Source organism: Streptomyces sp. NPDC044984, assembly GCF_040646935.1.
GTDB lineage: Bacteria > Actinomycetota > Actinomycetes > Streptomycetales > Streptomycetaceae > Streptomyces.
The window spans coordinates 1-55,972 of record NZ_JBEZBE010000006.1; the positions used below are offsets into that span (position 1 = coordinate 1).

Annotated in this window: 56 protein-coding genes (1 of these 56 cut by a window edge); 40 read left to right on the forward strand and 16 right to left on the reverse strand. The window is 72.8% G+C overall.

The features are described from left to right. Window positions 1-447: putative T7SS-secreted protein (locus tag AB0A94_RS08185; protein WP_361740635.1), on the forward strand; the 447-nt coding region annotated here is incomplete at its 5' end. A 78-nt stretch (window positions 448-525) separates the two neighbouring features. Here the strand turns inward: AB0A94_RS08185 and AB0A94_RS08190 are convergent. Beyond that, window positions 526-648 carry a hypothetical protein gene (locus AB0A94_RS08190; protein ID WP_361740638.1) on the reverse strand — a complete coding sequence of 41 codons (123 nt, stop codon included), beginning with the start codon at window positions 646-648 and terminating at the stop codon, window positions 526-528. A gap of 480 nt (window positions 649-1,128) precedes the next feature. On the opposite strand from AB0A94_RS08190, the gene AB0A94_RS08195 reads away from it, so the two are divergent. The 7 genes from AB0A94_RS08195 (at window position 1,129) to AB0A94_RS08225 (ending at window position 8,610) form a co-directional block, all read left to right on the forward strand. Continuing rightward, a complete protein-coding gene (locus AB0A94_RS08195) occupies window positions 1,129-1,887 on the forward strand; it encodes a hypothetical protein (protein WP_361740641.1) in 759 nt (252 codons plus the stop codon). A gap of 70 nt (window positions 1,888-1,957) precedes the next feature. Further along, window positions 1,958-2,710: a hypothetical protein gene (locus AB0A94_RS08200; RefSeq protein WP_361740644.1), complete on the forward strand. Its 753-nt coding sequence runs from the start codon at window positions 1,958-1,960 to the stop codon at window positions 2,708-2,710. A gap of 276 nt (window positions 2,711-2,986) precedes the next feature. After that, complete coding sequence (locus tag AB0A94_RS08205) at window positions 2,987-3,820, forward strand: M55 family metallopeptidase (protein WP_361740647.1); 834 nt, start codon at window positions 2,987-2,989, stop codon at window positions 3,818-3,820. Further along, window positions 3,813-5,117, forward strand: a complete 1,305-nt coding sequence (locus tag AB0A94_RS08210) for a M20/M25/M40 family metallo-hydrolase (RefSeq protein WP_361740650.1) — start codon at window positions 3,813-3,815, stop codon at window positions 5,115-5,117. The genes AB0A94_RS08205 and AB0A94_RS08210 overlap by 8 nt, the downstream gene beginning before the upstream one ends. Window positions 5,118-5,121: 4 nt before the next feature. Beyond that, window positions 5,122-7,086, forward strand: a complete 1,965-nt coding sequence (locus AB0A94_RS08215; protein WP_361740653.1) for a prolyl oligopeptidase family serine peptidase — start codon at window positions 5,122-5,124, stop codon at window positions 7,084-7,086. Next, window positions 7,083-8,015, forward strand: a complete 933-nt coding sequence (locus tag AB0A94_RS08220; RefSeq protein WP_361740656.1) for an LD-carboxypeptidase — start codon at window positions 7,083-7,085, stop codon at window positions 8,013-8,015. Before AB0A94_RS08215 ends, AB0A94_RS08220 begins: the two co-directional genes overlap by 4 nt. Before the next feature lie 40 nt (window positions 8,016-8,055). Continuing rightward, window positions 8,056-8,610 carry a GNAT family protein gene (locus tag AB0A94_RS08225; RefSeq protein ID WP_361740659.1) on the forward strand — a complete coding sequence of 185 codons (555 nt, stop codon included), beginning with the start codon at window positions 8,056-8,058 and terminating at the stop codon, window positions 8,608-8,610. A 107-nt stretch (window positions 8,611-8,717) separates the two neighbouring features. Here the strand turns inward: AB0A94_RS08225 and AB0A94_RS08230 are convergent, their stop codons facing one another. Next, window positions 8,718-9,065, reverse strand: coding sequence for a VOC family protein (locus AB0A94_RS08230; protein ID WP_361740662.1), 348 nt, complete (start codon window positions 9,063-9,065; stop codon window positions 8,718-8,720). Window positions 9,066-9,173: 108 nt separating this feature from the next. On the opposite strand from AB0A94_RS08230, the gene AB0A94_RS08235 reads away from it, so the two are divergent. Then, complete coding sequence (locus AB0A94_RS08235) at window positions 9,174-9,608, forward strand: phage holin family protein (protein ID WP_361740665.1); 435 nt, start codon at window positions 9,174-9,176, stop codon at window positions 9,606-9,608. Between the two features lie 156 nt (window positions 9,609-9,764). Here AB0A94_RS08235 and AB0A94_RS08240 read toward each other — a convergent pair whose 3' ends face one another. Next, window positions 9,765-10,856, reverse strand: a complete 1,092-nt coding sequence (locus AB0A94_RS08240; RefSeq protein ID WP_361740668.1) for an enolase C-terminal domain-like protein — start codon at window positions 10,854-10,856, stop codon at window positions 9,765-9,767. Between the two features lie 20 nt (window positions 10,857-10,876). Continuing rightward, window positions 10,877-11,839, reverse strand: a complete 963-nt coding sequence (locus AB0A94_RS08245) for an LLM class F420-dependent oxidoreductase (RefSeq protein ID WP_361740671.1) — start codon at window positions 11,837-11,839, stop codon at window positions 10,877-10,879. Window positions 11,840-11,981: 142 nt separating this feature from the next. Here AB0A94_RS08245 and AB0A94_RS08250 point away from each other — a divergent pair, with 142 nt between their 5' ends. From AB0A94_RS08250 to AB0A94_RS08310, 13 genes are all read left to right on the forward strand, one after another. Beyond that, a complete protein-coding gene (locus AB0A94_RS08250; RefSeq protein ID WP_361740674.1) occupies window positions 11,982-13,736 on the forward strand; it encodes an FAD-dependent oxidoreductase in 1,755 nt (584 codons plus the stop codon). Continuing rightward, complete coding sequence (locus AB0A94_RS08255; protein ID WP_361740677.1) at window positions 13,733-15,580, forward strand: transketolase; 1,848 nt, start codon at window positions 13,733-13,735, stop codon at window positions 15,578-15,580. The genes AB0A94_RS08250 and AB0A94_RS08255 overlap by 4 nt, the downstream gene beginning before the upstream one ends. After that, a complete protein-coding gene (gene ligD / locus AB0A94_RS08260) occupies window positions 15,577-16,503 on the forward strand; it encodes a non-homologous end-joining DNA ligase (RefSeq protein WP_361740680.1) in 927 nt (308 codons plus the stop codon). Before AB0A94_RS08255 ends, ligD begins: the two co-directional genes overlap by 4 nt. A 108-nt stretch (window positions 16,504-16,611) precedes the next feature. Next, complete coding sequence (locus tag AB0A94_RS08265; RefSeq protein ID WP_361740683.1) at window positions 16,612-16,983, forward strand: gas vesicle protein; 372 nt, start codon at window positions 16,612-16,614, stop codon at window positions 16,981-16,983. 48 nt (window positions 16,984-17,031) lie between these two features. After that, a complete protein-coding gene (locus AB0A94_RS08270) occupies window positions 17,032-17,466 on the forward strand; it encodes a gas vesicle structural protein GvpA (protein ID WP_361740686.1) in 435 nt (144 codons plus the stop codon). Beyond that, a complete protein-coding gene (locus tag AB0A94_RS08275) occupies window positions 17,463-18,236 on the forward strand; it encodes a GvpL/GvpF family gas vesicle protein (protein ID WP_361740689.1) in 774 nt (257 codons plus the stop codon). The genes AB0A94_RS08270 and AB0A94_RS08275 overlap by 4 nt, the downstream gene beginning before the upstream one ends. A 4-nt stretch (window positions 18,237-18,240) precedes the next feature. Then, entirely contained in the window at window positions 18,241-18,507 is a 267-nt protein-coding gene (locus tag AB0A94_RS08280) for a gas vesicle protein GvpG (protein ID WP_361740692.1), read from the forward strand. Continuing rightward, a complete protein-coding gene (locus AB0A94_RS08285; RefSeq protein ID WP_361740695.1) occupies window positions 18,504-19,082 on the forward strand; it encodes a DNA primase in 579 nt (192 codons plus the stop codon). Before AB0A94_RS08280 ends, AB0A94_RS08285 begins: the two co-directional genes overlap by 4 nt. Beyond that, a complete protein-coding gene (locus AB0A94_RS08290; RefSeq protein ID WP_361740698.1) occupies window positions 19,079-20,263 on the forward strand; it encodes an SRPBCC family protein in 1,185 nt (394 codons plus the stop codon). The genes AB0A94_RS08285 and AB0A94_RS08290 overlap by 4 nt, the downstream gene beginning before the upstream one ends. Continuing rightward, window positions 20,260-20,601: a gas vesicle protein gene (locus tag AB0A94_RS08295; protein ID WP_217135918.1), complete on the forward strand. Its 342-nt coding sequence runs from the start codon at window positions 20,260-20,262 to the stop codon at window positions 20,599-20,601. The genes AB0A94_RS08290 and AB0A94_RS08295 overlap by 4 nt, the downstream gene beginning before the upstream one ends. Beyond that, entirely contained in the window at window positions 20,598-21,377 is a 780-nt protein-coding gene (locus AB0A94_RS08300; protein WP_361740702.1) for a GvpL/GvpF family gas vesicle protein, read from the forward strand. Before AB0A94_RS08295 ends, AB0A94_RS08300 begins: the two co-directional genes overlap by 4 nt. Next, window positions 21,374-21,562 (forward strand): gas vesicle protein, encoded by a 189-nt coding sequence (locus AB0A94_RS08305; RefSeq protein WP_030819115.1) that lies wholly within the window; start codon window positions 21,374-21,376, stop codon window positions 21,560-21,562. The genes AB0A94_RS08300 and AB0A94_RS08305 overlap by 4 nt, the downstream gene beginning before the upstream one ends. Beyond that, window positions 21,559-21,879 carry a gas vesicle protein K gene (locus AB0A94_RS08310; RefSeq protein WP_361740705.1) on the forward strand — a complete coding sequence of 107 codons (321 nt, stop codon included), beginning with the start codon at window positions 21,559-21,561 and terminating at the stop codon, window positions 21,877-21,879. Before AB0A94_RS08305 ends, AB0A94_RS08310 begins: the two co-directional genes overlap by 4 nt. 143 nt (window positions 21,880-22,022) lie before the next feature. Here the strand turns inward: AB0A94_RS08310 and AB0A94_RS08315 are convergent, their stop codons facing one another. Together AB0A94_RS08315 and AB0A94_RS08320 are read right to left on the reverse strand one after the other, a co-directional pair. After that, a complete protein-coding gene (locus AB0A94_RS08315) occupies window positions 22,023-22,193 on the reverse strand; it encodes a hydrophobic protein (RefSeq protein ID WP_073931265.1) in 171 nt (56 codons plus the stop codon). Window positions 22,194-22,235: 42 nt separating this feature from the next. After that, a complete protein-coding gene (locus tag AB0A94_RS08320) occupies window positions 22,236-23,057 on the reverse strand; it encodes a methyltransferase domain-containing protein (protein ID WP_361740708.1) in 822 nt (273 codons plus the stop codon). A gap of 144 nt (window positions 23,058-23,201) precedes the next feature. On the opposite strand from AB0A94_RS08320, the gene AB0A94_RS08325 reads away from it, so the two are divergent. Beyond that, on the forward strand, window positions 23,202-24,821 hold the full coding sequence (locus AB0A94_RS08325; RefSeq protein ID WP_361740711.1) for an ATP-binding cassette domain-containing protein: 1,620 nt from the start codon (window positions 23,202-23,204) through the stop codon (window positions 24,819-24,821). A 10-nt stretch (window positions 24,822-24,831) separates the two neighbouring features. Here AB0A94_RS08325 and AB0A94_RS08330 read toward each other — a convergent pair whose 3' ends face one another. Beyond that, a complete protein-coding gene (locus AB0A94_RS08330) occupies window positions 24,832-25,944 on the reverse strand; it encodes a Vms1/Ankzf1 family peptidyl-tRNA hydrolase (protein WP_361740714.1) in 1,113 nt (370 codons plus the stop codon). 61 nt (window positions 25,945-26,005) lie between these two features. On the opposite strand from AB0A94_RS08330, the gene AB0A94_RS08335 reads away from it, so the two are divergent. Then, window positions 26,006-26,293 carry a DUF6158 family protein gene (locus AB0A94_RS08335; RefSeq protein ID WP_361740717.1) on the forward strand — a complete coding sequence of 96 codons (288 nt, stop codon included), beginning with the start codon at window positions 26,006-26,008 and terminating at the stop codon, window positions 26,291-26,293. 12 nt (window positions 26,294-26,305) lie between these two features. On the opposite strand, the gene AB0A94_RS08340 is transcribed toward AB0A94_RS08335, so the two are convergent. From AB0A94_RS08340 to AB0A94_RS08350, 3 genes are all read right to left on the reverse strand, one after another. Further along, window positions 26,306-26,851, reverse strand: a complete 546-nt coding sequence (locus AB0A94_RS08340) for a type 1 glutamine amidotransferase domain-containing protein (RefSeq protein ID WP_361740720.1) — start codon at window positions 26,849-26,851, stop codon at window positions 26,306-26,308. A 21-nt stretch (window positions 26,852-26,872) separates the two neighbouring features. Continuing rightward, window positions 26,873-27,298: a CBS domain-containing protein gene (locus AB0A94_RS08345; protein WP_361740723.1), complete on the reverse strand. Its 426-nt coding sequence runs from the start codon at window positions 27,296-27,298 to the stop codon at window positions 26,873-26,875. 68 nt (window positions 27,299-27,366) lie between these two features. Continuing rightward, window positions 27,367-27,759, reverse strand: coding sequence for a DUF2795 domain-containing protein (locus AB0A94_RS08350; protein ID WP_361740726.1), 393 nt, complete (start codon window positions 27,757-27,759; stop codon window positions 27,367-27,369). 160 nt (window positions 27,760-27,919) lie between these two features. Between AB0A94_RS08350 and AB0A94_RS08355 the strand changes: the two genes are divergently transcribed. The 4 genes from AB0A94_RS08355 (at window position 27,920) to AB0A94_RS08370 (ending at window position 31,279) form a co-directional block, all read left to right on the forward strand. Then, the gene (locus AB0A94_RS08355) at window positions 27,920-28,060 is read left to right on the forward strand and encodes a hypothetical protein (RefSeq protein WP_361740729.1); all 141 of its coding nucleotides are present in this window, start codon (window positions 27,920-27,922) and stop codon (window positions 28,058-28,060) included. Window positions 28,061-28,212: 152 nt separating this feature from the next. Further along, a complete protein-coding gene (locus AB0A94_RS08360; protein ID WP_361740732.1) occupies window positions 28,213-29,010 on the forward strand; it encodes an RNA polymerase sigma factor SigF in 798 nt (265 codons plus the stop codon). Window positions 29,011-29,148: 138 nt separating this feature from the next. Beyond that, the gene (locus tag AB0A94_RS08365; protein WP_361740734.1) at window positions 29,149-29,823 is read left to right on the forward strand and encodes a hypothetical protein; all 675 of its coding nucleotides are present in this window, start codon (window positions 29,149-29,151) and stop codon (window positions 29,821-29,823) included. 208 nt (window positions 29,824-30,031) lie between these two features. Continuing rightward, on the forward strand, window positions 30,032-31,279 hold the full coding sequence (locus AB0A94_RS08370; protein WP_361740737.1) for an aminotransferase class I/II-fold pyridoxal phosphate-dependent enzyme: 1,248 nt from the start codon (window positions 30,032-30,034) through the stop codon (window positions 31,277-31,279). An 84-nt stretch (window positions 31,280-31,363) separates the two neighbouring features. On the opposite strand, the gene AB0A94_RS08375 is transcribed toward AB0A94_RS08370, so the two are convergent. Both AB0A94_RS08375 and AB0A94_RS08380 read right to left on the reverse strand, forming a co-directional pair. Continuing rightward, window positions 31,364-31,987 carry a VTT domain-containing protein gene (locus AB0A94_RS08375; RefSeq protein WP_361741321.1) on the reverse strand — a complete coding sequence of 208 codons (624 nt, stop codon included), beginning with the start codon at window positions 31,985-31,987 and terminating at the stop codon, window positions 31,364-31,366. Window positions 31,988-32,034: 47 nt separating this feature from the next. Continuing rightward, on the reverse strand, window positions 32,035-32,808 hold the full coding sequence (locus tag AB0A94_RS08380; protein WP_361740740.1) for an MBL fold metallo-hydrolase: 774 nt from the start codon (window positions 32,806-32,808) through the stop codon (window positions 32,035-32,037). Between the two features lie 275 nt (window positions 32,809-33,083). Here AB0A94_RS08380 and AB0A94_RS08385 point away from each other — a divergent pair, with 275 nt between their 5' ends. The 6 genes from AB0A94_RS08385 to dnaK all read left to right on the forward strand — a co-directional run bounded on the left by AB0A94_RS08385 (window position 33,084) and on the right by dnaK (window position 41,425). After that, the gene (locus AB0A94_RS08385) at window positions 33,084-35,168 is read left to right on the forward strand and encodes a phage holin family protein (RefSeq protein WP_361740743.1); all 2,085 of its coding nucleotides are present in this window, start codon (window positions 33,084-33,086) and stop codon (window positions 35,166-35,168) included. 96 nt (window positions 35,169-35,264) lie between these two features. After that, window positions 35,265-36,326, forward strand: a complete 1,062-nt coding sequence (locus AB0A94_RS08390) for a MoxR family ATPase (protein WP_361740746.1) — start codon at window positions 35,265-35,267, stop codon at window positions 36,324-36,326. Continuing rightward, complete coding sequence (locus AB0A94_RS08395; protein WP_361740749.1) at window positions 36,323-38,122, forward strand: hypothetical protein; 1,800 nt, start codon at window positions 36,323-36,325, stop codon at window positions 38,120-38,122. Before AB0A94_RS08390 ends, AB0A94_RS08395 begins: the two co-directional genes overlap by 4 nt. A 98-nt stretch (window positions 38,123-38,220) precedes the next feature. After that, complete coding sequence (locus AB0A94_RS08400; RefSeq protein WP_030856337.1) at window positions 38,221-38,649, forward strand: OsmC family protein; 429 nt, start codon at window positions 38,221-38,223, stop codon at window positions 38,647-38,649. A gap of 80 nt (window positions 38,650-38,729) precedes the next feature. Next, window positions 38,730-39,464 (forward strand): glycerophosphodiester phosphodiesterase family protein, encoded by a 735-nt coding sequence (locus AB0A94_RS08405; RefSeq protein ID WP_361740752.1) that lies wholly within the window; start codon window positions 38,730-38,732, stop codon window positions 39,462-39,464. Between the two features lie 86 nt (window positions 39,465-39,550). After that, window positions 39,551-41,425, forward strand: coding sequence for a molecular chaperone DnaK (gene dnaK, locus AB0A94_RS08410; RefSeq protein ID WP_361740755.1), 1,875 nt, complete (start codon window positions 39,551-39,553; stop codon window positions 41,423-41,425). Window positions 41,426-41,533: 108 nt separating this feature from the next. On the opposite strand, the gene AB0A94_RS08415 is transcribed toward dnaK, so the two are convergent. After that, the gene (locus AB0A94_RS08415) at window positions 41,534-42,397 is read right to left on the reverse strand and encodes a helix-turn-helix transcriptional regulator (protein ID WP_361740758.1); all 864 of its coding nucleotides are present in this window, start codon (window positions 42,395-42,397) and stop codon (window positions 41,534-41,536) included. A gap of 222 nt (window positions 42,398-42,619) precedes the next feature. Here AB0A94_RS08415 and AB0A94_RS08420 point away from each other — a divergent pair, with 222 nt between their 5' ends. Beyond that, window positions 42,620-43,045 carry a hypothetical protein gene (locus AB0A94_RS08420; protein ID WP_361740761.1) on the forward strand — a complete coding sequence of 142 codons (426 nt, stop codon included), beginning with the start codon at window positions 42,620-42,622 and terminating at the stop codon, window positions 43,043-43,045. Here the strand turns inward: AB0A94_RS08420 and AB0A94_RS08425 are convergent. Next, window positions 43,027-43,845, reverse strand: coding sequence for a helix-turn-helix transcriptional regulator (locus AB0A94_RS08425; protein WP_361740764.1), 819 nt, complete (start codon window positions 43,843-43,845; stop codon window positions 43,027-43,029). The two genes, AB0A94_RS08420 and AB0A94_RS08425, sit on opposite strands and share 19 nt — an antisense overlap. 132 nt (window positions 43,846-43,977) lie before the next feature. Here AB0A94_RS08425 and AB0A94_RS08430 point away from each other — a divergent pair, with 132 nt between their 5' ends. The 3 genes from AB0A94_RS08430 to AB0A94_RS08440 are packed head-to-tail and all read left to right on the forward strand — an operon-like array spanning window position 43,978 to window position 46,972. Next, complete coding sequence (locus AB0A94_RS08430) at window positions 43,978-44,283, forward strand: 4a-hydroxytetrahydrobiopterin dehydratase (RefSeq protein ID WP_361740767.1); 306 nt, start codon at window positions 43,978-43,980, stop codon at window positions 44,281-44,283. 5 nt (window positions 44,284-44,288) lie between these two features. Further along, the gene (locus AB0A94_RS08435; RefSeq protein WP_361740770.1) at window positions 44,289-45,062 is read left to right on the forward strand and encodes a class I SAM-dependent methyltransferase; all 774 of its coding nucleotides are present in this window, start codon (window positions 44,289-44,291) and stop codon (window positions 45,060-45,062) included. 38 nt (window positions 45,063-45,100) lie between these two features. Continuing rightward, the gene (locus AB0A94_RS08440; RefSeq protein ID WP_361740773.1) at window positions 45,101-46,972 is read left to right on the forward strand and encodes a rhamnogalacturonan lyase; all 1,872 of its coding nucleotides are present in this window, start codon (window positions 45,101-45,103) and stop codon (window positions 46,970-46,972) included. A 53-nt stretch (window positions 46,973-47,025) separates the two neighbouring features. On the opposite strand, the gene AB0A94_RS08445 is transcribed toward AB0A94_RS08440, so the two are convergent. Both AB0A94_RS08445 and AB0A94_RS08450 read right to left on the reverse strand, forming a co-directional pair. Then, a complete protein-coding gene (locus AB0A94_RS08445; RefSeq protein ID WP_361740776.1) occupies window positions 47,026-49,683 on the reverse strand; it encodes a cellulose binding domain-containing protein in 2,658 nt (885 codons plus the stop codon). 143 nt (window positions 49,684-49,826) lie between these two features. Further along, a complete protein-coding gene (locus AB0A94_RS08450; protein ID WP_361740779.1) occupies window positions 49,827-52,742 on the reverse strand; it encodes a glycoside hydrolase family 48 protein in 2,916 nt (971 codons plus the stop codon). Between the two features lie 495 nt (window positions 52,743-53,237). Here AB0A94_RS08450 and AB0A94_RS08455 point away from each other — a divergent pair, with 495 nt between their 5' ends. Both AB0A94_RS08455 and AB0A94_RS08460 read left to right on the forward strand, forming a co-directional pair. Next, the gene (locus AB0A94_RS08455; protein ID WP_361740782.1) at window positions 53,238-54,947 is read left to right on the forward strand and encodes a glycoside hydrolase family 6 protein; all 1,710 of its coding nucleotides are present in this window, start codon (window positions 53,238-53,240) and stop codon (window positions 54,945-54,947) included. A 165-nt stretch (window positions 54,948-55,112) separates the two neighbouring features. Continuing rightward, a protein-coding gene (locus AB0A94_RS08460; RefSeq protein WP_361740785.1) for a class I SAM-dependent methyltransferase crosses the window boundary here: on the forward strand, window positions 55,113-55,972 show its 5' portion. It continues 43 nt past the right edge of the window; only the first 860 of its 903 coding nucleotides appear in the window; the start codon lies at window positions 55,113-55,115; its stop codon lies off the right edge, out of view.

Genomic DNA, 55,972 nt, shown 5'->3' on the forward strand with positions numbered 1-55,972 from the left:
GGCAAGGCGGCCGAGGCGCTGCGCAAGGCGGTGAGCACGCAGCCGCCCAAGTGGTTCACGGGCGCCGACGCCTGCGAGAAGGCGGCCGCCGCGCTTTCCGTACCAGTGGCGAACGGGTATTTCGAATTGAAGTCCCAAGAATTCATCAGCACTGCGCGAATGGTCTTGTCCGTCGATGCGCAAGTACGGGAGCGTGCGGCTGACGAAGTGACCGATCACGTGGGTGCGTACACATCTGCTCAAGCGTCGGCCCTGGCGGCATTGCTGGCGGCGGCTGCCGCCGGCGAGGAGGAGGACGACGCCCTGGAGGCCGAGTTGCACGCCATCCTCGAGCTCATGTCTACCGGCCATGTCGGCCCTGACTGCGTTTCCCCGCTGCAAGAGATTTCCCTCACCGAACTCACCCCTCAGCTCCGCGAATACGTCAGCGATCTGTTGGAAGGATGATGCCTGAAGAAAGGCGGACGGAGCCGATCGAACCGGTGGCCGCCTGGTCTGACGTTATGCGCGCGCCCTCCGGGAACGTCACCCTTCCTCGTCGGCCGTGGCGGTCGCCCACCCGTCCAGCCGCAGGGCCTGGTCCCGCCCCGGCGACGTCGCCCCGACCACCGCGGCGGCACGGCGACTGGCGTTGTTGGAAGCGTTCACCGACGGGACCTGCGACGCATCGGACTTCGCTCAGGGCTGGTGGGAGGCCCGTCGTGCGTCCCCGGCGAACGGGGAACGGATCCAGGGAGCACTCGGCGACCTCTTCGATCAGTTGCTCACGATCCTCGAGGGTGACTCAGTCGATCCCGAACTCGCAGAACCCGGGGATCTCGGCGATGCCGTCCTCCGGACCGCTGTGTGCGCGGCCTGGGACGTGTTCCGTCGCTCCGGAACCGACCGGGGGCGGTGACCGTTGCAACGCCGTGCTCTCCGAGAGCCCCGGGGAACGTGAAATCCTTTTCCGTTCCCTGAACGACGCAACGAAGTTCTGGGCGGGGAAAGCCGAGCTTCCGGGGCAGGAGAAGACGACTTTTCAGGCCGTGCTGCTGTGTCCGCCCGAAGTCCAGGAGGGGGCGCTCCGTGAACTGCGGACATGAGAGGCCCGTCAGGACGCCGGTGGTCCCTGAGGCATCGGTGGCCATGAGAGTGACGTTCGACGGCGACCGGAGCGCGACGGTGACGGGCGGTGCCCTTCGCGTCCTGCCGCGCTTCGACTTCCGGGACCAGCGGGTGCGTGTCGCGGAGTACGCCGACGTGGGGGAGTGGCAGCAGTTCCTTGCCGACACGTTCGGCAGCCGGGAATGGCTGTGGGACGACCCGGACGAGCTCCGGTTCGGCCCGGCCGACCGGGAGTTGGCCGGCGCTGCGTTCCGCCTGCCCCACGAAGCGGCCGTCCCCGAGGACTGCGCCCGCGTTCCCGCCGCACCCCCCGTCCGTCCCGGGGGGCTGCGCGCCGACGAGGTCCGGGATTTCCGCCTGCCGATGACCACGGAGCTCTGCCGCGCCCCCGAAGACGCCGTGCTGACCTGTCTGCGCGACCTGGACGTCCTCGACGAGCCGCTGGACGCCCGCGTCGGCGTCGCCCCCGACGTGGCGCTCCTGGTCCAGGGCGGCACCGTCGTCGGCTGGAGCCTGACCGACCCGGCCCGGTACGTCACCACCGGGTTCACCGCTCCCGACCCGGCTCCACCGGCCCCGGCCACCCGGCTCCTGTTCACGGCCTGCATGGACCTCGCCACCACGCCGTGGCTGGACGCGGTGCGGCGCCGTGACCCGGCCGCGGTGTCCGACCTGCGGGAACTGGACCACAGGCTGCGCGCCCAGCGCGAGGACCGGCGCCGTGTCGACGCCCTGCTCGCGCTCGTCGGCGACCTGGCGGAGGACTACGCGCGACCATGACGACCATTGGCCGGAAACCCCTGGGATTCCCATCCAGGGCACGGCGAAGCAGATACGGACAGCACACACCATGAAACTGACGTTCGACGGCGGTTGGCGCGCGACGGTGACGGACGATCCGCTGCACATCACCCCCCGCTTCAGAGGTGGCTCCGTGAACGTCGCGCCGTACGCGGACGTGAAGGGGCGCGAGCGGTTCCTCGCGCGCACCTTCGGCAGCCAGGACTGGCTGTGGGACGCGCCCGACGTCCTCCGGTTCGACCCGGACGACCGGAAACTGGTGGCGGCCGAATTCCAGCTGCCGTACGTGTCCGCGTTCGCCGAGACCCTCACCCGCGTGCCCGCCATGCCCGAGGTGCGTCCGGGTGGGCTCCGTGCGGACGAGGTCCGGGACTTCCGGCACGAGATGTGCGCGGTGCTGTGCCGGGCCCCCGGGGATTCCGTGCTGGCCTGTCTGCGCGACCTGGACGTCCTCGACGAGCCGCTGGACGCCCGCGTCGGCATCGCCCCCGACGTGGCGCTCCTGGTCCAGGGCGGCACCGTCGTCGGCTGGAGCCTGACCGACCCGGCCCGGTACCTGACCACGGCGTTCGCCGCCCCCGACCCCGTCCCGCCGTCCGCCGCCACCCGGCGGCTGCTCACCGAGTGCCTGGACCTGGTCACCATGCCGCTGCTCGACGACCTGATGGACGGCGAACCGGCTGCCCTGACCCGCCTCCGGGCCGCGGACGAGGCCCTGCGCGCCCAGCGCGAGGACCGGCACCGGGCGGACGCCCTGCTCGAACTGATCGCCACCATGGTGGAGGACTACGGAAACCCGTGACGCCGGAGCCGTGGCGATCCTGCCGGCTGACATCCGGATGCCCGGCCGGGGGTGTCGGTTCAGGGGGCGGTTCCTCGGAAAAGGGCTGGTCGTGGGCCGTACGAGGTGAGTTCGGCGGTCCGGACCGCCATGGTTGTCCACAGCCCTGGCCGAGGTGGCCGGGCAGCGCGTACGGTTTCGGGGCATGAAGATCCACGCCTCCGGCGCCGCACGCCGTCGAGGACCGCTGCCGGGAATCCGACCGCGCGTCTCCGACCTACGAATGGACAGCGTTTCGTGAAAATCCTCATCAGCGCCGACATGGAGGGCGCCACCGGTGTCACCTGGCCGGCCGACGTGCTGCCGGGGACTCCCCAGTGGGAGCGGTGCCGGTCCCTGTTCACCTCGGACGTCAACGCCGCCGTGCAGGGCTTCTTCGACGGCGGCGCCGACGAGGTGCTGATCAACGAGGCCCACTGGACCATGCGCAACCTGCTGCTGGAACAGCTGGACGAGCGGGCCGAGATGCTCACCGGGCGGCACAAGTCCCTGTCCATGGTCGAGGGCGTGCAGCACGGCGACGTGGACGGCATCGCGTTCATCGGCTACCACGCGGGTGCCGGCATGGAGGGCGTCCTCGCGCACACCTTCCTCGCCAACTCCATCACCGGGGTCTGGGTCAACGACGTGCGGGCCAGCGAGGGACTGCTCAACGCGCACGTGGCCGCCGAGTACGGGGTGCCGGTGATCCTGGTGACCGGCGACGACGTCGCCTGCGAGGACGCGCTCGGCTACGCGCCCGAGGCGCTGAAGGTCGCCGTCAAGGACCACGTGTCCAGGTACGCGGCCGTGTGCCGCACCCCGGCCCGGACGGCCGCCGACATCCGTGCCGCCGCCAAGGAGGCGGCCACGCTGGCGGTGCGCCGGGAGCCGGTCGACGGCGGGCCGTTCACCGTCGCGGTGGAGTTCGACGCCGAGCACCTGGCGATGGCCGCCACCGTCGTGCCGGGCGTGACCCGCACCGGCGAGCGCAAGGTGGCGTACACCAGCGGGACCATGTACGACGGGATCCGCACCTTCAAGGCGGTCACCACGATCGCCTCGGCCGCGGTGGAGGAGCAGTATGGCTGACGAGCGGGCCCTGGACGAGGTCGTGACGTTCACGTCCGACCTGATCCGGATCGACACGACCAACAGGGGCGGGGGCGACTGCCGGGAGCGGCCCGCCGCCGAGTACGCCGCCGCGCGGCTCGCCGAGGCGGGACTCGAGCCGGTGCTCCTGGAGCGCACCCCGGGCCGCGCCAACGTCGTCGCCCGTCTGGAGGGCACCGACCCGTCGGCCGACGCGCTGCTCGTCCACGGCCATCTGGACGTCGTCCCGGCGGAGGCCGCCGACTGGAGCGTGCACCCGTTCTCCGGGGAGGTCCGCGACGGGGTCGTCTGGGGCCGCGGCGCGGTCGACATGAAGAACATGGACGCGATGATCCTCGCCGTGGTGCGGGCCTGGGCCCGCGAGGGCGTACGGCCCCGCCGCGACATCGTCATCGCGTTCACCGCCGACGAGGAGGCCAGCGCCGAGGACGGTTCCGGCTTCCTCGCCGACCGGCACGCCCACCTCTTCGAGGGCTGCACCGAGGGCGTCAGCGAGTCGGGCGCGTTCACCTTCCACGACGGCGACGGGCGGCAGCTGTACCCGATCGCGGCCGGCGAGCGCGGCACCGCCTGGATGAAGCTCACCGCGCGCGGCCGGGCCGGGCACGGCTCCAAGGTCAACCGGGAGAACGCGGTGACCCGCCTCGCCGCCGCCGTCACCCGCATCGGCGAGCACGAGTGGCCGCTGCGGCTCACCCCGACCGTGCGGGCCGCGCTCACCGAACTCGCCGCCGTGTACGGCATCGAGACGGACCTGTCCGACGTGGACACCCTGCTGGACAAGCTCGGCACGGCGGGCAGGCTCGTCGAGGCCACCGTCCGCAACAGCGCCAACCCGACCATGCTGGACGCCGGATACAAGATCAACGTGATCCCGGGGGAGGCCGTGGCACGCGTCGACGGACGGTATCTGTCCGGTGCCGAGGACGAGTTCCGCGCGACCATGGACCGGCTCACCGGGCCGGACGTCGACTGGGAGTTCGAGCACCACGAGGTGGCGCTCCAGGCGCCGGTGGACTCCCCGACGTACGCCCGGATGCGGGCCGCCGTCGAGGAGTTCGCGCCCGAGGGGCACGTGGTGCCGTACTGCATGTCCGGCGGCACGGACGCCAAGCAGTTCTCCCGGCTGGGCATCACCGGCTACGGGTTCGCGCCGTTGAAGCTGCCGGAGGGCTTCGACTACCAGGCCCTCTTCCACGGGGTCGACGAGCGCGTCCCGGTCGAGGCGCTGCACTTCGGCGTCCGGGTCCTCGACCGGTTCCTGCGGACGGCCTGAGCGAGTGGGGGAGACAGTGCGGACCCTGGCGTACGGCGAGTGGCCCTCGCCCATCGACGCGGCCACGGCCGCGGCCCACGACGGCAGCCCCGAGTCCGTGGGCTTCGTCGGCGACGAGGTGTGGTGGACCGAGCCCCGGCCCGCCGAGGCAGGCCGGCGCACGCTGGTGCGCCGGCGCGCCGACGGCACCGAGGAGCCGGTCCTGCCCGCGCCGTGGAACGTGCGGACCCGGGTCATCGAGTACGGCGGCCGTCCCTGGGCCGGCACCGCGCCAGGCGGTGTCCCGCTCGTGGTGTTCGTGAACTTCGCCGACCAGCGCCTCTACCGGTACGAGCCGGGTGGCGAGCCCCGCCCGCTCACCCCCGTGTCCCCGGTCGGGCAGGGGCTGCGCTGGGCCGATCCGGTGCTGCTGCCGGAGCGCGGCGAAGTGTGGTGCGTCCTGGAGGAGTTCACCGGTGACGGCCCCAGCGACGTGCGCCGCGTCCTGGCCGCCGTACCGCTGGACGGCTCGGCCGCCGGTGACCGGGACGCCGTACGGGAACTGAGCGACGGCCGGCACCGGTTCGTCACCGGGCCGCGCCTCGCGCCGGACGGACGGCGCGCCGCCTGGCTCGGCTGGGACCACCCGCGCATGCCGTGGGACGGCACCGAACTGCTCGTCGCCGACGTCTCCCCGGACGGCACCCTGCACGACGCCCGCACGGTGGCCGGCGGACCCGAGGAGTCCGTCGCCCAGGCCGACTGGACCCCCGACGGCCGGCTGCTGTACGCGAGCGACCGCACCGGCTGGTGGAACCTCTACCGGGACGGGGAGCCGGTCTGCCCGCGCGAGGAGGAGTTCGGCGGACCGCTGTGGAAGCTGGGGCTGCGCTGGTTCGCCCCGCTGGACAGCGGCCTGATCGCCGTCCTGCACGGCCGGGGCGCCCCCGTGCTCGGCGTCCTCGACCCCGAGACCTGCGAGGTCGTCGACGCCGCCGGCCCGTGGAGCGAGTTCGCGCCCACCCTCGCGGCACAGGGCGAACGGGTCGTCGCCGTCGGCGCCGGACCGCACAGCGCCCACGAGGTGGTGGAACTGGACACCCGGACGGGCCACGCCCGGGTGATCGGCGCCCGCCACGAGGACGCGGTGGACCCGGCGTACTACCCCGAGCCGCAGGTCCGCACGTTCACCGGACCGGACGGCCGGGAGATCCACGCCCAGGTGTACCCCCCGCACCACCCCGGGTGCGCCGGCCCCGCGGACGAGCGTCCCCCGTACGTGATCTGGGCGCACGGCGGCCCCACCGGCCGGGCGCCGCTCGTGCTCGACCTGGAGATCGCCTACTTCACCTCGCGCGGCATCGGCGTCGCCGAGGTCAACTACGGCGGCTCCACCGGATACGGGCGGGAGTACCGCGACCGGCTGCGCGGACAGTGGGGCGTGGTCGACGTCGAGGACTGCGCCGCCGTCGCGCTGGCCCTCGCCGACGAGGGCACCGCCGACCGCGACCGGCTCGCCGTCCGGGGCGGCAGCGCCGGCGGCTGGACCGCCGCCGCCTCGCTCACCACGACCGACGTCTACGCCTGCGGCACCATCAGCTACCCGGTGCTCGACCTCACCGGCTGGGGCACGGGGGAGACCCACGACTTCGAGTCCCAGTACCTGGAGAGCCTGATCGGCCCGCGCGCCGAGGTGCCCGAGCGGTACGCGGAACGTTCGCCCGCCGCGCACGCCGACCGGCTCTCCGTGCCGTTCCTGATGCTCCAGGGACTGGACGACGTGATCTGCCCGCCCGCGCAGTGCGAGCGGTTCCTGGCCCGGCTGGCCGGCCGGGGTGTGCCGCACGCCTACCTCGCCTTCGAGGGCGAGGGGCACGGCTTCCGGCGGGCGGAGACCATGGTGCGCGCCCTGGAGGCGGAACTGTCCCTGTACGCCCAGGTGTTCGGGATGACACCACCCGGCGTGCCGACCCTGGAGCTGAGCACGTGAGCCGGGTCGGAGCACTGCGGCGGCCGGCCCGCCTCGCCCCCGGCGCCCGGGTGGCCGTGGTCGCGCCCAGCGGTCCGGTGCCCGAGGAGCGGCTCCAGGCCGGGCTCGACGTGCTGCGCGGCTGGGACCTCGACCCCGTGGTGGGCCGCCACGTCCTGGACCGGCACGGCGAGTTCGGCTACCTCGCGGGCGGCGACGCCGACCGGGCCGCCGACCTGCAGTCCGCCTGGTGCGACCCGGCCGTCGACGCGGTGATCTGCGCCCGCGGCGGCTACGGCGCACAGCGCGTGGTCGACCTGCTCGACTGGGAGGCGATGCGGGCCGCCGGGCCGAAGGTGTTCGTCGGGTTCAGCGACATCACCGCGCTGCACGAGGCGTTCGCGGTCCGGCTCGGCCTCGTCACCCTGCACGGACCGATGGCCGCGGGCATCGACTTCGTGAAGAGCGCGCGGGCGCAGGACCACCTCAAGGCGACCCTCCTCGCCCCCGAGACGGTCCGCACCCTGCACTCCGACGGCACCGCGCTCGTCCCCGGGCGGGCACGCGGGGTCACCCTCGGCGGCTGTCTCTCCCTGCTCGCCGCGGACCTCGGCACCCCGCACGCCCGACCGTCCGCGCGCGGCGGACTGCTGTGCCTGGAGGACGTGGGGGAGGAGACCTACCGGCTCGACCGCTGCCTCACCCAGCTGCTGAGAGCCGGCTGGCTGGACGGGGTCGCCGGGCTGCTGCTCGGCTCCTGGGCGCGGTGCGAGCCGTACGACGGGGTGCGGGCGCTGCTCGCCGACCGGCTCGGCGGCCTCGGGGTGCCGGTGGCCGAGCAGTTCGGGTTCGGGCACTGCGCCGACGCGCTCACCGTCCCCTTCGGCGTCACGGCCGAACTCGACGCCGACGCGGGCGCGCTGATCCTGGACGAACCGGCGCTGAGCTGACCGGCCCGCGTCGCGCGCGGGCCCGTCGTAGGGTGGCGGGGTGCCGCACACCGCTTCCCGCTACCTCGCCGAAGGCCGCCGCGTGGGGATCCGTCACTTCACCCACGCGGACGGCGCCGAGTTCACCGCCCGCGCCCGGGAGAGCAAGGACCTCCACCACCCCTGGCTGTTCCCGCCGGACAGCCAGGGCGCGTACACCGCGTACGCGGGGCGGCTGATCGCGGATCCCACCAAGGCGGGGTTCCTGGTCTGCGAGAAGGAGGCGGACGGCGCCCTCGCCGGGTTCATCAACATCAACAACATCGTCGAGGGCGGCTTCCTGTGCGGTGCGCTGGGCTACGGCGCCTTCGCGCACGCGGCCGGGCGCGGGCTGATGCGCGAGGGCCTGGACCTCGTGGTGCGGTACGCCTTCGGCCCGATGCGGCTGCACCGCCTGGAGATCAACGTACAGCCCGGCAACGCCGCCTCCATCGCCCTCGCCCGCGCCTGCGGGTTCCGCCTGGAGGGCTTCTCGCCGAAGATGCTCTTCATCGACGGCGCCTGGCGCGACCACCAGCGCTGGGCGATCACCAGCGAGATGACGAAGGGCCGCTGACGCCCGGGCCTCCCGGGGCCGTCGGGCGGGTGCGGGCCGGTGCCACCGGCGCACCGCTGCCGGAGCGGTACGGCGTCCGGGTGCGGCCCGCACCGTGACCGGGCACGTCAGGAGCGGCGGTCCGCGTACTCGTAGACCGCTCCGTCCGGGTGCCGTGCGATGAGGTTGCGGCCCACGGGGGTGGGGAGCGGGCCCGCGATGATGTCGGCGCCCATCTCCGCGAGCACCTCCCGGGTCTCCTCCACGTCCTTCACCGCGAGGGTCGCCGTGACCCTGCGCAGCACGTCCAGTTCGGCCGCGGGACCGCTCATCAGCAGGAAGCAGCCGACCGCGGCGACCTGGACACCGCCCCGCTCGAACCGGAGGGCCCTGCCGCCCGCCAGCCGCTCGTAGAAGGGGATGACGGTCTCGATGTCGTCGACGCAGACACGCAGTGTGGCACCCAGAATCTCCATGGGGACGAGCCTAGTTGGGGCCGCCCCGGCAAGGGGACCGGCGTGGACGATCTCCACACCCCGTGCCCGCGGGCGTTACGCGACCCCGGGCACGGGTACCCGACGCCCATGCAGCGCTTGGAGCACCTGGAGCACCTGGACAAGCACCTGGTCGACGAGTTGGCGCGGGTGGTCCGCGAAACCGTGCGCGACGAACTGCGCGCACAGGCGCGGGGACAGCGCCGCAGGGCCGCCCTGTACGCCGGAGCCGGAGCCGCCGCCCTGTACGCGGGCGCGGCCGTGTCGCTGGCCGTGGGTCTCGCGCTCGCCCTGGTCCTGCCGGGCTGGGCCGCGGCACTGATCACGGCCGTGATCCTGGGCGCGCTGGCCCTCGCCCTGCGCGGCGCGGCCCGGCCCACGGCGTCCGGGACCGTCCCCGCGCAGGCCACCGCGCCCGGCGGCCGGTCGGCCCCCGTCCCGCCGGTGCCGTCCGCACCGCCCACCGCCGGCGTCGTACCGCCGCGGCCGGACTCCGCCCCCGGCACATCCCGCCGCCGGGCCTGACCAGCCGGAGGAAGCCGGCGGCACCGCTCCTGCCGCGGGACCGCGAGGCCGTCGTGGTGACCGGGACATCGGCGCCCGCGGCCGGTTCGCCGGGGAGGCGGCCGCCCACGGGCCGACCCGGTTCCTGCGGAGCCGGCCGGATCCGGAACCGGCCGGTCAGCCCACCCTGTACTCCGCGACGTCCTGCGTCCGCAGCGTCAGACCGTGGCCGAGGCCCCCGGTGGGGCTGATCGTGCCGCCCGTGGGGTCCAGGGCGCCGTCGAAGAGCATGTCCTCGATCCGGACGTGGTCGTGGAACCACTCCAGATGCCGCAGGTTCGGAACGCAGGCCGCCACCGCCGCGTGGACGTGCGGGGCGCAGTGCCCCGAAACCTCCAGACCGTGGGCCTGGGCCAGCGCCGCCGCGCGCAGGAACTCGGTCAGCCCGCCGCAGCGCGTCGCGTCCACCTGGAGGCAGTCCACCGCCCCGGCCGTGATCATCCGGGCGAAGTACGGCAGGTCGAACCCGTACTCCCCGGCGGTCACGTCGCTCACCACGGCGTCCCGCACCAGCCGCAGCCCGGTCAGGTCGTCCGAGGAGACCGGCTCCTCGAACCAGCCCACCCCGTGCTCGGCGAGGGCGTGACCGACCCGCACCGCCTGCTTGCGGGTGTACGCCCCGCCCGCGTCGACGTAGAGCTCGGCGTGCTCGCCGATGACGTGCCGGGCGGCCCGCACCCGGTGCAGGTCGCGGACCACCTCCCGGCCCCAGCCCTCCCCGATCCTGATCTTCACGCGCGGGATGTGCTGCCCGTGCACCCACCCGTTGAGCTGCGCGGCCATGTGCGTGTCGTGGTACGTGGTGAAGCCGCCGCTGCCGTACACCGGCACCCGCTCCCGGCACGCACCCAGCAGCCGCACCAGCGGCAGCTCCAGCAGCCGTGCCTTGAGGTCCCACAGCGCGACGTCCAGCGCCGAGATCGCGCAGGCCGCGATGCCCGCCCGGCCGGCGTCGCGGACCGAGCGGCACATCGCCTCGTGCACGGCCGGGACGTCCAGCGCGCTCATGCCCTCCACGAGCGGCGCGAGGTGCCCGCTCAGGAAGTCGCCGACCACCGGCGGACCGTACGTCCAGCCGGTGCCGGTCGCGTCGCCCGCCGACACCTCGGCGATCACCACCGTCGTGGAGTCCCAGGCCAGTGTGCCGTCCGCCTCGGGGGCGTCGGCCGGCACGGTGTAGACGGAGACGCCGGGCCGGTGCAGTTCCATGGTCGTCCGTCCTCCCCGGCTCAGCCGGCCTGCTGGAGCTGCGGCAGCACCTTGGTGCGGTAGAAGTCGAAGAAGCCGCGCAGGTCGGGGCCGATCTGGTTGACGTAGATCCGGTCGAAGCCCGCGTCGGCGAACTGCCGGAGCTCGGCGACGTGCTCGTCCACGTCGTCGCCGCACACCCGGTTCTCCCGCACCATGTCCTCGGTGACCAGGGTCTGCGCCTGCTCGAAGTGCTTCGGCGACGGCAGCACCTGACCCAGTTCGCCGGGCAGCAGCTCGTTCGCCCACAGCCGGTGCACGGTGCGCACGCACGCGTCGCGGTCCGTGCCGTAACAGACCTTGGTGCCGCCGCTGACCGGCTTCCCGCCGCCCCCGCCCTTGCGGTACTGCTCCACCATCGAGGCGTCCGGCATCATCGTGACGTAGCCGTCGCCGACCCGGGCCGCCAGCTTGGTCGCCGCCGGGCCGAAGCCCGAGATGTCGATCGGGACGGGCTCGTCCGGCACGGTGTACAGGCGGGCGTTCTCCACCGTGTAGTGCGTGCCGTGGTGGTTGACCTCCTCGCCGGTGAACAGCCGGCGCATCACCTGGATGGCCTCCTCCAGCATCTCCAGGCGTACGTGCGCGGGCGGCCAGGCGTCCCCGAGGATGTGCTCGTTCAGCGCCTCGCCCGTGCCCACGCCCAGGCGGAACTCCCCCGGTGACATCACCGCGGCCGTGGCCGCCGCCTGCGCCACCACCGCCGGGTGCGTCCGCACGGTCGGGCAGGTCACCGCCGTCCCCACCGGCAGCGACACCGCCTCGGACAGTGCGCCGAGCACCGACCACACGAAGGGGCTCTGCCCCTGCTCGTCGTTCCACGGGTGGTAGTGGTCCGAGATCCACAGGGCCTGGAACCCGGCCTGCTCGGCCATCCGCGCCTGCTCGATCAGCTCGGCGGGACCGTACTGCTCGCACGAGAGGAAATAGCCGTACTCGGGCATGGGGGGTGCCTCCGCGACATGGGCGGTTCGGGTCCCGGACCGGGTACCCGGGGGGCCCGGCGGAAACCGGCGGACGTTTGGCGGCCCCGGTCGGGGGGACGCGGAAGTCTCCCGACGTCCGCGACAGCGCCGGAGGCGAACCGTGAGTCGACCCCGCATTGTGATCGTCGGTGCCGGCTTCGCCGGGTACCGCACGGCCCGGACCCTCTCCCGGCTGGCCCGGGGCCGCGCCGAGATCGTCCTGCTCAACCCGACCGACTACTTCCTGTACCTGCCCCTGCTGCCCCAGGTCGCCGCCGGCATCCTGGAGCCGCGCCGGGTCACCGTCTCCCTCTCCGGCACGCTGCCGCACGTGAAGCTGGTGCTGGGGGAGTCCGACCGCATCGACCTCGACGCGCGGCAGGTGCACTACACCGGGCCCGAGGGCGAGGGCGGCACCCTCGACTACGACCGGCTGGTCCTCGCGGCCGGCAGCGTCAACAAGCTGCTGCCGATCCCCGGTGTCGCCGAGCACGCCCACGGCTTCCGCGGCCTGCCCGAAGCGCTGTACCTGCGCGACCACGTGACCCGGCAGGTGGAGCTCGCCGCCGCCACCGACGATCCCAAGACCTGCGCCTCCCGCTGCACCTTCGTCGTGGTCGGCGCCGGCTACACCGGCACCGAAGTCGCCGCGCACGGGCAGCTGTTCACCGACGCGCAGGTCGCCAGGCACCCGATGCGGACCGGGATGCGGCCGCGCTGGATGCTGCTGGACATCGCCGACCGGGTCCTGCCCGAGCTGGACGAACGGCTCTCCCGCACGGCCGACACCGTGCTGCGGGAACGGGGCGTGGACGTGCGGATGGGCACCTCCGTGAAGGAGGCCACGCACGACGGGGTGCTGCTGACCGACGGGGAGTTCGTCGACACCCACACCCTGGTGTGGTGCGTGGGCGTACGCCCCGACCCGCTCGCCGAGTCCCTCGGACTGCCCATGGAACGCGGCCGGCTGCTCGTCGACCCGCATCTGCAGGTACCGGGCCGGCCCGAGGTGTTCGCCTGCGGGGACGCCGCCGCGGTACCCGATCTGGAGAAGCCCGGCTCGTACACCCCGATGACCGCGCAGCACGCCTGGCGGCAGGGCAAGGTGTGCGCGCACAACATCGCCGCGTCGTTCGGTGACGGGGAGCGGCGCGCCTACCGGCACAAGGACATGGGGTTCGTGGTGGACCTGGGCGGCGTCAAGGCCGCCGCCAACCCGCTCGGCGTGAACCTGTCCGGGCCGGCGGCGGGGGCGGTCACCCGCGGCTACCACCTCGCGGCGATGCCGGGCAACCGGATCCGGGTGGCCGCCGACTGGCTCCTCGACGCCGTACTGCCGCGCCAGGCGGTCCAGTTGGGGCTCGTACGGTCCTGGTCGGTGCCGCTGGACACGGCGTCGCCGGAACTGGCGCGGGTGCCGGGCGAGCCGGGGCGGGGGCAGGCGTCCGGGGACGGAGCACAGCCGCCGGCGGCTGCCCGGCCGGGCTCGGAGCCGGTGCGGAACCGGCCCGGTGGTGAGTCGGCGAAGAGCCGGTCCGGTGGTGAGTCGGCGAAGAGCCGGTCCGGTGGTGAGTCGGCGAAGAACCGGCCTGGCGGCGAGCCCGCGAAGCACCGGCCTGGCGGCGAGCCGGCGAAGAGCCGGCCCGGTGGTGAGCCCGCGAAGAACCAGCCTGGCGGCGAGCCGGCGAAGAACCAGCCTGGCGGCGAAGCGGCGAAGAACCAGCCCGGTGGCGAACCGGCGAAGAGCCGGCCCGGTGGTGAGCCCGCGAAGGAGCGGCCCGCCGTCACCCCGCCCCCCGATCAGCCACCGCCCGGCCCCGACGTCTCGCCCGGCCCCGTCAAGCGCACCGACCGCCCCACCGAAGGAGACTCATGAACACCGGTGAACTCGTCGAGCTCGGGCAGCAGCTGCGGGTGGACAGTGTCCGCGCCGCGGCCGCCGCGGGCTCCGGGCACCCCACGTCGTCGATGTCCGCGGCGGACCTGATGGCCGTGCTGTTCGCCCGCCACTTCCGCTACGACTTCGAGCACCCCGACCACCCGGGCAACGACCGCTTCGTCCTCTCCAAGGGCCACGCCTCGCCCCTGATGTACGCCACCTACAAGGCGGCCGGCGCCATCGACGACGAGGAACTGCTCACCTTCCGCAAGAACGGCAGCCGCCTCGAAGGGCACCCCACGCCCCGCCGGCTGCCCTGGGTCGAGACGGCCACCGGCTCCCTGGGCCAGGGCCTCCCCGTCGGCGTCGGCATCGCGCTGGCCGGGAAGCGGTCGGCCCGCACCGGCCACCGGGTGTGGGTGCTGTGCGGTGACAGCGAACTGGCCGAGGGTTCCATCTGGGAGGCCGCCGAGCACGCCGCGTACGAGAACCTGGACAACCTCACGCTGATCGTGGACGTCAACCGGCTCGGGCAGCGCGGCCCCACCCGGCACGGCCACGACCTGGACGCCTACGCCCGCCGCTTCCAGGCCTTCGGCTGGCACACCGTCGAAGTGGACGGCCACGACGTGGACGCCGTCGACCGCGCCTACGGCGAGGCCCTGTCCACCAAGGGCCAGCCCACCGCGGTCCTCGCCCGCACCCTCAAGGGCAAGGGCGTCGAGGCGGTCCAGGACCGCGAGGGCCTGCACGGCAAACCGCTGCCCGAGGTCGAGGAGGCCATCGCGGAACTCGGCGGCCCCCGCGACCTGCGCATCCAGGTGGAGCGGCCGCCCGCCGACGGGGCGCCGCCCGCCGGGCACACCGGCCGGCCCGACCTGCCCCGCTGGGACAAGGGCGAGGAAGTGGCCACCCGGAACGCCTTCGGCGAGGCGCTGACCGCCCTCGGCACCGCGCGCGGTGACGTCGTCGCCCTCGACGGGGAGGTCGGCGACTCCACCCGCGCGGAGGCGTTCGCCAAGGAACATCCCGAGCGCTACTTCGAGTGCTACATCGCCGAGCAGCAGATGGTCGCCGCGGCGGTCGGCATGGCGACCCGCGGCCGGGTGCCGTACGCCGCCACCTTCGCGGCCTTCCTCACCCGCGCCCACGACTTCATCCGCATGGCGTCGATCAGCGGTTCCGGGATCAACCTCGTCGGCTCGCACGCGGGCGTCGCCATCGGCCAGGACGGCCCCAGCCAGATGGGCCTGGAGGACCTGGCGATGATGCGGGCGGTGCACGGTTCGACCGTCCTGTACCCGTGCGACGCCAACCAGACCGCGCGGCTGGTCGCCACGATGGCCGGCCTGGACGGCATCCGCTACCTGCGCACCTCGCGCGGTGCGAGCCCGGTGATCTACGGCCCCGACGAGGAGTTCCCCGTCGGCGGCAGCAAGGTGCTGCGCTCCTCCGACCGCGACCGGCTCACCCTCGTCGCGGCGGGCGTCACCGTGCCCGAGGCGCTGGCCGCCGCGGAGGCCCTGGAGGGGGAGGGCATCGCGGTACGGGTGATCGACCTGTACTCGGTGAAGCCGGTCGACCGGGAGACGCTGCGCACGGCCGCCGAGGAGACCGGTTGCCTGATGACGGTGGAGGACCACCACCCGGAGGGCGGCCTGGGGGACGCGGTCGCCGAGGCCTTCGCCGACGGGAGCCCCGTGCCGCGCCTGGTGCGGCTGGCCGTGCGCGACATGCCGGGCTCGGCCTCCCCCGAGGAGCAGCTGCACGCCGCCGGCATCGACGCCGAGTCGATCGCGGCGGCCGGCCGGCTGCTGGTGGGGGAGGCGATCGTGTCGTGAGCGACGACGGTGCGCGCACCGTACGGGCCGGCCGCCGCACGGTGGAGGTCCACCGGCCGGGGAAGGTGCTCTTCCCCGGCGGCGGGGACGCCGAGGAGTACACCAAGGGCGACCTCGTCGACTACCACCGGGCCGTCGCCCCGTTCATGCTGCCGCACCTGCGGGGCCGCCCGCTGATGCTGGACCGGCGCCCGGACGGCGTCGACGGCCCGACGTTCATGCAGAAGAACACCCCGGACGGCTACCCGGAGTGGATCACCCGCGCCGAGGTCGCCAAGGAGGGCGGCACCGTCACGCACACCGTGTGCGACGACATCGCCACCCTCCTCTACCTCGTCGACCAGGCGAGCATCACCCTGCACCGCTGGCTGTCCCGGACCGACCGGATCACCCGGCCGGACCGGCTGGTCTTCGACCTCGACCCGTCGGGCGACGACTTCGAGACGGTGCGGGAGGCCGCGCGGCTGCTGGGGGAGTTGCTGGACGAGCTGGACCTGCCCTCGGCGCTGATGACCACCGGCTCCCGGGGCCTGCACGTCATCGTGCCGCTGACCGGCAACGACGACTTCGACGACGTGCGCGCCTTCGCCCGCGAGGTCGCCGACACCCTCGCCGCCGCCCACCCCGACCGGCTCACCACCGCCGCCCGCAAGAAGGACCGCGGCGACCGGCTCTACCTCGACGTGCAGCGCAACGCCTACGCGCAGACCGCCGTCGCGCCCTACACGGTCCGCGCCCTGCCCGGCGCGCCCGTCGCCATGCCCGTCTCCTGGGACCAGCTGGACGATCCGGAGCTGCACGCCCGCCGCTGGACCGTCGCCGACGCCGTCGAGCAGGTGCGCACCGATCCGTGGTCGGACCTGCCGCGCCGGGGACGGGCACTGGGGCCCGCCCGCCGCCGACTGGCCGCCCTGCGGGACTGAGCGGCGTCGGCGCCCCTCCCACCGGGCACGATGCCGGGCCGTGGAGATCGGCTGGGGGCATGGAGGTTTGGCGAACACGCTTGCGGCCACACGGAGGAGGAGGTGGCCATGACGAACACGAAGAACACCGAAGAGTCACAAGGTTCACAGGAAAACCAGGAATCACAGGAATCCCGCAACTCGGCGAACAACAGCAGAAGCACCAAACGGCCGAGCCCGATGGAGGTGCTGCGTCAGGCGCGCGGCCAGCTCGCGGAGCTCACCGGGATGGAAGCCGAATCCGTGTCGTCCTTCGAGCAGACGGAGGAGGGCTGGGCGCTGGAGGTCGAGGTCCTCGAACTCGAGCGGGTGCCCGACACGATGAGCCTGATGGCGAGTTACCAGGTCGAGCTGGATCCCGACGGCCAGCTCATCGGGTACCGGCGGGTCCGCCGCTACGAGCGCGGGCGGGCCGACGCGCGCAGGTCCGGCGGCCGCTAGGCCGCCCGGCCGGACTCACACCCACAGAAACAAGGAGGGACAGTCGGAATGACAGTCGTACCGGCACAGCAGACCGGCGGTGGAGGCGGCAGCAGCGGCCTCTACGACGTGCTCGAGCTCGTTCTGGACAGGGGGCTCGTCATCGACGCCTTCGTGCGCGTGTCCCTGGTCGGCATCGAAATTCTCAAGATCGACGTACGTGTCGTCGTCGCCAGCGTCGACACCTATCTCCGCTTCGCCGAGGCGTGCAACCGCCTCGACCTGGAGGCCGGGCCCCGCAAGAGCCCGGGCCTGCCCGAGATCGTGGGCGAGGTCACCGAGTCCGGCGCCCGCGGCAAGTCCAAGGGGGCGCTGTCCGGCGCCGCCGAGACCATCTCCGACGCCTTCAAGCAGGCGCGTGAGGGTGGATCCGAGCGTGAGACCGAGTCGCGTCCGCGGGCCCGCAGGAGCACGGCCGCCCGCCGGAAGGAGGAGCAGGAGTGAGCACCTACGTCTACGGCATCACGGCGGCGTCGCACCCGTCACTGCCCGAGGGCATGGGCGGCGTCGGTGACCCGCCGAACCCGGTGCGCATCCTGCGGGAGGGCGAGCTGGCGGCCGTCGTCAGCGACGCGCCCGAAGGGCTGCGGCCCAAGCGCAGGGAGCTGCTCGCCCACCAGAACGTGCTCAGCGAGATCGGTGCGGCCGGGTGCGTGCTGCCCATGCGCTTCGGGAGCGTCGCCCCGGACGACGAATCCGTCACCGGTGTGCTCGCCGAGCGCGCCGCGCACTACCTGGAGCGGCTGCACGCCCTGGACGACCGGGTCGAGTACAACGTCAAGGCCAACCACGTGGAAGAAGCCGTACTGCACCACGTGATGGCCGGAAACCCGGAGATCCGTGCTCTCGCGGAGGCCAACCGGCAGTCTGGCGGCGGCAGTTACGAGGACAAGATCCGGCTCGGCGAGATGGTGGCCGAGGCGGTCAAGGCCAAGGAGTCCGAGGACGGCACCGCACTGGAGCACGCGCTGGAGGGGGCGGCCGACGCGGTGAGCGTGGGCCCCGAGTCCACGGGCTGGCTCGCCAACGTCTCCTACCTGGTGAAGCGGGAGACGGCGGAGGACTTCCTGGCCGCGGTGGAGCGGGTCCGCAAGGACATGCCCCACCTGGAGGTGCGTCTGAACGGCCCGCTGCCGCCCTACAGCTTCGTCGAGCCCGGCCCGGCCGAGCCGGCGGGCACCGCGGCCGGTGGAGCGGACACCGGAGCGGGGTGACGACATGGGCCTGATCTCGGAGGTGCTGCTGCTGCCGTTCGCTCCGGTACGCGGCGGCGGCTGGGCCATCAGGCAGGTGTTGCAGGAAGCGGAACGCATCTACTACGACCCCGCCACGATACGCGCCGAACTGGCCCGGCTGGAGGAGCAGCTGGAAGCCGGAGAGATCAGCGAGGAGGAGTTCGACCTGCAGGAGGACGAACTCCTCGACCGGCTGGAGACCGCAACGCGCACAGGCGCGGGTGCAGGGGATGGGACGGCAGGACAGTGAATCGAACGGGACTGGGCCTCGCGATCGGGGCCGGATACCTCCTCGGACGGACCAAGAAGCTGAAGATGGCGCTCGCCGTCGGAGGCATGGTGGCGGGCAAGAAGCTGAACCTCAGCCCGCGCATGGTCGCGGACCTGGTGTCGCAGCAGCTGCGGAACAACCCGCAGTTCAAGGAACTCGGCGACCAGCTGCGCGGTGACATGCGCGGCGTCGGCAAGGCCGCCTCCGGCGCGCTGGTCGAGCGGCAGCTCGACTCCCTCGCCGACCGGCTGCACGGCCGTACCGCCGACATGCGGGAGCGGCTGGCGGGCGGCGGTCCGAAGGACGACGCCGGCGAGGAACACGGCGAGGACGCGGAGGCGGAGGATCGGGAGCCGCCGGACGAGGACGAGCCGGCCTCCGAGCGGTCGGCCGGGAAGTCGCCGGGCAAGAAGGCGCCGGGCAAGAAGGCCGCCCCCGCGAAGAAGGCGGCGGCGAAGAGGACGGCTCCCGCGAAGAAGACGGCCGCCAAGAAGACCGCCGCCGCGGTTCGCGGGGCCCGCTCCCGCACCACGAAGGGAGGCGGTGAACGATGACCGAAACCCTCGGACGGGCCGGCTCCGCCGCGCGTGAAGGCGTGAGCGGGGCGGTGAAGAATCCGCTCGCCGACGTGGCCCACAGCGAGGCCGCCGACCGGCTCAAGGCAGAGCTGCAGGACTACCTCGCGGCCCAGGCCACCCGGATGCTGACCGGCCTCGGCCACAAGCTCGGTGAGACCACGAACAAGCTCAACGACATCGCAGAGGGCAAGAGCCCGGGCTTCGCCAAGCTCGCCCTCGAGGGCGGCCGCAAGATCGCCGAGGGCAAGAGCCCCCTGCGCACCGCCGTCGAGCTCGGCGCCTCGCGGGCCAAGGACAGCGTGATGGGCAAGTTCAAGGGACTGGTCGGCGGCAAGGGCAAGCGCAAGCGCTCCTCGGGCAACAAGCCCACCGTCATCATGGAGCACATCGACGTCGGGGTCCCGCTGCGCACGGCCTACGACCAGTGGACGCAGTACCAGGACTTCAGCACCTTCGCCAAGGGCGTCAAGAGCGCCGGCAAGGCCGACGACACCACGTCGGACTGGCAGGCGAAGATCTGGTGGTCCAACCGCAGCTGGAAGGCGAAGACCACCGAGCAGGTCCCCGACGACCGCATCGCCTGGTCCTCGGAGGGCGCCAAGGGCACGACGCGGGGCGTCGTCTCCTTCCACCGCCTCGCCGACAACCTCACCCGGGTCCTGCTGGTCATCGAGTACTACCCCTCGGGCCTCTTCGAGAAGACCGGCAACATCTGGCGCGCCCAGGGCCGCCGTGCCCGGCTCGACCTGAAGAACTTCGCCCGCTTCATCACCCTCAAGGGCGAGGCCGAGGACAGCTGGCGGGGCGAGATCCGTGACGGAGAGGTCGTGCGCAGCCACGAGGACGCCCTCGCCGAGGAGGAGCAGGAGGGCACCTCCGAGGAGGGGACCGAGGAGGAGAGCGAGGCCCCTTCGGACGAGTACGACGAGGAAGCCGAGGACGAGTACGAGGACGAAGCCGGCACGGAGCCCGAGGAGGAGTACGAGCCGGAGGCCGAGGAGGAGCCCGAGCCCGAGGGCGAGGAGGAGCCCGAGGGCGAGGAGGCCGAGGAGTCCGAGGACGCCTACGAGGAGGACGAGTACCCGGAGGACGAGTACGAGGACGAGGATGAGGCCGGGGCCGAGGACGAGCAGCCCGAGAGCCGGAGCCGCCGATGACGACCCCCAGCCGGCTGCCCGAGCCGTACGGCCAGGGCAGCGGCGCCAATCTCGCCGACATCCTGGAAAGGGTGCTCGACAAGGGTGTCGTGATAGCGGGTGACATCCGCATCAACCTGCTGGACATCGAGCTCCTCACCATCAAGCTGAGGCTCGTCGTCGCTTCCGTCGACAAGGCGAAGGAGATGGGGATCGACTGGTGGGAGTCCGACCCGGCGCTGTCCTCGCGCGCCCGGCGCGACGAACTGGCCAGGGAGAACGCGGAGCTGCGTGAGCGGCTGGCCCGGCTGGAGGAACTGGGCCTGGAGCCCCGTCGCGCGCAGGAGGAGAGCCCGTGACCGGACTGCGGTACGTCTACGCGGTCTGCCGCCCCTACGGCACACCGCTCCAGGCACAGCTGACCGGAGTCGGAGGTGATCCGCCCCGGCTGCTGCCCCACCACGGCCTGGTGGCCGTCGTCAGCCACGTGCCCGAGGCGGACTTCGCGGAGGAGCCGCTGCGCGCACATCTGGAGGACCTCGACTGGCTGACCGCGGTCGCCCGCGCCCACCAGGGAGTGATCGACGCGCTCACCACCGTCACGACCCCGCTGCCGCTGCGGCTCGGCACCGTGTTCCGCGACGACAGCGGCGTACGGACCATGATGGAGGCGCGCGAGGAAAGCTTCCTGCGCACCCTGGACCGGCTGGAGGGCCGGGTCGAGTGGGGCGTCAAGGTCTACGTCGAGTCGGACCGGGCGCCGGAGACCCCCGCCGCGCCCGCGCCGAAACCGGCGTCCGGCCGGGACTACCTGCGACAGCGCCGGATGCAGACGAAATCGCAGGACGACCTGTGGCAGCGGGCCGAGACGTTCGCGACCCGGCTGCACGAGACCCTTTCCGAGGCCGCCGAGGCCTCCCGGCTGCACGCACCGCAGAATCCCACGCTCTCCGGCGCCTCCGGGCGCAATGTGCTCAATGCCGCCTATCTCGTGCCCCGTGTGAAATCCGAGGAATTCGTGGAAAAGGTGGACCGCACGAAGGACAGCGCGCCCGGAATACGTGTCGAACTCACCGGTCCCTGGGCGGCCTATTCGTTCGCCGGTGAGGAAATCGCCGAGGAGGAGGGGCCGTGACCGTCGTCGAACGCCGCGAAATAGCCCTGGTGGACCTGCTCGACCGGCTCCTGGCCGGCGGGGTCGTCATCAAGGGGGACATCACGCTGCGCATCGCGGACGTCGACCTGGTCCGTATCGACCTCAACGCGCTCATCAGCTCCGTGAACGCGCGGGTCCCCTCGCCCTTCGAGGAGTCGCGGTGACGGCCGGCCCGGACGAGCGGCCCGTCGCACCGCACGGCAGCCGGCACAGGAGCCTGGACCTGGAGCCGGACACGGTCGAACGCGATCTGATCAAGCTGGTGCTCACCGTCGTGGAACTGCTGCGCCAACTCATGGAGCGGCAGGCGCTGCGCCGGTTCGACGAGGGGGACCTGAGCGAGGAGCAGGAGGAGCGGGTCGGGCTCACCCTCATGCTGCTCGAGGACCGCATGGCGGAACTGCGGGACCGCTACGGACTGCGGCCCGAGGACCTGAACCTGGACCTCGGGCCGCTCGGACCGCTGCTTCCCCGGGACTGAATTCCCGGTTGTTCCCGGAGCTGATTCCGGGAACGACCGGGAATCAGCCCCGGGGAATATTTTCGGAAACGATTTTCGGGAACGATCGGGAATGATCTCCGGGGCTGGTCCCCGGGACCGGGTCCCGGGGATTTCCCGTCACCTCACCACCGGTACCAGCGGCCCCTGCCCCCACCCGCCGACGTGCTGCGCATGAAGAATCCCAGGAGCCACACGATCAGGACCGCCAGGGCGATCCACCAGAGAACCTTTACTGCGAATCCGGCACCGAAAAGGATCAGCGCCAGCAGCAGGACCAGAAGAATGGGAACCATAATGTCAACCTCCTGACATCCTGATTGCCCGGAAATCGCGATTCAGACTTCCTTGCGGCAGAGGATTTCCCCGTGCAGCACACTGAACCAGCCGTCGTCCCGCTCGCCCCACTCCCGCCACGCCCCGGCCACTTCCCGCAGTCGCCGCCGAGTGGCGTGGCCGCCGTCGACCGCCTGCTCGGCATAGGCCGACGCCACCGTGCGGTCCGCCCACAGGCCGCTCCACCAGGCCCGCTCCCCGGCGGTCGAGAAGGTCCAGGTGGCCGAGGTCGCGGTGACGTCCGTGAAGCCCGCGGCGAGCGCCCAGGACTTCAGCCGCCGCCCGGCGTCCGGCTCGCCCCCGTTGGCCCGGGCCACCCGCCGGTAGAGGTCCAGCCAGTCGTCCATGCCCGGTGACGGCGGGTACCAGGTCATCGCCGCGTAGTCCGAGTCCCGGACGGCGACGAACCCGCCCGGCCTGGTCACCCGCCGCATCTCGCGCAGCGCCCCCACCGGATCGCCCACGTGCTGGAGCACCTGATGGGCGTGGACCACGCAGAACGTGTCGTCCGGGAAGTCCAGCGCGTGGACGTCCCCCACCGCGAAGTCGGTGTTCGTCAGCCCCCGCTCGCCGGCCACCGCCCGGGCCCGTTCCAGGATCGCCGGCTCCCGGTCGAGGCCGGTGACGTGTCCGTCGGGGACGAGCCCCGCCAGGTCCGCGGTGATGGTGCCGGGCCCGCACCCGATGTCCAGGATCCGCATGCGGGGTTCGAGGACCCCGAGGAGGTACGCCGCCGAGTTCTCGGCGGTCCGCCAGGTGTGCGACCGCAGCACCGACTCGTGGTGGCCGTGCGTGTAGACGGCGGTCTCCCGCGCTTCCGGCATGACGAGCCCACCCCTTCCACTCTCGTAGGAGGGCGCTCACGCTACGCCCGGCCCCCGCATTCTGAGACACGTGTTTCACATTCCGGGACGCGTCTGTGGGAAACCGTTTGCCGCCCGCGCCGGCGGTCCCGCACAATCCCCACCATGGGTTACCTGGAAGCCGCGCATCTCGAGTACCACCTCCCCGACGGGAGGACGCTGCTGGGCGATGTCTCCTTCCGGGTGGGGGAGGGGGCCGTCGTGGCCCTCGTCGGGCCCAACGGCGCGGGCAAGACCACCCTGCTGCGCCTCCTCTCCGGCGAGCTGAAGCCGCACGGCGGCTCCGTCACCGTCACCGGCGGACTCGGCGTCATGCGTCAGTTCGTCGGCTCCGTACGGGACGAGACGACCGTGCGCGACCTGCTCGTCTCCGTGGCGCAGCCCGGGATCCGGGAGGCCGCCCGCGCCGTCGACGCCGCCGAGCACGCCCTCATGACGGTGGACGACGAGGCCGCCCAGCTGGCGTACGCGCAGGCCCTCGCCGACTGGGCCGAGGCGCGCGGGTACGAGGCCGAGACGCTGTGGGACATCTGCACCACCGCCGCGCTGGGCGTGCCGTACGAGAAGGCGCAGTGGCGCGAGGTCCGCACCCTCTCCGGAGGAGAACAGAAGCGCCTGGTCCTCGAGGCGCTGCTGCGCGGCACCGACGAGGTGCTGCTGCTCGACGAGCCGGACAACTACCTCGACGTGCCCGGCAAGCGCTGGCTGGAGGAACGGCTTGCCGAGACCCGCAAGACCGTCCTCTTCGTCTCCCACGACCGCGAACTCCTCGCCCGCGCCGCCCAGAAGATCGTGTCCCTGGAGCCGGGGCCCGCGGGCGCCGACGCGTGGGTGCACGGCGGCGGCTTCGCCACCTTCCACCAGGCCCGGCGGGAACGCTTCGCCCGCTTCGAGGAACTGCGCCGCCGCTGGGACGAGAAGCACGCGCAGCTGAAGAAGCTGGTGCTGACGCTGCGACAGGCCGCCGAGAACAGCCACGACATGGCGTCCCGCTACCGTGCCGCCCAGACCAGGCTGCGCAAGTTCGAGGAGGCCGGCCCGCCGCCGGAGCCCCCGCGCGAGCAGGACATCAGGATGCGCCTCAAGGGCGGCCGTACCGGAGTGCGCGCCGTCACCTGCGAGGGGCTCGAGCTCACCGGCCTGATGAAACCCTTCGACCTGGAGGTCTTCTACGGCGAACGGGTCGCCGTGCTCGGCTCCAACGGCTCCGGCAAGTCCCACTTCCTGCGCCTGCTCGCCGGCGAGGGAGTGGCCCACACCGGGAACTGGAAACTCGGCGCGCGCGTGCTGCCCGGACACTTCGCGCAGACCCACGCCCACCCCGAACTGCTGGGCCGCACCCTCCTGGACATCCTGTGGAGCGAACACTCCCAGGACCGGGGCGCCGCCATGTCGCGCCTGCGCCGCTACGAGCTGACCCAGCAGGCCGAGCAGAGCTTCGACCGCCTCTCCGGCGGGCAGCAGGCCCGCTTCCAGATCCTGCTCCTGGAGCTCCAGGGCGTCACGGCCCTGCTCCTCGACGAGCCGACCGACAACCTCGACCTGGAATCGGCCGAAGCCCTCCAGGAAGGCCTGGAGGGCTTCGAGGGCACGGTCCTCGCCGTCACCCACGACCGCTGGTTCGCCCGCTCCTTCGACCGCTTCCTGGTCTTCGGCGGCGACGGCCGTGTCAGGGAGACTCCCGAACCGGTGTGGGACGAACGCCGGGTGGAACGAGTTCGCTAGCGGCGGCGGATCACTTCCAGCGCAGCAGCGCGCCCAGTCCGCCGACCGGTGCGTCGTCCGGAGCGTCCGGCGCCAGGGACACCGACAGCGCGGGCGCGTCCGTCGCGACCGCCGAGCGGATCAGCGCGTCGTCCGCCCGCGCCGACCAGGAGTTCTGCTCACCGAGCACCTTCAGGTCCGTACGCCGCACCGCCAACTGGTCCGGATCCTCACCGATCCACACCTCACGGTGCGCGTCGGCCGATTCCGGCCGGATCAGCAGCTCGTCGATCCGGTGCTCGCGCGCGGCCTCGACCAGCGCCGGCACGCCCTCCACGGCACCCGCGCGGCCCTCGTCGTCGGGGCTGCGGGCGGCGAGGAACCGCTCCAGTTCGGCGGCGGCACGGTCATGGATGTGCTCCGCGCGGATCCGCTCGACGTCCTCGTCGAGCAGCCGGCTGCCGGCGCCGCGCGAGGCCTCGACCACCAGGTCGTGCAGCCGCTGCGGCAGCCGCTCGCGCACGGAGTGCCGCTCCCGGTCGTCACCGACGAGGACCAGCAGATCGGCGCCGGTCTCCTCGTGGCAGACGGCGAGCGCGTCGGCGATCTCCGCGGCGTTGTGCTCCCAGGTGTTCTCCACCCGCAGCTGGAAATGGCGCTCCGACCAGTCCACGGAACCGGTCCGGTGCAGCGGCCACTGCCGCCCGGTGACACCGCCGACGTCGTCCCGGCCGAGCGCGCTGCGCAGCTCGAAGTCCGCGCCCCTGCGGTCGACGTAGGCGACGATGCACACGGGGTCCTCACCTGCCAGCTCCAGCAGCGGCGCGACCCGGGGCAGCGGCGCCCACTGGGCCCAGTCGCGCTGCGGGGACCGGGCCAGCGGCGGGTCGAGCACCACCTCGCCGTCCCGGGCGAACAGCGCGCGGCCGTGCGGTTCGCTGGAGTGCCGCAGCTCCTCCAGCGCGCGGCGCACCGCCTGGCAGGTCGCCTCGTCCGCTCCCTGGTCGGCCAGCTCCCGGGCCATCGCCTGCGCCGTCAGCTGCCGTTCCTGAGGGGTGTGCTCCGTGTGCCGGGAGGTGTCGACGTAGACGGAGGCCCAGGGGCCGGGACGTTCGTAGAGTGGATGCAGGAAAGCGAGTTCCATGGCTCCCTCCCGGTTGCCGTTCGGGGTAGTGCTTGTGCCGTCGGGCGGGTACCCGGACCACATGAACGCACACGACGAGCGGGGCACCACGAGGACCGGAGTCGAGCCGGACCGCCTGGACGACCAGCAGCTCATGAAGGAGCTGGAGACCATCCACCGCACGCGGCACGACACACTGCTGTACGGCTCCAACGACGCGCTGCGCGCCCACAACGAGCGGATGGCGCAGCTCGAGGGCGAGTACCTGCGCCGCAATCCGCGCCGCCCGGTGGCCGCGGGCCGCACCCGCGAAGGTGCCCGGGAGCGGGGTGCCGCGGACACCACGACACCCACGACCCCGGGCACCTGACCGGTCCCCGGCCTACGGGGCCGTCTCCGCCCCGAACACCTCGAGGTAGGTCTCGCAGAACGCCTTGAGGTCGTCCGGCTTGCGGCTGGTGACCAGTTTGTTCGGCCCGTGGTCACACACCTTCACCTGCTCGTCGACCCAGGTGGCGCCGGCGTTGCGGAGGTCGGTCCGCAGGCTGGGCCAGCTGGTCAGCACCCGGCCCCGGACGACGTCGGCCTCGACCAGGGTCCAGGGGGCGTGGCAGATCGCGGCGACCGGCCGGCCCTGTTCGAAGAAGTCCCGCACGAACGCGACGGCCTTGTCGTCCATGCGCAGGAAGTCCGGGTTGGCCACCCCGCCCGGCAGCACCAGCCCGCCGAAGGAGTCCGCCGACGTCTCGCCGACGACCTCCTGCACGGGGAAGGTGTCCGCCTTGTCGAGATGGTTGAACGCCTGGATCTTCCCCGGGCCCGTCGACACGAGCACCGCTTCGTGACCGGCGTCCACGGCCGCCTGCCACGGCTCGGTCAGTTCCACCTGCTCGACGCCCTCGGGCGCGGTCAGGAATGCGATTCGCATGATGGCACTACGTCCCTTCGTTCACCTGCTACTGTCCGGCTCCGCACGGCTGATGTCGGCCAGCGCCGAGCCGGGTTCCCGTGCCTCGGCCAGATCGCCGAGACTCACCAGCCCGACCGGAAGACCGCCCTCGACCACCGGAATCCGGCGTATCGCGTGCTCGCGCATCAGGGCGACGGCCGAGGACACCGGATCGTCCGGGGCGAGCGTCAACGGGTCCGGTGTGCACACCGACTCCACGCTCACCTCGAGCGGATCCGCGCCCCGGGCGACCGCGCGGACCGTGATGTCGCGGTCGGTGAGCACGCCGACGACCCGCTGTCCGTCGGCCACCACCACGTCGCCGATGTGCTGGGTGCGCATCAGCTGCGCCGCCTCGACGATCGAGGCTTCCGGGCGCACGGCGACCACGCCCGGAGTCATCACGTCCTTGACGAACTCGGCCATGACCGAGGCCTCCCTCCGGTCCCGGCCGCCGGGGCACCGCGGCCGGCCGCGGTGCCCCGGCGGACCGGTTACGCGGTCTCCGTCTCCCGGGACCGGGTCAGCGCCTCGGCCAGCTCCTGGACGCTGTTGTAGCGGGCCTGGCGCGGCAGCCGCTCCAACGCCTCGATGAGCGTGTCGGGCGCGTAGCGCCGGTCCAGGGCGCGCATCAGCTCGCGCGGGCCCGCGGGGAACGCCCCGCGGCCCAGGATCCTGGCCAGTTCCAGCCGCACCGACTCCAGTGACGTCGGGCCGCGGCCCGGCGTCACCGGGCCGTACGCGACCTCGGGGTCGTCGTCGGCGAACGGCTCCGGGTCGTGCCACTCCTCGGTACGGGTGGGGTGCCCGGACCGCAGCAGACCCTGCAGTTCGTGCTTCATCTCGTCGTCGCGGTGGACGCTGAGCCGGTCGCTGCCTCGCTGCATGTCTCCCTCCAGATCCTTCGGGGTGCGCACCGCGTACCCGAGGAGCGGAGGGCGACACGGGAGTTCGGGTGCCGGATCGTCACGCCCCGGGGTTTGGCCGCCGGAGGGCGGGAGACCCGCACCCCCACGCCCCCCACGCGCCTCCTGGAAAGGACAGGCCATGGCGGTGCTCGCCGTGCTCATCCCGCCCCTCATGCTCGGCGTGCTCCTGATGCTGGGCCGCTACGAGGAGTTCGTGCTGCCGTCCGCACCGCCCGAGGCCGACCCGGCCGAAGCCCGGCTGGGGGGTTTGGGGCGGTGAAGCGGGGGCAGGCGCAGGTCCAGTGCTTCGGACAGGAGGCACGTCCGTGGAGGCGGTGTCGCGCCACTCCGGGCGCGCCTGTCCCCCGGCCGACGCGCTCGCCACGGTGACCGTCCGTCCCCGAGCACCCCCCGAGGGAGCTGCGACGCACCATGCCGACCCGAGCGAGCGCGAAACACCCGCACGACGACGCCCCCGACACCGCGGACGCCTTCCGCAGGCTCGCCGTACTGCCCCCGGGCCCGGAGCGCGAAGCACTCCGTGACGGGATCGTCGAGGCCTGGCTGCCCATGGCCGACCGCCTCGCCGGACGCTTCCGCAGCCGCGGCGAGAGCTTAGACGACCTGCGCCAGGTCGCCGCGCTCGGCCTGGTCAAGGCCGTCGACCGGTACGACCCCGAGCTCGGCAACGCGTTCGAGAGCTACGCCGTGCCGACCGTCACCGGCGAGATCAAACGGCACTTCCGCGACCACCTGTGGACCCTGCACGTACCGCGCCGGGTCCAGGACCTGCGCAACCGCGTCCGGTACGCCTCCCAGGACCTGTCCCAGACCGTCCCGGGCCGCCGGCCGACCGTGGCGGAGATCGCGGAGCACACCGATCTGAGCGAGGAGGACGTCCGTACCGGACAGGAGGCGCTGGAGAGCTTCACCGCGCTGTCCCTGGACGCCGAGCTGCCCGGCAGCGACGACGGCTACTCGCTCGCCGACGCGCTCGGGGCGCCCGACCCGGCGCTGGACACCGTGGTCGACCGCGAGGCCGTCAAGGAACGGCTGGCGGCGCTGCCCGAGCGGGAGCGGGCCATCCTCTACATGCGGTTCTTCGACGACATGACGCAGAGCAGTATCGCCGAGGAGCTGGGCATCTCGCAGATGCACGTCTCCCGTCTGATCAGCCGCTGCTGCGGCCGGGTGCGGGAGCAGGTCATGGGGGACGCCGACGAGACGTAGCGGCCCTTCACCCACGCGGGTCAGTCCGGTCCCGCCAATGGTGTCCGGCGGCGAGCGGTGCGGCGGTGACGGGGCTGTGATGGATGTGGGGCGTGCCCGCACGCCGTGCCCCCGCCGTCGCTCGAAGGAGCCCGCACCATGCGCCGCACCGCCCGTTCCCTGTCCCTCGCCGCCGCCACCGGTGCCGCCCTCGCGGCGCTCGTACCGGCCGCGTTCGCGGGCACCGCTCCGGACGACGGGGCCTCCTGGGGCTCCGCCTCCCACTCGCCCTGCCCGGAACCGGGGGAACACGAGTGGGAACCGGATGCCCTCGGACCCGCCGGGCCCCAGGCGGCCGTACCGAAGAGCACGGCCCTGGACGACCTGGACGACCTGGACGCCGAATTCGATACCGGACCCGACGCCGGCCCGGACGCCGAATTCGATACCGGACTCGACGCCGACCCGGACGCCGAACCCGATGCCGGACTCGACGCCGAACTCGGTCCCGAGGCGGAGATCCCCGCCCCCGGGGGAAGCGCCCCCGCCGGACCCGGGGCCGTCGAACCGAAGGCCCTGAAACCCGAGCCCACAGGATCCAAGCCCACCGAACCCGGGCCCACCGAATCCAGGACCCCGGACCCGGAGCCCACCGAGTCGAAGGCCACCCCCTGCGCCGACACCCCCGCGCGTCAGGGCGTCCACGCCGGTGGAGGCGGCGCCTTCACCGACTCCGTGCCCGCGCTGGCCGTCGGCGGGCTGCTGATCGCGGGCGCGTTCGGCGCCGCCGCGCACCGCGTGTACCGGGACCGGACCACCCGTGCGGACGGCTGACGTCCGCCGCCCACGCCGTGAACAGCGCCCCCCACCCCGGCACCCATGGCGCGCGGCACGCTGGGTACTGACTTGCTTGGGTCCTGTCGCCACGTTCCCGTACGCCACCGGGCCCGCCTGCGCACGGACGGCGGGGGCGTGACGACAGGACCTGGAGCACGAGTCGGCGGCGCCGGGCACGACGCCGGGGAACTGCGCGGAGGTAGGGATGCGGCGGACGGACCCGGAAGGTCACGGCCCCGTCCGGTTCGGGCCGGCGCTCCCCGAGGACGGGCTGCCCGTCCTGCCCGAGCTGTCCGCGGTACTCGCCGCCGCGGCCTCCCGCGCCGACGCCGAACCGGTCGGCGGCGGGCCCGCCCTGCTGGACGCGGCCTGCGGCTACGGCGACCGGCGCGGACTGCCCGCCGCCCCCGACCGGGTGGCCGTCGCCCCCGGCGCCCCCGCCCTGCTGGTGGCGCTGACCGCCGCCCTCGGCGGCGACGTGCTGGTGCCCCGGCCCTGTGCCGCCTGGTGGGCCCCCTACGCCCGCCTGCTCGGCCGCCCCGCCTTCCACGTGCCGACCCCGGCCGAGAGCGGCGGCGTCCCCGACCCGTACGCCCTGCTGGAGACCGTGCGCCGGCTGCGGGCCGAGGGCGGTGACCCGCGCCTGCTGGTGCTCTCCGTCGCCGACGACCCCACCGCCGGCGTCACCCCGCCCGAACTGCTGCACGAGACCCTGGAGGCCGCCGTCGCCGAGGGGCTGCACCTGGTCAGCGACGAGACCTGGCGCGACACCCTGCACGACCCGCACGGCACCGTGCTGCTCAGCCCCGCCGAGATGCTGCCCGACCGGGTCACCGTCGTCACCGACCTGGCCGGGGCCCTGCTCCCGCCGGGCTGGCCGGCGGCGGTGGCGCGCTTCCCGGCGGGCGAGGACGGGAACGCGCTCCACGCGCGCGTGCTCGACGTGCTCACCGCGCTCGACGCGCGCGTCGCCGCACCCGTCGCCGCCGCGGCGGTGTACGCCCTGTCCGAGCCCGGACCGGTCACCGCGCGCGTCGCCGACGCCGTGCGCCTGCACGCGCGCGTGGCCGCCGCCGCGCACCGGGCCGTCGTCGCCGCGGGCGCCCTCGCCCGGCCCCCCTGCTGCGGCCGGCACCTGTACGTCGACCTCACCCCCCTGGCCCCCGCGCTCGGCGCGCACGGCGTCGGTGACGCCCAGGAACTGGAGGACTTCCTCACCGCCCGGCTCGGCATGCCCGCACCGGGCGGCCACCGCTTCGGCGACGATCTCGAGGCACCGCGCGTACGGCTGTCCACCGCACCGCTGCTGGGCGACACCGCCGAACTGCGTGCGGAAGGCCTGAGTTCACCCGCGCCCCTGGAACTGCCGCAGGTGCGAAGCGCGTTGGCCCGGCTGACGACGGTCCTCGACGATCTCCGTGACGACGCCCGGCGACAGGAGTCCCCTCGATGACGCGGCGCCCCGGGCCGACCACGGGAACGGCCGCCCCGGAGTCCGGCGCCCGGGAGTCCGGTGATCCGGCCGCCGCCCCGCACCTCACCCCGCCGCCGTCCCCCGCATCCGCCGCCACAGGCCCGGGGCCACGCTGATCAGCACCGTCAGCACGATCGCCGCCAGCACGCCCTGCCACGGCTCGGCGAACAGCGAACCGCCGAGGACACCGATCAGCTGGTACGTCGCCGCCCAGGCCAGACAGGCCGGCAGATTGCCCCGCACGAAGCGCCGCACCGGCCACTTAGCGACCAGACAGGCCAGCATCACCGGCAGCCGCCCGGCCGGGATCAGCCGGGACAGCACCAGCACCGCCACCCCGTGGTCGGCGAGCTTGTGCTGCGCCTGCGCCAGCCGGTCCTCCGGGGCGCGTTCCCGGATCGCCTCCAGCCAGCGGGAGCCGTTCTTCGACCTCATCCCGCGCCGCCCCAGCCAGTACAGCGCCACGTCCCCGAGGAACGCCGCCAGCGACGCCGTCACGAACACCAGCGCCATCGAGAACGGTGCCGCCCGGTGGAAGGCGACCACGGCCGCCGAACTGACCAGCGCGCCCGTCGGCACCACCGGCACCAGCGCCCCGATCAGCACCAGCAGGAACAGCGAGGGGTAGCCGACGGCCTGCTGGGTGAACTCGGGCGCCACGGCGGGCAGGGCCGCGGGCGCGGCCACCGACGCCGGTGACGCACCGGCCGCCTGGCCAGGGACGGCGGGAAGGATCACCGCGCGGCCTCCAGGCGCACGCGCTCCCCGTGCCCCAGCCGGTGCACCGACGCGCCGGGCGCGTGCCGGGCGGCCTGCCGCTCGAACTCGTGCCCCGGCGCGTGGAACTCGTGCGGGCGCACGGCGTCCATCCCGATCGGCCAGTACGTGCCGTAGTGCACCGGCACCGCGCTGGACGCCCCCAGCCGGGCCAGCGCCTCGGCCGCGCGTCCCGCGTCCAGATGGCCCTCGCCCAGGTAAGGCCCCCAGCCGCCCACCGGGAGCAGCGCCACGTCGACCGGCCCGACCTCCTTGGCCATCTCGTCGAACAGGCCGGTGTCCCCGGCGAAGTACGTCCGCGCCTCGCCCTCCAGGACGTAGCCGAGGGCGGGGGAGCGGTGCGGCCCGACCGGCAGCCGCCGCCCGTCGTGCCGCGCGGGCACGGCCCGGACGACCAGTCCGCCGACCGTCGTCACATCACCGGGCGCCACCTCGCTCACGCCGAGATGCGTGAGCCGGCGCAGCCCCGGCACCGCGCGCCGTGCGCCCCGGGGCACGAGCAGGCGCGTACCCGGCGCGAGCCGGGCCAGCGACGGCACGTGCAGATGGTCGGCGTGCAGGTGGGAGACCAGGGCCACGTCCGCGTGCCGGGCCTCGGCCGGCGGCACCGCGCCGCGTCGGCGCCGCAGGTGTGCGAGCCGGCGGGCGAACAGGGGGTCGGTGAGCACCCGCATGCGCGAGTCCTCGACCGTGCAGGTGGCGTGACCCCACCACGTGACCTCCACCGGCACCTCTGCGCCTCCCTCGTTCGACTCCCCGAATCCCCGAATCCCCGAAGCCTACGCGCAGGAGTGCGCGCGGCGCGGGGCGCGTGTGGAGACGGCCGGCCGGGCCGAACCGCCGTACGACGCGGCGGTGAAGGCCCGGGTGCACCGGCGGCCGTCGCCGCCGACGGCCGGGTACGGCGGCCGTCGAGCCGCCGGCGGCCCGCGCGACCGGGGACGGAACGCCTCGTCCGGCCGTTGTGACAGGGTGGGGACGGGCCAGGTCGGCCGGGACGTGAGGTGTGCGGGGCGTGGGTGGCGAGCGGTGGCGACGGGTCGCCAGTCAGATCGGGCGGAGTGTCGCCGTGTGGGCGGTCTCCACGCTCACCATGCTGCTGCTCGCCGGCCTCCTGCCCGACTTCCGGCTGCGCTCGGCCGACGGCGACAGCGCCACGGACATCGCGGTCACCGCCGCCCTCGGCGCCGGCGCCTTCGGCCTGCTCTCCGCCCTGGTCTGGCCGCTGCTGGTACGCCTGCTGCTGCTCGTGCCGGCGCTCGTCCTCGGCCTGCTGGTGTTCTTCCTCAACGGGGCCCTGCTCTGGCTGGCCCTGCGGGTCAACCCCGTCGAACGGGGCGCCGCCGCCCCGGAGACGGCCGTGGTGGTCGCGGCGGTGATGTCCGCCGTCGCCTCCGCCACCGGCGCCGCCCTCGCCGTGCGCGACGACGACGCCTACCGCCGCCGCCTCTACCGCCTCGCCGACCGCAGACGGGGCTCCGCCCCGCCCTGCCCCACCACCCCCGGCACCGTCTTCCTGCAGCTCGACGGCGTCGGCCACGACGTGCTGCTGGCCGCCGTCGACAAGGGACTGATGCCCACCGTCGCCCGCTGGCTCGGCACCGGCAACGGCGGCGACCGCCCCTCCCACCGCCTCACCCCCTGGCGCACCGACTGGTCCAGCCAGACCGGCGCCAGCCAGCTCGGCATCCTGCACGGCAGCAACCACGACGTCCCCGCCTTCCGCTGGTACGAGAAGGCCCGCCGCGAGGTCATGGTCTGCAACCGGCCCACCAGCGCCGCCGAACTCCAGGCCCGCGCCATCGAGTACTCCGGCCACGCCGGACTGCTGGCCCACGACGGCGCCAGCCGCGGCAACCTCTTCAGCGGCGGCGCCGACGAACAGGCCCTGGTGCTCTCCATCGCCACCCGCCGGCGCGGCCCGGCGGCCCGCTCCCGCGCGGGCTACTTCGCGTACTTCTCCGACCCCGCCAACGCCGTGCGCACCGCGCTGTCCTTCGTCGCCGAGGTGGGCCGGGAGATCGGCCAGTCCACCCGGGCCCGGCTGCGCAAGCAGCGCCCGCGCGTCTCGCGCGGCGGGCTCTACCCGTTCGTACGGGCCTTCGCGACCGTCGTCGAGCGGGACGTCGTGGTGGCCGCCGTGACGGGCGACCTGCTGGCCGGCCGCACCGCCGTCTACGCGGACCTGGTGGCCTACGACGAGGTCGCCCACCACTCCGGGCCCGCGAGCCGGGACACCGAGAAGGTCCTCCAGCGCCTCGACCGCGCCCTCGCCCTGATCGAGAACGTCGCCGAGCACGCCCCCCGCCCGTACCGGATCGTCGTCCTCTCCGACCACGGGCAGAGCCCCGGCGAGACCTTCCGCTCCCGCTACGGCCTCACCCTCGGCGACCTGGTGCGGGCCGGCTGCGGGCTGCCCGTGCCGCGCCGGGCCCGGCACACCCACAGCGGCGCGGAGGCCCGCGCGGCCGTCCGGGCGGCGCTGCGCCGGCCCGTGGAGGAGGGCGCCGAGCACTACCGCCCCTCCCGCGGTTCCGAACCCGTCGTGCTCGCCTCCGGCAACCTGGGCCTGGTCTCGTTCCCGGACGTGCCGCACCGGATGACCAAGGAGGAGATCGACGCCCGCCACCCCGCGCTGCTGCCGACCCTCGCCAACCACCCCGGCATCGGCTTCCTCCTGGTCCGCAGCGAACGCCACGGCGGGGTCGTCCTCGGCGCGTACGGCGCTCAGATCCCGCTGGACGAGCTGGACGACAACCCCGGCCCGCTGGCCGCGTTCGGCCCCGGCGCCGCCGACGCCGTGCGCCGCACCCACACCTTCCCGCACACCGCCGACATCATGGTCAACTCCTTCCACGACCCCGCCGACGGAGAGGTCCTCGCCTTCGAGGAGCAGATCGGCTCCCACGGCGGCCTCGGCGGCGCCCAGTCCCGCCCCTTCCTGCTCTCCCCGCTCGCGCTGTCGGCACCGGTCGCCGACGGCATGGAACTCGCCGGTGCCGAGCGGATCCACCAGGTACTGCGCCGCTGGCTGACCGAGTCGGACGAGACGGACCTGCCGACGGAGCCGGACCGGGAGCGCGCGGCCTGACCGCACCGTCGGACGCCGGAAATTCGGCTGCGTGAGCGATCACCGCGGCCCACACTGGGCGTGTCCACCCCTTCCGCACACCCCTGGAGCCGCTGCGTGCAGGCAGCCGTCACCGTCACCCCCGCCCGCATCCCGGAGCTGCTGCTCGGTCTCGCGACCGTGCGGCCGGTGTTCCTCTGGGGCGCGCCCGGCATCGGAAAGTCCTCCCTGGTCAGGGAGTTCGCCGAGTCACTGGGGCTGGAGTGCGTGAGCCTGCTGGGCACCCAGCTCGCCCCCGAGGACCTGATCGGCGTCCCGCAGATCCGCGACGGCCGCTCGGTGTTCTGCCCGCCGGAGGCGATCGCCCGCGACGAGCCGTACTGCCTGTTCCTGGACGAGCTCAACGCGGCCACCCCGGACGTGCAGAAGGCGTTCTACTCGCTGATCCTGGACCGCCGCATCGGCGACTACGAGCTGCCCAAGGGCTCCATCGTCATCGGCGCCGGCAACCGCGCCACCGACAACGCGCTCGCCCGCCCCATCGCCTCCGCGCTCGTCAACCGCCTCACCCACGTCCACCTGGCGGCGTCCCCGAAGGACTGGCTGGTCTGGGCGGGGAACAACGGCATCCACCCGTGGATCACCGACCACCTCACCGACCGCCCCGACCACCTGTGGTCCAAGCCGCCGAAGACCGAGGAGCCGTTCTCCACCCCCCGCTCCTGGCACATGCTCTCCGACGCGCTGCACTCCTTCGGCCGCGACCTCGACGAGGACACCCTGAAGGTCCTCGCGCACGGCACGCTCACCCCCGCGCACGCCACCGCCTTCTGCGGCTACGTCAAGATCGTGCGCAGCCGCTTCGGCATCGACGCCGTCATCAAGGGCGAGGCCCGCTGGCCGCACCGCCCGGAGGACCGCGACCTGCTCTACTACCTCGCCGAGTCGTTCCGCGGACGCCTCGTCAAGGAACTCCCGGCGACCAAGGAGCACATGTCGGCGAACGGCCGCCAGACCGCGTACCGCGCCAAGTCGCTGCTGGTGCAGCTCGCCGAGATCTCCGTCGAGGTCGCCCAGACCGTCATCGCCTCCGACGGCGACGGCAACCCGGTCCTGCCCTCCTGGTTCCTCGTCGAGGCGGCCCGCGACATGCCCCGGCTGGTGGAGGCGCGCCGGTGAGCCGCGGCCGGGCGAAGGGGCCGAAGAAGCGCGACCTCGCGGGGGAGGCGTTCGACGCCGGGCTGCGGCTGGTGCGGGCCAACCCCGCGCTGGCCGCCGTCGAGTTCGACGTCTGCCGCCGGGAGAACTGCGAGCTCGCCCCCCGGGAGGGGCTGGTCCGCGTGGACTCCGGGGCCGTCCTGCACGCCCACCCGGACCGCATGGCCGACCCGGACGCCTGGGCGTGGGCCCTCGCGCACGCCGTCCTCCACCTCGGCTTCGGCCACGTCCCGGCCGCCAAGGGAACGCGCGAGCAGCCGGACCGCTGCGAGCTCGCCGCCCGCTGCGTGGTCGTCAACCGCTTCCTGCTCGGCTTCCCCGTCGGCACGGCGCCCGACCACCTGCCCGCCGCCTACCCCGACGGCGACGAGGAACGGCTCGCCGCCCGCTGGCGCCGGGACGGCGTCCCGGCCGTGTACGAGCGCTGCGGTACGGCGGCCGGCGAGGCGGACCTGTTCCTCCAGGAGTGGCACGGCTGGTACGGGCAGCCGCCGGACCACCAGCTGGCGTTCGCCACCGCCCTCACCCGCACCGTGTCCGCCGCGATGGACATGGCGGGCGGCCGCCGCGACAGCCTGGACGGCGAGCCGGCCCCACGACGCCCCTGGGAGCGGGCGCTGAGCTGGTTCGTCTCCTCCTACCCCCTGCTCGGCGGGATCGCCTCCGGCATCACCCTCGTCGCCGACGCCGAACTCGCCCGCGCCCACGGCATCTCCGTCGCCGCCGTCAACGCCGAGGCCGGCGAGATCTACGTCAACCCGCTGCGGCGGTTCGACGACGAGGAATGGCGGTTCGTCCTCGCGCACGAGATGCTGCACGCCGCGCTGCGCCACGGCGACCGCTGCGGCGGCCGCGACCCGTACCTGTTCAACGTCGCCTGCGACTACGTCATCAACGGCTGGCTGGAGGAGATGCGGGTCGGCACCATGCCCGAGGGCCTGCTGTACGACAAGGAGCTCGCCGGTCTGTCCGCCGAGGAGGTCTACGACCGGATCGCCGTCGACCTCCGGCGGATGCGCCGGCTGGCCACCCTGCGCGGCAAGGGGCTCGGCGACGTCCTCGGCGCCCCGCTCGGTCCGCCCCGGGACTGCGTCGATCTCGACGGCTTCTACCGCCGGGGCCTGTCCCAGGGCCTGGACCTGCACGACCGGCAGGAGCGCGGTTTCCTGCCCGGCGGCCTGGTCGAGGAGATCCGCGCGCTCAGCCACCCGCCGGTGCCCTGGGACGCCCGGCTCGCCCGCTGGTTCGACGAGTTCGTGCCGCGCCCCGAGCCGCTCCGGTCGTACGCGCGTCCCTCCCGGCGGCAGGCGTCCACCCCCGACATCCCCCGCGCGGGACGCCACTTCCCGCCCGAGGAGATCGCCCGCTGCACCTTCGGCGTCGTCCTGGACACCTCCGGCTCCATGGACCGGGTCCTGCTCGGCAAGGCGCTCGGCGCTATCGCCTCCTACGCCGGGGCCCGCGACGTACCGGCCGCCCGCGTGGTGTTCTGCGACGCGGCAGCCCACGACGCGGGGTACCTGCCGGTCACCGAGATCGCGGGCCGGGTCCGGGTGCACGGCCGGGGCGGCACCGTCCTGCAGCCCGGCATCGACCTCCTGCAGCGCGCCGACGACTTCCCGCCCACCGCGCCGGTCCTGGTCATCACCGACGGCTGGTGCGACGTGCTGCGGGTCCGGCGCGAGCACGCCTATCTGATCCCGCGGGGCGCGCGGCTGCCGTTCACGGCGAGGGGGCCCGTCTTCCGGGTGAGTTGAGCCGTGATGTGATCGGATGGGGGCGGGCACCCGGCGACCCGGGCGCCCGGACCGAGCACCGCCGGACACACGGCCGGACATTTTCGAAAGGATGCGTCATGGCAGCCACGCGCTCCGCACACACCGTTTGGGAAGGCAGTCTCTTCAAGGGCAGCGGGGTCGTCGCCTTCGACTCCTCCGGCAGCATCGCCGAGCAGCCGGTCACCTGGGCGTCGCGGGCCGAGGAGGCGAACGGGAAGACCAGCCCGGAGGAGCTGATCGCCGCCGCGCACTCCAGCTGCTTCTCGATGGCCCTCTCCAACGGCCTCGACAAGGCCGGCACCCCGCCGACCAAGCTGACCACCTCTGCCGACGTCACCTTCGTGCCCGGTGAGGGCATCACCGGCATCCACCTCACCGTCGAGGGCACCGTCCCCGGCCTGGACGAGGCCGGTTTCGTCGCCGCCGCCGAGGACGCCAAGGTGAACTGCCCGGTCAGCCAGGCGCTGAAGGGCACGAACATCACCCTGACGGCGAAGCTCGCCTGACCCGCTCGCCGCGCCGCACCACCGCAGGCCGCTCCCTTCCGGGGCGGCCTGCGGCACGTCCCCTCCCGGAGCCGACCACCATGACGCCACGCCCCGCCGTCTCCGCCCACCGGGGAGGATCCGAGCGCGCCGCCCCGGCGACCTGGGAGGCGTACGAGGACGCGCTCGCGTCCGGCGCGGAGTACGTCGAGTTCGACGTGCGGCGCACCGCGGACGGGGTCTTCGTCGTCCACCACGACCCCCGGGTGGGGCACACCGGCCCGCCGCTGGCCGCGCTCGGCCACGCCGAGCTGAACGAGCGCGCCGGATACCCCGTGCCCGTCGTGGACGAGGTCATGGAGCTGGTCGCCGGGAAGCTCGTCGCCCATCTGGATCTCAAGGAGACCGGCCACGAGCGGGAGCTGATCGACCGCGCGGTCGCCCTGCTGGGCGAGGACGGATTCGTCGCCACCAGCCTCGAGGACCGCTCCGTCGCCGCCATCACCGCCGTCCGTCCACGGGTGCGCACCGTGCTGTCCCTCGGCCGGGACGGCAGGGACATTCGCCGGGGCCGGCTGGTGCGGACCCGGATCGGCGAGCTGCTGCCCCTGCGCCGCGTCCGCGCCTGCGGCGCCCACGGGGTCGCCGCGCACTGGCGCCTGGCCCGCGCCACCGTACTGCGCGAGGCGGCGCGGGGCGGACTGTTCACCATGGTGTGGACGGTCAACGAGGACGCGGCGCTGCGCGGCTTCCTCGGCGACCCGCGCGTGGACGTGCTGATCACCGACCGGCCCCGCCGCGCCGTGGCCCTGCGGGACGCGGACCCCGCTCGTTGACAACCACCCGCTCAAACTATTGACAACAGGCCGCTCAAGTTTTGTGCTGGAAGTCCGGAGAGGTGCCCTGGCGGAAGGGGACAGCGATGGGACGTGCGGTCGGGATCGACCTGGGAACCACGAACTCGGTGGTGGCCGTGCTGGAGGGCGGTGAGCCCACCGTCATCGCCAACGCGGAGGGCGCGCGCACCACCCCCTCGGTCGTGGCCTTCGCCAAGAACGGCGAGGTGCTGGTCGGCGAGGTCGCCAAACGGCAGGCCGTGACGAACGTCGAACGCACCGCCCGCTCGGTCAAGCGCCACATGGGCGACGCGCACTGGCGCTTCCCCGGGCAGGGCTCCGTCGACGGCACCCGCTACCGGGCGCAGGAACTGTCCGCCCGGGTGCTGCAGAAGCTGCGCCGGGACGCCGAGTCCTACCTCGGCGAGGACGTCACCGACGCGGTCATCACCGTGCCGGCGTACTTCGACGACACCCAGCGGCAGGCCACCAAGGAGGCCGGGGAGATCGCCGGACTGAAGGTGCTCAGGATCATCAACGAGCCGACGGCGGCGGCCCTGGCGTACGGCCTGGACAAGGAGAACGACCAGACCGTCCTCGTCTTCGACCTGGGCGGCGGCACCTTCGACGTGTCACTGCTCGACATGGGCGAGGGCGTCATCGAGGTGAAGGCCACCAACGGCGACACCCACCTCGGCGGCGACGACTGGGACCAGCGCGTCGTGGAGTACCTCGCCAAGCGCTTCAAGGGGCAGTACGGCGTCGACCTGGCGCAGGACAAGATGGCCGTGCAGCGGCTGCGGGAGGCCGCCGAGAAGGCGAAGATCGAGCTGTCCTCCTCGTCGGAGACCACCGTCAACCTGCCCTACATCACCGCCTCCGCCGAAGGGCCCCTGCACCTCGACGAGAAGCTCACCCGCGCCCAGTTCCAGGAACTCACCGAGGACCTCCTGGAGCGCTGCAAGAAGCCCTTCCACCAGGCCGTCAAGGACGCCGGCGTGCAGCTCTCCGCCATCGACCACGTCATCCTGGTCGGCGGCTCCACCCGGATGCCCGCCGTCACCGACCTGGTCCGCGAACTCACCGGCAAGGAGCCGCACAAGGGCGTCAACCCCGACGAGGTCGTGGCCCTCGGCGCCGCCCTCCAGGCGGGCGTCCTGCGCGGCGACGTCAAGGACGTACTCCTCCTCGACGTCACCCCGCTGTCCCTCGGCATCGAGACCAAGGGCGGCATCATGACCAGGCTGATCGAACGCAACACCACGATCCCCACCCGGCGTTCGGAGATCTTCACCACCGCCACCGACAACCAGCCCTCGGTCGGCATCCAGGTCTACCAGGGCGAACGCGAGATCGCCGCCTACAACAAGAAGCTCGGCGTCTTCGACCTCACCGGCCTGCCCCCGGCCCCGCGCGGCGTCCCGCAGATCGAGGTGGCCTTCGACATCGACGCCAACGGGATCATGCACGTCTCCGCCAAGGACCTCGCCACCGGCCGCGAACAGAAGATGACCGTCACCGGCGGCTCGGCCCTGCCCAAGGACGACATCGACCGCATGATGCGCGACGCCGAACAGTACGCCGAGGAGGACCGCAGGCGCCGCGAGGCCGCCGAGACCCGCAACCAGGCCGAGCAACTCGTCTACCAGACCGAGCGGTTCCTGCGGGACAACGGCGACAAGGTGCCCGGCGGGACCAGGACCGAGGTGGAGTCGGCCGTCACGGAGGTGAAGCGGCTGCTGGAGCAGGAGTCCCCCGACACGGCCGCACTGCGCACCGCCGTCGAGAAACTCGCCACCGTCAGCCAGAAGATGGGCCAGGCGATGTACGAGCAGGCCCCGCAGACCCCGGCCGGGGGGACCGGACAGCCCACCGCGCCGCAGGAGGACGACGGCGTCGTCGACGCGGAGATCGTCGACGACGACAAGGACACCGGCCGCCGGGAGAACGGCGCGGCCTGACCTGCGCTGCTGCGGGCAGCCACACCGCCGCAGCCGCGGGCAGCCACACCGCCGCAGCCGCGGGCAGTCGTGCCGCCCTGCGGCACGACTGCCCGCGGTGGGCGTGGCTCAGTAGTGCTCGCGGCACTCCCGCAGCAGTTTCTCGGTGCGCTGTGCCGAGGCCGCCCGCGCCGTCATGTGGTCCAGGACCTCCAGGTGCGCCGACACCTCCTTGCGGGAGTCCAGGTACAGGGCGCCGGTCAGGTACTCGGTGAACACCATGTCCGGCAGCTCCGGCTCGGCGAACCGGAACAGCGAGAACGGCGCGTACGTCCCCGGGTGCGGCCCGTCCGCGAACTCGGCGATCTGCAGCGTGATCCGGTCCCGCGCGGAGTATTCGAGGAGCTTGTCGAGCTGGTCGCGCATCACCCGGCCGTCGATGCTCACCGGACGCCGCAGCACCGTCTCCTCCATCAGCACCCACAGGTGCGGCGGGTCGGGGCGCTCGAGCAGCCGCTGGCGCTCCATGCGCAGCGCCACGTGCCGCTCGACCGCCTCGGGCCCGATGTTCCCGATCGTCCCGGCTTCCAGCACGGCACGCGCGTACCCCTCGGTCTGCAGCAGCCCCGGCACGAAGTGCGGCTCGTAGGAGCGGATGATACGGGCGGCGCCCTCCAGGCTCACGTACATGCTGAACCACTCGGGCAGCACGTCGCCGTACCGCTGCCACCAGCCCGGCCGGTTCGCCTCCTCGGCGAGCTCGACGAACGCGGCGGACTCGTCCTCGGGCACCCCGTAGGCGCTCAGCAGCAGCTGGACGTACGGGATCTTCAGCGCGACCTCGGCGGTCTCCATCCGCCGTACGGTCGCGGGCGCCACCCGCAGGACGCGGGCGGCCTCCTCCCGCGAGAGGCCCGCCGCCTCCCTCAGTTCCTGAAGCCGCCTTCCCAGGACCACTTGGCCCACGGTGGGTGCGGCCCGCCGCTCACTCACGCCACGCCTCCCCAACACGCCCGGGCACGCGCCCAGTCTGCCATGTTCCTCCGACCCTCTCACGAGCCGCGGGCGACCGCCCTGTTCCGCCGGTCCTCGCCGCATGACCCGGGAGGTAATCGACCCGGCCCCGCCCGCGCGGGATCGTGGACGCACCGGGTTCCGGGCCGGCGCACTCCGGCCCGGGACCCGGCAACCGATCCCGACGGAAGGTGGTACGTCATGTCCGCGACCCAGCTCGCCGTGCTCGCCCGGACCGTGGAGCCGCAGCGGATGCTGCGCCGCTTCCTGGCCCTCGACGCCGTGGTGACCGGTACCAACGCCGTCGCCTACCTCACCCTCTCCGGACCGCTCGGCCGGTTCCTCGGGGCCGGTTCGGGCCTGCTGCTCGGGATCGGCGCGTTCCTCGCGGTGTACGCGGCCGGCGTGGGCCTGCTGGCCGCCCGGCCGCACCCGCCGGCGCCCGGCGTGCGGATCGTCGTCGAGGCCAACCTCGCCTGGACGGCGGTGAGCCTCGCCGCCCTCGCGCTGTGGCTCACCCCGACCACGGCGGGCGCGGTGTGGACGGTCCTCCAGGCGCTCACCGTGGCGGGCTTCGCCCTGCTCCAGCACAGGGCGCTGAAGGAGCGTCAGCTCAGCCAGGACTGAAGGTACTTGGCCGTCGCCGGGTCCGCCGGGAGCAGCGTCTCCACGGCCAGCTCGGCGACGGTCACGTCCATGGGCGTGTTGAACGTGGAGATCGACGACACGAACGACAGCGTCTGTCCCCCGTGCTCGATCAGCATCGGCAGCGCGAAGTACGCCACCGGCTCGGCCGGTTCCTCCGGCCGGCCGGCGGTGTCCGGCACCGGGAACGCCGCCACCTCGTCGTACAGCGCCCGCAGCCGCTCCGAGCGGTGCAGGGCGATCTGCCGCCGCATCTGCTCCAGCAGGTGCCCGCGCCACTCCCGCAGGTTCCGGATCCGCGGCGCCAGCCCCCGCGGGTGCAGGGTGAGCCGCACCGCGTTCAGCGGCGGCGTCAGCAGGGACTCCGGGACGCCCTCGAACAGCGCCACGACCCCCCGGTTGGCCGCCACGACGTCGTACACCGCGTCCACCACCAGCGCCGGATACGGCTCGAAGCCGGTGATCAGCCGCTCGATGCCCTCGCGCACCACGTCCAGCGCGGGGTCGCCCAGCGGGGTCTCCGGGTAGTGGGGCGCGTAACCGGCCGCCAGCAGCAGCGCGTTGCGCTCCCGCACGGGGACGTCCAGGTGCTCGGCCAGCCGCAGTACCATCTCCTCGCTGGGCCGGGAACGGCCGGTCTCGATGAAGCTGATGTGCCGGGCGGAGGAATCGGCGCGCAGGGCCAGCTCCAGCTGGCTGATCCGCCGCTGCTCCCGCCAGGCGCGCAGCAGCGGGCCCACGCCCCCGGTGCGGGAAGCGGTACCGGACGTGACAGTGGTCATGCCAGGACGGTAGTCGAGAAACGGCCGTACCGGGGAGCCGCCCGTCTCCGGCCAGGACTCCGGGGGGCTTCTGTGACAGCCTGGAAGTCCCGTACGGACCAAGGGACCCGAATCGGCGAAGGAGCGCAGCCCATGCCCGTCGAACCGCTGTCGCAGAAGGAGATCGAGGAGCGGCTGGCCGAGCTGCCGGGCTGGTCGCTCGACGGGGACCGGATCACCCGCTCCTACCGGCTCGGCTCGCACGTCGCGGCGACCGCGATGGTCGTCCACATCGCCCAGGTGCAGGAGGAGCTCGACCACCACTCCGACCTCACCCTCGGCTACGACACGGTGGCCCTGTCCGTGCACACCCACAGCGCGGGCGGCGTCGTCACCGAGAAGGACCTCGAGCTCGCCCGCAGGGTGGAGGACCTGGCACCCGGACACGGTGCACACTGAGGCGCGTGCTGGACTACGACGAGGAAGCGGAACGGTACGACGCCTCACGCGGCGGTGAACCACGGGCGGCGGCCGCCGCCGACGCCGTACTGGGCCTCGTACCGGAGGGTGCCCGGGACCTGCTGGACGTGGCGTGCGGCACCGGCATCGTGACCCGGCGGTTCGCCGCCGCCCGCGCCGGTCTGCGGGTGACGGGCGCCGACCTCTCCCCGGCGATGACCCGGATGGCCGCCCACCGGCTGCCGGGCGCCGTGGTCCGCGCCGACAGCCGCCGACTGCCCTTCGGGGACGCCCGGTTCGACGCCGTGGTCAGCGTGTGGCTGCTGCACCTGATGCCGGGGGCCGAGGACGTACGGGCGGTCGTCGCCGAGTGCGCCCGCGTGCTGCGGCCCGGCGGGGTGTACGTCACCACCGTCCACAAGGGTGCCTCGCACAACGTCGGCAGCGACATCGACGCGATCCTCGCCGCCCGACCGCGCAGCCCGGTCCCCGACGCCTCCGAGGCCGTCGGGGCCTGCGCCGCCGCGCACGGTCTGCTCCCCGCCGGGGAGGCCCGCTTCCGGGGCCACGGGCAGGGCCGCAGCCCCCGCCGCACCATCGCGGACCTGCGACGCGGCTGGTTCGTCACCCTGCCGCCCGGCGAACCTCTCGCCGAGGAGTTCGCCGCCCGCCTGGCCGCACTCCCGGACCAGGACCGGCCCCGCCCCGACCCCGTGTTCCGTCTCCTGGCGTACCGGAAGCGGAAGGACGGCAACCTGGAGCGCCCCGGCGGCGACTGAGGGGCGGAACCCACCCGTCCTCCCAGGAGGTCCGTCCCGTGACCCACCCCCACAGGCACCGCAGACGCCGTGTCCTCCTTCCCGCGGCGCTCGCCGTGGCGGCGCTGGCCGGCGCCGGCCTGACCGCGCTGTCGGACGCGCCCGCCGAGGCCGCCACCGCACGGCAGGTCGAGAAGCTGGACCGCGGCGTCGTCAGCGTCCACACCGGCAGCGGGAACCTGGTCAGCTGGCGCTGGCTCGGCACCGACCCGGACGACGTCGCCTTCAACGTCTACCGGGCCGGCACCAAGGTCAACTCCAGTCCGATCACCGGCTCCACCACCTACTTCCACTCCGGCGCGCCCTCCCACGCCGACTACACCGTCCGCGCGGTGGTGAACGGCACCGAGCAGGGCGACTCGGTGCACGCGATCCAGTTCCGCACCGGCTACAAGGACGTGCCGATCAGCCCGCCGTCCGGCGGCACCACCCCCGACGGCGTCTCCTACACCTACGAGGCCAACGACGCCTCCGTCGGCGACCTCGACGGCGACGGCGCCCTCGACATCGTGCTCAAGTGGCAGCCCACCAACGCCAAGGACAACTCCCAGTCCGGCTACACCGGCAACACGATCGTCGACGGCGTCAAGCTGGACGGCACCCGGCTGTGGCGCGTCGACCTGGGCCGCAACATCCGCTCCGGGGCCCACTACACGCAGTTCCAGGTGTACGACTACGACGGCGACGGCAGGGCCGAGGTCGCCATGAAGACCGCCGACGGCACCAAGGACGGCACCGGAGCGGTCATCGGCAGCTCCTCCGCCGACCACCGCAACTCCAGCGGGTACGTCCTGACCGGCCCCGAGTTCCTGACGATGTTCGACGGGCGGACCGGCAAGGCGATGGGCACCGTCGACTACGTCCCGGCCCGCGGCACGGTCTCCTCCTGGGGCGACTCCTACGGCAACCGCGTCGACCGCTTCCTCGCCGGCACCGCGTACCTGGACGGTGCCCGCCCCTCCCTGATCATGGCGCGGGGCTACTACACCCGCTCGGTCATCGCGGCCTGGGACTGGCGGGACGGCCGGTTCACCCGCCGCTGGACCTTCGACACCAGCTCCTCCACCAACAGCGGCAAGGGCTACGACGGCCAGGGCTCCCACGCCCTCTCCGTCGGGGACGTCGACAACGACGGCCGGGACGAGATCGTCTACGGCTCGATGGCCGTCGACGACAACGGCAACGGCCTGTGGACCGCCAGGACCGGCCACGGCGACGCCCAGCACCTCGGCGACCTCGACCCGTCGACCTCCGGCCTGGAGTACTACAAGGTCTCCGAGTCCACGAGCCAGCCCGCCGCGCTCTACATCGACCCCGCCAACGGCGCGGTCCGCTGGAAGCTGGGCGCCTGCTGCGACAACGGCCGCGGGGTCGCGGCGGACGTCTGGTCGGGCAACTCCGGCCCGGAGATGTGGTCCTCCTCCGACAGCTCCGTCCGCGACGAGGGCGGCGCCACCAAGGGCCGCAAGCCCTCCTCCGCCAACTTCCTCTCCTGGTGGGACGGCGACCCGGTCCGCGAACTCCTCGACGGCACCCGCATCGACAAGTACGGCACGTCCTCCGACACCCGCCTGCTGACCGGCGCGGGCGTGTCCTCGAACAACGGCACCAAGGCCACCCCGGTCCTGTCCGGCGACATCCTGGGCGACTGGCGCGAGGAGGTCGTCTGGCGCACCAGCGACAACAAGAACCTGCGCATCTACTCCACCCCCCACGACACGGACCGCAGGATCACCACGCTCCTCCACGACACCCTGTACCGCACGTCGCTGGCGTGGCAGAACACCGCCTACAACCAGCCCCCGCACACCGGCTTCTTCATCGGCGCCGGGATGCCCACCCCGGCCAGGCCCACGGTCTTCACCCCCTGAGCGGACGCACCCCGGCCGCCCGCACGAGGTGCGGGCGGCCGGGGCGCACCGGGTCACTTCACCGTGCAGGTCTCCCCGCCCAGCTTGAAGGCCGTGGGCTCGGTGTTGGCCGCCGATCTGCTCGCCGTGAAGCCGAAGGCCGCCGACGAGCCCGCCGCCACCGTGCCGTTCCAGTCGGTGTTGCGGACCGCCACCGCCGCACCCGACTGGGTGTGGGAGCCGTTCCAGAGCTGGGAGATCTTCTGGCCGTCCGCGAAGGACCAGGTCAGGGACCAGCCGTTCCAGGCGGCCGGGCCCGTGTTGGTCAGCTGGACGTCGGCCTGGAAGCCGTCGGCCCACTGGTTGGTGATCTTGTAGGTCACCTCGCAGGCGCCGGTCGGCCCGGGATCGGGCCCACCCGGATCCGGGTCCGTGCCTCCGGTGTCCGAGGTGTCGCCGTAGACGACACCGCGGCCGTTGGTCGCCACGTAGACGCGGCCGTAGACCCGCGGGTCACCGGTGATGGCCGCGCCCGTCCAGCCCCACTGGTGGGCGTCGTCGTTGACCCGGGTCCAGGTCGCGCCCTTGTCCGTGGAGCGGAAGATGCCGCGTACGCCGCCGATCTCCGCGCTGGTGAAGAGGGTCTGGTACGAGGCGCCCGGCGCCGCCTTGCCGAAGCCGACGGTGTCGGCCTCGTCGACATTCGGCAGCTTGGTGAACGTCGCCCCGGCGTCCGTGGAGTGCCACAGGCCGTACGGCCCGTCGCTCGCCCCGCCCGCCAGCCAGATCTCGCCCTTCGCACCCGGGAGCGCCTTGAAGCGCACGCTGTCACCGGCCGGGAGCCCCGTCGCGGACGAGGCCGTGAACGTCGCGCCACCGTCCGTACTGACGTAGAACTTCCCGGACTTGAAGCCGTAGAACGTCTTCGGGTCCACCCGGTCGGACTCGACGACCGCCCCCGCCGGGATGCCGCTCGACGCCGACCAGGACGTGCCGAAACCGGTCGTGTGGTGCACGCCCGCGCCCTGCGGACTCCACACGAACCGGCTGCCGTCGGCCGCCGCCGCGACCGTGCCGCCGCCGCTCACGCCCGAAGGGTCCGTCCCCGCGAACCAGTTGGCGCCGTTGTCGGTCGAGAACGCGATGTGCGGCCCGGAGTCCAGGTTGCCGGCCCGCACCACCGTGTTCGGGTTCGACTCGGCGAAGTCCAGACTCGTCGTCGACGTGAAGTTCGGCTGGGTGAACATCATCGGCGGCACCTTCGTGAGGTCCGTGTGCCGGAAGCCGCCGACGTCGCCGAGCGCGCTGATCAGCGGGGCGCCCGACGGGGGAGAGATCAGGTCGTTGACGGCCGTCTCCTCCAGGCCCCGCACCATCGGGGTGATGGTGAACGAGGTGTCGTCGTCCCAGTTCGTCAGGTTCTCCGTGCCGTAGATCGTCGCGCCCGTCCCGTACATCATCCGGTCGGAGTCGAACGGGTCGATCTCCAGTGCCTCCGTCATCCAGCCCAGCTTCGGCGTCTGCTCCGGCGGCGACGGGTTCGCGCCCCAGGTCAGCCAGGGGGAGGACGAGACGTCCATCGTGTAGCGGTTCTCGCGGTTCGGGTACGACGTGTAGCTCCACGCCTGCGTCCAGGTGCCGCCGCTGTCCGTCGAGCGGAAGATCTGCGTGTCCGGCCACCAGGAGCTGTACGCCGTCGCCATCACCGTGCCGGGGTCCTGCCGGTCCACGGTCAGGCCGCTGAAGCCGTAGTAGGTGTCGGCCTCCGCCACCGGGCTGATGTCCGTCCAGGTGCCGGTCGCCGTCGCGTACCGGTACAGCCGGCCCTTGCCGCCGTCGTACGGGCCGCCGGTGTCGCTGTACGCGAGGTACAGGTAGCCGTTCTCGGCGTCCAGGACGCCCTTGTGCGCCAGATAGCCGGTCGGCTGCCCGGCGACGCGCTGCCAGGTCGCGCCCGCGTCCGTCGACCGGTAGACCGCGTTCTCCTTGTCGGCGACCCCGACGTAGACCGTCTTCGTCGCCGTCCCCGCGCCGCCCGTCGACTCGTCGAAGGTGACCCAGACGATGCCCTGGTTGTCGGAGGCGTACCCGGAGGTGTCACTCGGATCCTGGGCGTAGTTCCCGGGGTTGGGGAACGCCGTCACCTCGGACCAGGTGGCTCCCGCGTCGGTCGACCGCCAGAGCCCGTGGCCGCTGGGCGCGCCCAGGTACAGCACGTCGTTGTCGTGGGGGTCGACCGCCAGCCGTTCCCCCATGCCCCGTCCCGGCATGTTCCCGCCCAGCTTGAACGGCAGGTCCGCCTTCTTCCAGCTCGCGCCCCGGTCCGTGGAGCGCAGCACCGCGCCGTTCGCCGGGTCCCAGTCATTGGTGTACGTGCCGACCGCCGCGTACACCCGGTCGGGGTCGGCGGAGTCGGAGGCGAGGCTCACCACACCGGTGTGCCCCCAGTCGTCCCAGCCGACCGAGTCGAGCAGCGGGGTCCAGGTCTTCGTCGACTCCTGCCAGCGGTAGGCGCCGCCGATGTCGGTGCGGGCGTAGGCCAGGTCCTTCTCACTACGGTTGAAGACGATGCCGGGCACGAAACCGCCGCCGTCGATGCGCGCGTTCTTCCAGGTGTAGGTGTCGGCGGCGAGCGTGGTGGCCGGCTGTGGGGCGGCGAGGGCGGGCGGGCCGCCCGCGAGCAGACCGGCCGCCAGCGCGAGCACGGCCGTGAGGACACGGGTTCTTCGCACGGTGCGTTCCTTCCTCTTGGGGGGAGGTGGAGGTGGGGAGCGTGCGAGGGCCGGGCGGCCCCACCGTGCGCGGGTGGGACCGCCCGGCCGCGGGTGGCCCCGGCGTCAGGTGCCGGAGCCGGTACGCGGAGCGTCGGCGGGGGCTATTCGAGAAGCTCCGCGTACGAGCCCATGGCCAGGGCGATGTCGGCCTGGGCCCAGAACCGGTGGTACGTGAAGGTGGGCGCGGCGCCGCCCGCCAGATAGGACTCGATCTTCGACCACGCCGGGTCGTCCTGGTAGAAGGACCGGATCGACTCGAACGTCGACGACGAGTTGATCGCGTCGCCGTTCGGCATGGTGCCGGTCCAGCCGCTCGGGACGTGGACGGGGTCGTCGAAGCGGTTGTAGTCGGCGCGGGTCTCCGGGACGGCGATGCCGAGCGCGTCCTGGTTGTTCTCCCACATGCCGTCGAGCAGCGCCTTCGCCGTGGCCGCCGCCTCGGTGTCACCGGAGCGGTCGGCGTAGTACGTCAGCGTCTTGGCGTACGCCGCGGCCACACCGACGTCGTTGGTGTAGTCGGCGACGGTGACGTGCAGCCCGCTGTTGGCGCCGGGCGACGACGCGTTCCAGGTGTCGGGCTTGCCCGACCACTGCAGCGTCGACGGGATCCGGAAGGAGCCGTCCGGGTTGACCGTGGTCTCCGACAGCGCCCAGTCGACCCACTTGTCGAGGACCTGCTTGGCGAGCGCGTTGCCGGTCTGCTGGTACAGCTCGGCGACCCGCTCCATCGACCACGCCTGGAAGCCGAACCACTGGTTCGACGGCGGGTCGTGGTAGACCGGCTTCTCGTCGTAGTGCATGCCGTAGAAGGTCGGCGTGCCGGCCGGCGGGGTCGTGTACCGGCCCGCCCAGCTGTTGGTCGCGCCGCCCGCGATGCCGCCCTCGTCGGACTGCAGCCAGCGGTAGAACTCCAGCTGCCGCTGCATCGACTTGGCCCAGTCGCCCGCGCCCGTCGCCGACTTCGGCTTCAGCGGCGCGTACTCGCTCAGCGCGTACGCGGCGAGGGGGTTCTGGTAGCCGCCGTGGGCGTGGCTGGAGCCGATGCGCCAGGCCCAGCCCGCCGAGGTGTCGGTGGCGCCGCCCCAGGCGTAGTACCAGGAGAGCAGGTAGTGCGAGGCGTCCTTGCCGGTGCCGGCCGGGCAGGACGGGCTGGTGCAGTTGCCGACCTTCTTGAAGTACTTGTCGAACATGGCGTAGCGCAGGTAGTCGCCCATCTTCGCGGCCTTGGCGACCGTCGCGGAGACCTCGGAGCCCTTGCCCTGGTCCTTGGCCCACAGGTCCGCCCAGTACGCGGCCTGCACGGCGCGCGCGTCGGCGTCCGGGGCGTTGGTGAACTTCCACTGCCTGGCGTACGAGGCGTCCTTGGTGAACAGGTCCAGGTAGCCGTTCTTCCCGCCGTACTTGAAGGCGTCGCAGGTGGGCTGCGGGACGGTCTCCCACACCGACTCCTGCGGGCCGCGCTGGAAGGTGTTGATGTACGACGGCCCGGTGTCCGCCGGACCCGCCTCGCACTTGCCGGGCGAGTTGCCGTAGCCGTACACGTTGTCGACGTCCTGGATCCAGTGCATGCCGTAGACGTCGTCCGTGCCGTAGGCGGACTTCAGCTCGGCCGCGATCGGGTCGGGGCCGACCGAGACTCCCGAGTCGAGCTGCGACGGGTACTCGTTCGGGGTGTCGTGCTCGGGCGCGTACGTCGCCGGCTTGGAGGCGTTGTAGAAGGAGTTGGTCGGCTGGTCCGCGTGGGTCGGGATCATGTACTTCTCCATGATCTCCCAGGCCCCGTTGAACTTCGACCAGTCACCGGTCACCTTGCCGTACATCGCCTGCAGCCACAGCAGGTAGCTGTACGCCTCCGAGGTGGTCTCGTGACCGTGGTCCGGCGCCTCGACGATCAGCGTCTCCACCGAGTGGTACGGGATGCCCTCCGGCGAGAAGTAGCCGTTCGCCGGGTCGGTGATCTTCCCGTACAGCTCCAGGAAACGCGCGTCGTACTCCTTCTGGGCGCCCAGCTGCGTCACCGTGACCGTGGCCTTGGCGTGGCCCGGTGCCGAGGACTCGAAGACCGCCGAGCCGCTGCCCGAGGAGTCGGCGGCGATCGTCACCTTCTGCGCGGTGTTCCAGTTCGAGGGCGTGAAGGTGAGCGAGGCGCCACCGGAGACCGACAGCCCCGAGTTGCCGCTCGCCCGGGCCGTCGTGACGGTCGTGTTCGCGCTCGGCTGCTTGGACAGCTTCACCTCGTACGTGCCCGACTCGCCCTGCTGGACGCCCAGCTGGGACGGCGTGGCCACCACGGCGGGACCCGAGGCGACCGTGATGCCGACCGGCGTCGAGGAGGCGGAGGCCCCCATGCTGTCGTACGCCTTCGCCACCAATGAATGACTGCCCACGGTCAAGCCGGAGGCCGAGAGTGTGAAGGGCGAGCTGGTGTCCGTGCCCAGCAGTACGGTGTCGTCGTAGAACTCCACCTTGGTGACGGTGGCCTGGTCGGCCGCCGCCGCGGTGGCGGCGAGCGGGACCGTCTCGCCCTGCGTGTAGACGGCGCCGGCCTGAGGGCTGGTCAGCACGGTGATCGGCGGCTGGTGGGCCCCGACGCAGGGGGTGCCGTTGATCGCGAAGGACGTGGGAGCGGCGTTGCTGCCGCTGTAGGTGAACTGGCCGCCGGTCGTGACGGCGGCGCCGGCGGCGATCTTGGCGTTGTATCCGGCGTTCTTCACGGTCACGGTCTTCCCGGACTGCGACCAGCTGCCGTTCCAGCCGTTCACGAGCTTCTGGTTGCCGGCGTAGTCGTACGTCAGGGTCCAGCCGTCGATGGCGTCCGCACCGCGGTTGGTGAGGGTCAGCTCCGCGGTGAATCCGGAGCCCCAGTCGTTCGTCTTGTAGTCGACGCTGCACTGGACGGCCGCCGCCTGGGCGGGGGTCGAGCCGGTGGAGAGCATCGTCAGCGGAAGTGCGAGAGCCGCCGCGGCGGCCGTCAGCCAGCGGCGTAAGCCTCTGCGTCTCCTGGGTGGGGGATGCATGGTGCTGGTTCCTCCTGTGACTCTGACATGTCAAGCCTTGAACCAGTGGGAGCGCTCCCATAGTGAGGACGGGGTAGGGGGCGGTCAAGCCTTGTGGCGAATCGAAAACATTCGACGCCCCGAGCCGAGGGAAAGTCGGCGGCCCCTCTGTTCTTCACCGTCACTTGGCGCTAGCTTCATGTGCACCAGTGGGAGCGGTTCCATCAGTCGACGCGTCCGTCACGACGCGTCCGAGCTGCAAGGAGTCGCTCATGCGCCACCCCCCGCGTTCAGTGTTTCGAGCCGCCCCCGTGCACCCGTGGAGCACCTGACGCGGGGTCGCTCGTTCCCGTGGGATCTCCATGTGCCGTCCGTGCTGCCCGGAAACTCCCCGCCGGCACCGCAGGCCCGTCCCCGACAGGCCTGGACGTCACCCCCACCCGTAAGGCACCAGGCCGCGCGATCGTCCGCGCGCGCCCAAGAAGGACAGCCCCCTACGGATAGGAAACCCGCACCATGAGTCGCACCAGAACCGCGCTTCTCGCCGCCATGGCGCTGGTCGCCGGCGCCACCGGGACGGCGATCGCCGCCGTCCCCGGCGAGTCCGGCGCGGCCGCCGTCCCCTGCACCGTGGACTACAAGGTGCAGAACCAGTGGGACACCGGCTTCACGGCGTCCGTGACGATCACCAACAACAGCGCCGCCAAGTCGTCGTGGTCGCTGAAGTGGTCCTACGCCGGAAACCAGAAGGTCACCAGCGGCTGGAACGCCAAGGTGACCCAGTCCGGCGCGAACGTCACCGCCGCCAACGAGTCCTACAACGGCACCCTCGCCACCGGAGGCTCGGCCACCTTCGGCTTCCAGGGCACCTACAGCGGCAGCAACGCCGTCCCCGCCACCTTCACCCTCGACGGCGTGACCTGCAACGTCGACTCCGGTGGCGGCCCCACCGACCCGCCGCCGGACCCGACCGGCCGGGTGAACAACCCCTACGACGGCGCCAAGGTGTACGTGAACCCCGAGTGGTCCGCGAAGGCCGCCGCCGAGCCGGGCGGCAGCCGCATCGCGAACCAGCCCACCGGTGTCTGGCTGGACCGCACCGCCGCCATCAACGGCGTCAACGGCGGCATGAGCCTGCGCGACCACCTCGACGAGGCCCTGCGGCAGAAGGGTTCCGGCGAGCTCGTCATCCAGCTGGTCATCTACAACCTGCCCGGCCGTGACTGCGCCGCCCTCGCCTCCAACGGCGAGCTCGGCCCGACGGAGATCGACAAGTACAAGACGCAGTACATCGACCCGATCAAGGCCATCCTCGCCGACTCGAAGTACGCCTCGCTGCGGATCGTCACCACGGTCGAGATCGACTCCCTGCCCAACCTGGTCACCAACGTGTCGCCGCGGCCCACCGCCACGCCCAACTGCGACGTGATGAAGGCCAACGGCAACTACGTCAAGGGCGTCGGCTACGCCCTGAACAAGCTCGGCGACGTGGCCAACGTCTACAACTACGTGGACGCCGGCCACCACGGCTGGCTGGGCTGGGACGACAACTTCGGCGCCTCCGCGCAGATGTTCAAGCAGGCCGCGACCGCCGAGGGCGCGACCGTCGCCGACGTGCACGGCTTCATCGCCAACACGGCCAACTACAGCGCGCTGAAGGAGGACCACTTCAAGATCACCGACAACGTGGCCGGCAAGTCGGTGCGCGAGTCCAAGTGGGTCAGCTGGAACCGTTACGTCGACGAGCTGTCGTACGCCCAGGCGCTGCGCAACCAGCTGGTCTCGCTCGGCTTCGACTCGAACATCGGCATGCTGATCGACACCTCCCGCAACGGCTGGGGCGGCGCGAACCGGCCCACCGGTCCCGGCGCCACGACCAGCGTGGACACCTACGTCGACGGCGGCCGCTACGACCGCCGCTTCAACACCGGCAACTGGTGCAACCAGTCGGGAGCCGGCCTCGGTGAGCGTCCGCAGGCCTCCCCGGAGCCCGGGATCGACGCCTACGTCTGGATGAAGCCCCCGGGTGAGTCCGACGGGGCGAGCGAGCACATCGAGAACGACGAGGGCAAGGGCTTCGACCGGATGTGCGACCCGACGTACACGGGCAACCCGCGGAACGACAACAACATGTCGGGTGCGCTGGGCAATGCCCCGATCTCCGGGCACTGGTTCTCCGCCCAGTTCCAGGAGCTGATGAAGAACGCGTACCCGCCGCTGTCGTGACGGGCTGACCACCGGTCCGCCGGGGCAGGACCTGCCGGGTCCGGCCCCGGCGGACCGCCGCGCGCCTCATTCGCCGCACCCTTTTTGCGGGAGCGGCAACGTCGGTTGCCCGTCACCGGTGCGTCGTCGCACCCTGACGGCATCCGAGCGGAGAGGCTGAGCACCATGGCGCACGACCACGACCACCGGCACGACCACGACCACGAGCACCGGCACGGACACGGGCACGACCACGACTGGGCCGAGCTGGCCCCCCTGCTCGAATCCGAGGCGGAGCTGTTCACACCGCTCTACGAGCGGGCCCTGAACTGGCTGGCGAAGGAGGTGACGGAACCGGGACTGATCGTGGACGCGGGCAGCGGTCCCGGTGTCATCTCGTGTCTGTTCGCCGAGACCTTCCCGGGCGCGCGGATCGTGGCCGTCGACGGCAGCGAACCGCTGCTGGAGCGGGCCAGGGACCGTGCCGGGCGCCTGGGTGCCGGCGACCGTTTCGGCACCCTCGCCGGTGAACTCCCCGAGGCGCTCGGCGAGCTGGACTACCCGGCCGACCTGCTGTGGGCCAGCCGCAGCGTGCACCACCTCGGGGACCAGGCCGCCGCGCTGGCCGCCTGCGCGGAGCGGCTGGCGCCCGGCGGCACGCTGGCCGTGATGGAGGGCGGTCTGCCCGTCCGGTATCTGCCCCGCGACATCGGGTTCGGCCGGCCCGGCCTCCAGGCGCGCATCAACGTGGTGGAGGAGGAGCGGTTCGGCCGGATGCGTGCCGAACTGCCGGGCTCGGTGGCGGTCGTCGAGGACTGGCCGGCCCTGCTGACCTCGGCCGGCCTGCACCACGCCCGCTCGCGCACCTTCCTCCTCGACCTTCCCGCCCCGGTCACGGACCGCTCCCGCGCCCATGTGGTCGCCGCCCTCACCCGTACGCGCGAGGTCATCGGCGAGGACCTGGACGCCGACGACCGCGCCACCCTCGACCGCCTCCTCGACCCCGACGACAAGGCGAGCGTCCACCACCGCCCGGACGTGTTCGT

What these genes read in the sequence shown, in the direction of transcription:
- AB0A94_RS08195 (WP_361740641.1), top strand. Translation starts at nt 1,129, where the DNA reads ATGAGAGTGACGTTCGACGGCGACCGGAGCGCGACGGTGACGGGCGGT.
- AB0A94_RS08200 (WP_361740644.1), top strand. Translation starts at nt 1,958, where the DNA reads ATGAAACTGACGTTCGACGGCGGTTGGCGCGCGACGGTGACGGACGAT.
- AB0A94_RS08210 (WP_361740650.1), top strand. Translation starts at nt 3,813, where the DNA reads ATGGCTGACGAGCGGGCCCTGGACGAGGTCGTGACGTTCACGTCCGAC.
- AB0A94_RS08230 (WP_361740662.1), bottom strand. Translation starts at nt 9,065, where the DNA reads ATGGAGATTCTGGGTGCCACACTGCGTGTCTGCGTCGACGACATCGAG.
- AB0A94_RS08235 (WP_361740665.1), top strand. Translation starts at nt 9,174, where the DNA reads ATGCAGCGCTTGGAGCACCTGGAGCACCTGGACAAGCACCTGGTCGAC.
- AB0A94_RS08240 (WP_361740668.1), bottom strand. Translation starts at nt 10,856, where the DNA reads ATGGAACTGCACCGGCCCGGCGTCTCCGTCTACACCGTGCCGGCCGAC.
- AB0A94_RS08245 (WP_361740671.1), bottom strand. Translation starts at nt 11,839, where the DNA reads ATGCCCGAGTACGGCTATTTCCTCTCGTGCGAGCAGTACGGTCCCGCC.
- AB0A94_RS08255 (WP_361740677.1), top strand. Translation starts at nt 13,733, where the DNA reads ATGAACACCGGTGAACTCGTCGAGCTCGGGCAGCAGCTGCGGGTGGAC.
- AB0A94_RS08265 (WP_361740683.1), top strand. Translation starts at nt 16,612, where the DNA reads ATGACGAACACGAAGAACACCGAAGAGTCACAAGGTTCACAGGAAAAC.
- AB0A94_RS08270 (WP_361740686.1), top strand. Translation starts at nt 17,032, where the DNA reads ATGACAGTCGTACCGGCACAGCAGACCGGCGGTGGAGGCGGCAGCAGC.
- AB0A94_RS08280 (WP_361740692.1), top strand. Translation starts at nt 18,241, where the DNA reads ATGGGCCTGATCTCGGAGGTGCTGCTGCTGCCGTTCGCTCCGGTACGC.
- AB0A94_RS08290 (WP_361740698.1), top strand. Translation starts at nt 19,079, where the DNA reads ATGACCGAAACCCTCGGACGGGCCGGCTCCGCCGCGCGTGAAGGCGTG.
- AB0A94_RS08295 (WP_217135918.1), top strand. Translation starts at nt 20,260, where the DNA reads ATGACGACCCCCAGCCGGCTGCCCGAGCCGTACGGCCAGGGCAGCGGC.
- AB0A94_RS08315 (WP_073931265.1), bottom strand. Translation starts at nt 22,193, where the DNA reads ATGGTTCCCATTCTTCTGGTCCTGCTGCTGGCGCTGATCCTTTTCGGT.
- AB0A94_RS08320 (WP_361740708.1), bottom strand. Translation starts at nt 23,057, where the DNA reads ATGCCGGAAGCGCGGGAGACCGCCGTCTACACGCACGGCCACCACGAG.
- AB0A94_RS08325 (WP_361740711.1), top strand. Translation starts at nt 23,202, where the DNA reads ATGGGTTACCTGGAAGCCGCGCATCTCGAGTACCACCTCCCCGACGGG.
- AB0A94_RS08330 (WP_361740714.1), bottom strand. Translation starts at nt 25,944, where the DNA reads ATGGAACTCGCTTTCCTGCATCCACTCTACGAACGTCCCGGCCCCTGG.
- AB0A94_RS08335 (WP_361740717.1), top strand. Translation starts at nt 26,006, where the DNA reads ATGAACGCACACGACGAGCGGGGCACCACGAGGACCGGAGTCGAGCCG.
- AB0A94_RS08340 (WP_361740720.1), bottom strand. Translation starts at nt 26,851, where the DNA reads ATGCGAATCGCATTCCTGACCGCGCCCGAGGGCGTCGAGCAGGTGGAA.
- AB0A94_RS08345 (WP_361740723.1), bottom strand. Translation starts at nt 27,298, where the DNA reads ATGGCCGAGTTCGTCAAGGACGTGATGACTCCGGGCGTGGTCGCCGTG.
- AB0A94_RS08350 (WP_361740726.1), bottom strand. Translation starts at nt 27,759, where the DNA reads ATGCAGCGAGGCAGCGACCGGCTCAGCGTCCACCGCGACGACGAGATG.
- AB0A94_RS08355 (WP_361740729.1), top strand. Translation starts at nt 27,920, where the DNA reads ATGGCGGTGCTCGCCGTGCTCATCCCGCCCCTCATGCTCGGCGTGCTC.
- AB0A94_RS08360 (WP_361740732.1), top strand. Translation starts at nt 28,213, where the DNA reads ATGCCGACCCGAGCGAGCGCGAAACACCCGCACGACGACGCCCCCGAC.
- AB0A94_RS08365 (WP_361740734.1), top strand. Translation starts at nt 29,149, where the DNA reads ATGCGCCGCACCGCCCGTTCCCTGTCCCTCGCCGCCGCCACCGGTGCC.
- AB0A94_RS08370 (WP_361740737.1), top strand. Translation starts at nt 30,032, where the DNA reads ATGCGGCGGACGGACCCGGAAGGTCACGGCCCCGTCCGGTTCGGGCCG.
- AB0A94_RS08400 (WP_030856337.1), top strand. Translation starts at nt 38,221, where the DNA reads ATGGCAGCCACGCGCTCCGCACACACCGTTTGGGAAGGCAGTCTCTTC.
- AB0A94_RS08405 (WP_361740752.1), top strand. Translation starts at nt 38,730, where the DNA reads ATGACGCCACGCCCCGCCGTCTCCGCCCACCGGGGAGGATCCGAGCGC.
- dnaK (WP_361740755.1), top strand. Translation starts at nt 39,551, where the DNA reads ATGGGACGTGCGGTCGGGATCGACCTGGGAACCACGAACTCGGTGGTG.
- AB0A94_RS08420 (WP_361740761.1), top strand. Translation starts at nt 42,620, where the DNA reads ATGTCCGCGACCCAGCTCGCCGTGCTCGCCCGGACCGTGGAGCCGCAG.
- AB0A94_RS08425 (WP_361740764.1), bottom strand. Translation starts at nt 43,845, where the DNA reads ATGACCACTGTCACGTCCGGTACCGCTTCCCGCACCGGGGGCGTGGGC.
- AB0A94_RS08430 (WP_361740767.1), top strand. Translation starts at nt 43,978, where the DNA reads ATGCCCGTCGAACCGCTGTCGCAGAAGGAGATCGAGGAGCGGCTGGCC.
- AB0A94_RS08450 (WP_361740779.1), bottom strand. Translation starts at nt 52,742, where the DNA reads ATGCATCCCCCACCCAGGAGACGCAGAGGCTTACGCCGCTGGCTGACG.
- AB0A94_RS08455 (WP_361740782.1), top strand. Translation starts at nt 53,238, where the DNA reads ATGAGTCGCACCAGAACCGCGCTTCTCGCCGCCATGGCGCTGGTCGCC.